The sequence below is a fragment of the Echinicola strongylocentroti genome (assembly GCF_003260975.1).
Taxonomy (GTDB): Bacteria; Bacteroidota; Bacteroidia; order Cytophagales; family Cyclobacteriaceae; genus Echinicola; species Echinicola strongylocentroti.
On record NZ_CP030041.1, the window covers coordinates 2998430 to 3056100 of the forward strand.

Here is a 57671-nt window from a genome sequence, read left to right on the forward strand (position 1 = left end):
TGCGAAAAGGATCATCCAGTAGCAGCAGCTTGGGGCGCGAGGCCAAAGCCCTCGCCAGTGCTGCCCGCTGTCGCTGGCCAGAGGAAAGCTGGTGTGGATAAGTATTAAAACTGTCTTCTAATCCAGCTAGTGCTAAGCTATCCTTGGCTATTTGTCGGGCGTTTCGGGTCTCTTGATGCAACGCTTGGCGTACATTATCCAAAATAGTCATCTGAGGAAACAAGGCATACTCTTCAAAAATCACCCCAACTTCTCGCTGATTGGCGGGTACAGCAGTTTTGCCATTTACGATGGTCTGGCCAGAAAAGATGATGTCCCCTTTATCAGGGTGCTCCAATCCAGCAATCAACTTTAGCAGGGTGCTTTTGCCAGAGCCATTTTCCCCTACAATAGCCTGAATGCTGCCCTCTTCGATAGCTATGTGGATATCCTTTACGGCAAATTGCTTGGATTGCGGAAATTTCTTGGTGATTCCATGAAGCTGGAGTAAACTCATTTTTCTATAAGCTTTGGGGGTTAGAAATGGCCTATGGGGATAAATTTAACTGTATTTATCTGAATAGCCACCCTAAATTAGAAGGAAAACTGATCAAAATTATTCCAAATTGATATTACGTGATCAAAACGAGGCGCATGTAGGTACTGCTGTGTACCTTCTTTTTTGATAGCCTATAAATTCCTTTAGGTGATAAATAACGCAGTAGAAAATGGTGCAATGGAAAAATAACATCAATAAAGTGCTTTATCTGAATAATGTTAATTTATTATAAATCAATGATTAATAAAACAAAATCACTTATCCACCTTCCTCAATGCTTCCTTTCGGCTGAGGGCGGCCAACTCCGTGTTATCCACAAATTGCCTTACCCAATCGGGGTTGGTTTTGCTGTATTGGCGGAGGATCCAGCCGATGGCCTTGTTGATAAAAAATTCCTTCGAGCCCAGTAGCTTGTGGATAACCTCTTGGAGGAGTTCAGTATCTAATTTTTCTTTATAGTTCAGCTGAAAGAGCAGGGCGCACCGTTGCAGCCAGATATTGTCCGAGGCGAGCCACTTATCCACATATGGTTTTATTTGCGCTGGATACTCCCAAAAATAGTTGGCCACTAGCTTTACCGCTATAAAATCCACCGTATCCCACCAAGACTTATTCACCATCATGTACTCCAGCAGGTCAATATCGGCCTTTTCCGGTTTGCTGAAGTACTTCTGCACCAGTTCCTGAGCAAAAAGCTGGAATTCCCGTTCTGGCATATTCCAGAGCAATTCTACCATCTCTGGTATTTTATACCTTTCTGGCAAAGCAGCCTTTGCCAAAAATGGTCCCTGGAGTTTTCTCCGTACTGGCGTCTTTAGACCGATAAACTCAAACTGCCCCTTCATGTATGCCTTTTGGCCTTTGGCAACGACATTATTTCCATGACGGCGAAACTCATTTTCAAGAGTGCGGAGGTACGATTTCATGCCTAAAATTAGGAAAAGAATCGATGTATCGATACGTCATGATTACCAATCTCTAAAAATTTAACCCGGATTATGCATTAGGAATCGTAGTGAGAGCTGAAAGTGCAAGAAAATCAGTTAGTTTGGAGGCATTAGCGTAGCACCGCTACGGTTATGCCGAAAACTAAAGTGAAACGGCTGATTTTGAAGCAGTTTCAGGTCGCAACACCTGTGCGCCGTGGCGTAGATAGGCTAATACATATTCCGGGTTTAACGAGGGAACAGGTTGAGTAGATTTTTGCTGATTTAGATTTGCTATCTAATGAGGATTTATGGTCACAAAGCCTCTAAGTCACCAAGGATACATCCTATAAATAGCTTAGTTTCTTAGTGGCCTATTCTTACCTACTGTTCTTTGCTGTTTGGGATATATAATCTCTAACGGAGATAATGGGGATTTGAAATCCCCCTGGGCCACTTGTGAAGAGCAAAGACATCAATAAGAAAATAGATTTTCAGCGACTAACAGACCTTAGCCTCACACCTATGGCTGTTCCCCACAACTATGCTGCGGAAGCAGGCACATGAAGTTGGTGACTCCAACCCGTTGGAATTTTTTCTAATCCTACTTTATCAAAACGACCCTTTATGTGCCAAGGCCTGTTCGATATGTGCCAAATGGTGCTTACAGTGCCAACTGTACATACTTGTGGTCGTTCCTAGGTTCGTTTCTTTCCTGTGCTCCGGATGATAGAATGTCCGCTGCAACTGCTCCTCGCTAAGCGTATTTAGCAAAACAGCCCATCGGCGATGGATGCCAGCAATGATCATCAGGGAATCAGAAATCTCATCCATTGTGCCATCCGGCAATTCCGCCCAACGATCCTCATAATACGGTTTGATTTTTGGCGTATCTTCTGTCAGTGCCAACTTATAGCGCATAAAGCTGTTCATATGGCTATCTGCACAGTGATGCACCAATTGCTTTATCGTCCATCCGTCGGGGCGATGAAGCCAGTTGAGTTCATCAGTGGTGAGGCTTTCGGTAAGCGAGGTGATCTGTTGTGGAAATTGTGCGATATCACCTATCCAGCTACGTACATCTTCCATCGTGTACTTAATTTGCTCATGGTGCTGGCCGATGGGATATTTGAGTCTTTCTAGCTCTTGTGGGTTCATGGATAATGTTCTTTTATGTCCTAAACTGAAATATGCTGCAACTGACGGTATAGTTATACATTCTATTTACCCCGGCCAGTTATATCATAGTGAAAATTACAAATTACAGGCCAATAGCACAGGCTCCAATAGAGAAAATTCCCTTTTTTGTTTCCCAAGCTCATCATACCATCAGCCGTCATCTATATCGCAGCCTTACACTGATTTTTTTGTTAAATCGGCCAATGAATGCTATCAAAGCCCCCTTTCAAAACTTTTCCACAGCCGCTCAAACTCCCTTTCGAAGGCCCTTACCGTGTGGATATCTTCCAGCAAGACGATATTTTCGTAGTTAAATTCTGCTGCTGACCGGGTCCAGTTATAACTTCCCGTGAGCACCTTTTTCTGGTCAAAGATGGCAAACTTGTGGTGCATATGGGCAGCACTGTGGTCTGTTTGCACAGGAATGCCAGCTTGCCTGATCCGATCGATATCCGATCCGAGATCAAAGCATTTTTCATCATCGGTCAAGACCTTTACGGCCACATTCCGTTGGTGGGCATGGATCAATTCATCCGAAATCTGGTTATCACTGATCGTAAATACACAGATGTGGATAAGCGATTGCGCCAACCTGATTTCCTGCATAATGGCCTCCCTGCACGTATTTCCCGGGCTGAAAAAGACATCCGCAGTGGCCTGAGGGCTGTCCTTTTCCTGAAGGATCTTCACCGCTTCATAAAACCAAGCGATCAGGTTTTCGGTGTGGACATCCGGTGCTTTGGCTTGGACCATCTGAAACAAATCCGACAACAGCACCTGTCGATCATGTGTCGTCAGCGCTGTCAGATAAGACTTGATCTCCCGCTTCTCCGACCGCGACAGCGCATGGTCATCCAAGCTTTCTTTGAATTCAGACAGTAGTTTTGTAAATGTGGTCATGGTGATGTAAAAGTGATTTGGAACAATATCAGTGAACAAAATATACTGACTTCAATTATCATAATCAATCTCCACCCTGCATATAAAATTAGTTTTTGTAATATAATGAGTCTCCTGAATTGTGCAGATAGCAAAACTTTCGAAACCAAATTTTATAATGGCTCCATTTCGTGTAATATCACGGATAGTCATTTATACTATTATGGATATCCAATGCGCTCCCTTTCCGTATAATCACTGAGTAAAAACACCAGATCAAATTGCTCAAATATGAAAAAGCCTTATCCAGCGCAAAAGATCAACGTGCCTCGGTTCAATGAGGAAAACGGCTTCTACACTACGAAGCAGCGGTCTTTTATGATGTCTCGGATCAAGGGCAAAAACACCAAACCAGAAAAGCTCCTCAAAAAAGCCCTCTGGCACACTGGCCTCCATCACCGCTCCAACACACGCAAACTACCGGGCAAACCAGACATTACATTTATCAAGTACAAACTGGTCATCTTTATCGACGGCTCCTTCTGGCACGGTCACAACTGGCCCGAACGCAAACATGCCATCAAATCCAACCGCGACTTCTGGATCCCCAAAATCGAACGCAACATGCAGCGCGACCAAGAAATCAATACGTATTACAAAAGAAATGGATGGACGGTTCTACGATTTTGGGATTTTGAGGTAAAGAAGGAATTGGGGATTTGTGTGAGGAGGGTTTTGGAGCATATTCGTTAATAATGCAGGTAGTTGATTATTTCACTTTATTTTTCATTAATTCAGAAAGTGTTGCGAAAAATGGATAGGCAGAGGCATTTTTTGAACTATAATTCTTTAATGATCTAAAGTCAAAGTGTAGACCGCTAAGTTCTGGCTCATTGACTTTCTCTACATCCACTACCAAATAATGACTTTTTATGCTAGCTGAAGGATAATTTCTATTCTCCATATCCCTTTGGGAAAAAATTTTGGGACCTTTGTTTTTAATTCTCCATAACTCCTTTGTCTTATTATCACCCTTCGAATGCAATAATAAATATTCGGCATTAACCACCTCATGACTTAAGCGAAGAGAACCTGCTCTGGAGCCTGTTCTAAAGTTGTACAAGTGATTTTTCTTGATCCAATTTAGATGATCCGCATTCTTATAATAGCCAACTAGAACATAAGTTTCATCAGGCAATAGATGTCTATTATCATGATAAAGTTCTGGAAGTGGCTCATTTAGTTCGGATCCTTCTTCTGGTGGGGATTTATGTATTTTGTAAGTACGGTAAGCTGCTTTTTCTCTTTGAGAGGCCCTGTTGACAAAATGCTTTACCACCTCTAAAATAAATCCCTTGAGTTCATTAACTCCGCTATCTGTTTTAGACGGTTGGACAGGAAAAGCTCCTAGCCCCGGGATAATTTCATGAAACCCCTTAGTATTATAGTGCTTTTCGCCTGGATATAGTACATAAGCGCCACCAGTCCTTCTAATAGCATCCTTGTATGCATGCATTTTTAAGAGATCTGCATTATTATAGATTCCAGCTTTATTTTGTTTTTTCTCATCATCCAAGTTTTGGCAGGAAGGGTCAGGAATGATATCTCTAAGGTTACTTATTTTATATTTTGCATCAAAATGCACATGCACAATTAGCTCTTGGTCCTCTGCTTCTTCTTCCGTTATTCCCAAAGGCCAAATAGACAAAGTATAATCGGGACGCAGAGAGGCTGACCAACTGCCACTTTGTGGATAAGTTCGTCCCCCTTTAAAAGACCTATTAAAATTAAACCTTACATTGAACTTTCTACTTCCTGCATCATATATTCCTTTTAGAGGAGTACTTTTTCCTTGCTTTAGTGTAAGGTGTAGACCTTCTTTTGTGGGCTTTATTAATTCTTGGATTGATTTCGGTTTTATTTTAAAAATGGAACCAAATAACTCCAAAAGTTTGAAAAAGAGCCAATATTCATATAACGTCGCCACATCTTTTTTGCCTCCCTTATAAACATCTTCTCCACCTTCCCAGATTAGTTTTGCAGCCAAATCAAACATTAACCAAACTCGTAAGATTTCTCTATAACCTTCTTTTCTCTGTAATACTGGACTGTTGAGTTTTAATGTAGCTGGTCTATTGATTTCATTAAAAACAGCATGGTGAAGGTAAGCACTTAAGCGATCTACAAAAACACCCGCCTCATTATATAGTTTTGCCCCAACATTCGATTTTTGTCTTATATCATTACCAAATTGTAAAAACGATTGTAATGCATACTTGATAAATCTATTTTCAGGTGTATCTACTGAATCACTTTTTACCGCATATTCAATACGTTGTGGAGCTGTGTTCATTCCTTGATTTCGCAGATAATGTCTATCAGGAATTCTCGTTCGATTACTGCCTTTTTTCAGATCTTTTATGTTCTTATTTGAAAACCTTCTGATCCGTCTAATGTCCCGGTTTTCATAAGCGTCAGCCCACTTAGTTACTGGGTTAGTAATAATCCTATGTACCGCTTCTGTAAATTCATAGCTTCCTACTATGGAATTTACAAAGGCAAATTTTTGGTATAGCGATTGGCTATCTCCTGAAAAATCCACTTCCAAATTCTGAAGGGCAGGGGATTCTGCCTGCAACAGAATGTCCGTACATTTCTCCGTGATATATTCTAACATATCACGATAATCTTCCCTATAAGATGACTTTACAGACCGAACCTCAACTGCTATACAACCAATTTGCCGATTTTCAGATCGAAGGAAGAGTGGAATTTGAAGATTTCCGACAAAAATATTCGGAACAATTCTTCCCACATAAGGTATTTTTGAATGGGGTTGGATGATCTTCATTCCTGGATCGCCCAATAGATACTCTGCTTTATTCAAACTGTAATCATACTGAAAACCTTCCATCAACTGAAAACGTGCTTCTCCAAATAAATGAGCATCCTTTCCCATGTCATAGATAGGAGCTCCATTTTTGGGATTAATCTCTAATTCTAGCCCATGACAATAGTTATCTAGCGATATTTTCAGGTTGGTGCCCTCCATAGATTATGCTTCAGCAAAACTGGCAAAGCCATTTTCTAAACAGCTATAGTACATCCTATGGATTTTTTCAAAAGATAAGGGGTACCTGATATTGGGGTCTTGAGCAACAGTTATTGATTTCTTATCAAACAGTTCCCGTACGCTCGTCGAATCTTCCAAGCAAAAGCCTCCAAGCCGTTCCAGTGAGCCACGAAGTTTTCTTTGGGAACCATGAAGTTTGGGAAGTAACTTTTGCATAATAGCCACATCCATCAGCGTAGGTTTTTCTAGCGCTGTATCCAGTTGGGAAAGGTGATGGATCAATTGCAAAATCTCTGTGGCCGTACGATAACCAAACTCTGCACCTACTTTTTTTAATTCGGCGAAAAATTTTAATAATTCACTTTTAATTTCTTCGTCAAGGCTGATCTCTTTTGTTCCTGCCATTTCCAGAAAGCTTGACGCCATCATCGCACCTTTTGTTTTTAATGCCTCCATGTTTATTTGTCCTGTTTTTTCAAAGAAACTTTTCATTTCCTCTTCAGATACCCTGAATTCGATAGTATTAGCGCGATCCAATACTTTAGGACTGAACATATTGGTAGTTTCATCGATGTTCACGGTACCGATAATAAATAAGTTCTTCGGTAAGGATAATTTGGAAGGAACCCCATCAATATCATTTCCCGAATAGAGTAATATCCCATCATTTGATTCCATTACACTCAGGAAATCAGCAAAATACCTCTCCACATGGCTCAGGTTCATTTCATCTAAAATCAAAAAATAAGGTAATTGTGGATGTTTTTGGGCTGATAGAATCAAATCCAAAACACCTGTATCAGGCCTTATATATTCCTCAGTATTTAGTGCATTGGGGTAACCCAATAAAGGCTCCCTGTTCGTCCAATCTGCCCCTACAGGGACAATACGGTACTGGCTTTCATCCTGACAGATCCAATGTACAAATGCCTGTGCCAACTTGGTTTTTCCGGAGCCCGCTAAACCGGTAAGAATTACAAAGGGTTTTGTTAAGAGAGAAGCGATGAATCTTTTAACCAATAAATTTGAGTAAATCAGATTTGAGGTTGGAAGACATTGTATAAAAGAAGTGATGCTAAATACTTCTACTTTGGTGCCATCTATACTCTCGCTTTGAAAATCCATCGTTTTATAAAAATTAATAAGGTCGTCCAAATCTTTGTCTAAACTATTCCTATTTGGCAAATTATTTCTATCGTATACGTTGTAAACGAAAGAGTTACCATATCTTTTTGGTTTTTCCAAGCCGTTCTCTTCAAAGTAATTTTTTATGGTTTGAAGATTGTTCATTGGCCAAATATAATTTGGGTCTTTGGTTTCACTTACCCCATATGCTAATATTAAAATTTCCTCCTGCTTAAAATAAAGATAAACTGGATAGATTCCATTACTTGTGGTATTGGGATCCCTTAAGAACGAAATCCATGGTATATGAGCAGGAACTGTCATTCCAAAACTCACTCGAACCTTTGTTCTTTGGTACTCATTTATATAATGTTTCGTTTTAAGGTTTCCAGAATCAGCTTCATCTAAAAACTGTTTTAATTGATTATAAAAACTCATATTCGGTCTAGAAATTACAAAACTGTTTCAAATACCAAGATAACACATTCCCAAAAATCCTCCATCTAAAATATCATATCTATTCTTTACTAACCCTCTCCCATAACAAACCAATAACTTCCATTTCCTTCCCAATCCCACAAAAAGCCCTAATTTTGCGGCATGGAAAATTTTGCAGTGATATTTGATATGGACGGGGTGATTTGTCATACCAATCCGTTCCATTCCCAGGCCTTTGATCGGTTTTTTGAAAAGCGCGGCATGAAGGCCAGCAAGGAGGAATATGCCGACCATATGTACGGGAAACCCAATAGCTATATTTTCAGCTATTTTCTGAAACGAGAGGTGACGCCGGAAGAGTTGGTCGAACTGGAGAATGAGAAGGAGGGGCTTTTCCGCGAAATCTACAGTTCACAGGTAACCCCCGTGCCGGGCTATATGGAATTCTTGGCGAGCCTAAAGGAACAAGGCTTCCGGACGGGCGTGGGCACTTCCGCTCCCCGTGCCAATATGGACTTGATCATCGATACCCTTGGCATCCGCAACAACATGGAATCCCTCATGGCCAGCGAAGATGTCACCACCCACAAGCCTGAGCCGGAAGTCTATCTCAAATCGGCCGATAACTTATCCACAAAACCAGCCAATTGCGTGGTTTTCGAGGATTCCTACTCCGGCGTTTCCGCGGGGATCAATGCGGGGATGAAGGTCGTCGGCGTGCTTACTTCCCACACTAAAGAAGAACTGCCGCCATGCGATATTTACATCAAAGACTACAACGAAATTACCGTAGAAAAAGTACAGGAACTGCTGCAATAATTTTTAAAAGCAATTTCCTGTATATAAAAACTAAAACCGTGTGGAAAAGTCTGTGGATTACAGCTTTTTACACGGTTTTTTTATTTCCCCATGGCAGTGATCACCAACTTCCTTGAGCCACCATGATCCCGAAATTCACCAAGATAAATGCCCTGCCAAGTCCCTAGAGCCAGTTTTCCCCCTGAAATAGGAATAGAAACGGAGCAACCAAACAAGCTGCTTTTGATATGGGCGGGCATATCATCTGGCCCTTCGTAAGTGTGGATAAACCGTGGATAACTTTCAGGAATCATGTCATTAATGAACGTTTCGAAGTCTTTTCGGACGGTTGGGTCGGCATTTTCATTGATGGTGAGACCAGCAGAGGTATGTTGGATAAACACCTGTAAAGTACCCGTTTGGATTTCCCCAATTTCCGGAATTCCAGCCTCCACCTCCCTGGTAATCAAATGGAACCCTCTAGCATAAGGCCTTAACGTCGTATGTTTCTGAAAGAATTTCATATGTGGTATAGTTTATAATATTATCAAATGCTTTATGGAACGCTGATGACGCTGATCTCTTAAGATCATCACTGATTTACCTTTTTTCACCTCCCCTTTTAGGGGACTGAGGGGTAATCGCTGGTCCTTTTTTTAATTATACGATTTCCTGCCAGCAGGTTTTATTTCTTACATAACACACAAAATACCCAGAATAAAATATAGCTCTTCTGGGATTTCAGTGGCTTCTGTGCGAACCTATTTATTACATCCGTGATTACTGGTGTCATTGCAGATAAACACATCTATTTTTTTCACCCATTCCACTTCCCTTTTGGTGAAACATTCATCAGTGCAAATCATAACCATCTGCGCTATCTGCGTGCTATAAATTGGTGGAACGCTGATGACGCTGATTTCTTAAGATCATCACTGATTTACCTTTTTTTACCTCCCCTTTTAGGGGACTGAGGGGTAATATTCGAAGAATTATACATGTTCCTGCCAGCAGGTTTTATTTCTTACATAACACACAAAATACCCAGAATAAAATATAGCTCTTCTGGGATTTCAGTGGCTTCTGTGCGAACCTATTTATTATATCTGTGATTACTGGTGTCATTGCAGATAAACACATCTATTTTTTTCACCTATTCCACTTCCCTTTTGGTGAAGCATTCATCAGTGCAAATCATAACCATCTGCGCTGTCTGCGTGCTATAAATTGGTGGAACCCTGATGACGCTGATTTCTTAAGATCATCACTGATTTATCTTTTTTCACCTCCCCTTTTAGGGGATCGAGGGGTAATATCCACAGGTCAGCTGAACAATCGCTGGTACATCTCATCCAGCTTGGTGACGGGGATTACTTCAATGCCAAATGTGGATAAGTCAACGCCTTTTACGGCGTATTTGGAAACGATGATTTTTTTGAAACCTAGTTTATCTGCTTCGGCGATGCGATTTTCGATGCGGTTTACGGCGCGGATTTCACCACCTAACCCCACTTCACCTGCAAAGCACAAGTCTGGCGATACCGGTGTATCCTCGTAGGAAGAAAGCAATGCTGCGCACACTGCCAAATCCAAGCCTGGATCATCCACACGCATACCGCCTGCCACATTCAAGAAAACATCCTGCTGGCCCAACCGCATTCCGCCGCGTTTCTCCAGGACAGCCAAGAGCATGTTCAGCCGTTTGGAATCATGGCCGGTGCTGCTTCGCTGTGGAGTGCCATAAGTGGCGGGACTGATCAGTGATTGGATCTCGATCAGTAGTGGACGGTTTCCTTCCAGCATGGCACCGATGGCCACACCATTGAGCACCTCTTCGCGTTGGCTGAGCAGAATCTCTGAGGGATTGGCTACGCCACGGAGGCCTTCCGCGCGCATTTCATAGATGCCGAGCTCATTGGTAGAACCAAAACGGTTTTTGGAAGTACGCAAAATCCGGTAGGAAAGGTGCCGGTCTCCTTCAAATTGCAACACGGTATCCACCATGTGTTCCAAGATCTTTGGCCCAGCGATGGAGCCGTCTTTGGTAATATGGCCAATTAGAAAAACCGGTGTGCCTGTTTCTTTCGCAAACTTCATCAGCTCCGCCGTACACTCCCGCACCTGGGAAACGGAGCCTGCCGCAGATTCCACATGCTTGCTGTGCAAGGTCTGTATGGAGTCGATCACCAATACTTCTGGCTTTAGTGCTTCTATTTGTTGGAAGATCACCTGTGTGTTGGTCTCAGAAAGCACAAAACAGTTTTCACTGTGATATTGCATCCGATCAGCCCGCATCTTGATCTGGCTCTCGCTTTCCTCACCGGATACATACAGCACACTGGTTTGGTTTAGGATCAGGGCTATCTGGAGCATCAAGGTGGACTTGCCTATGCCCGGTTCGCCACCAATGAGCGTCAGTGAACCCGGAACGATCCCGCCTCCCAAAACACGGTCCAACTCTGCGTCTTCGGTGACCAATCGAGGGTGCTCTTCGTAATTTATTTCATGTAATTTTCTGGGCGAATTGCTTCGTTTATTTTTTTCGGAACCTTGTTTCCAGCTTCCACGGGCATTTTCTTCCTTGTGGATAACCTCTTCTACAAAAGTATTCCACTCCCCACAGGCCGGACATTTACCGACCCACTTGGGACTTTGGGCACCACAATTTTGGCAGAAATAAGCCGTCTTGATTTTTGGCATGTTGATAGGATAGTTTACATGTGCTGTTGGAAAACGCTCCTTAGCCGGAAGGTGTCCACCAATTGCACAAATGAACCCAAGGTAACTGATGAAATGACAGCCGTGCAATCACCTATCTCAACATCAAGACTACTCTACTGGGCTACAATTTTTCAATACTATAATCTTCCAATTTTTAATGCGCTTCCAGCCAATCCTTGCCGACACCGACTTCCACCTGCATGGGGACTTCGATCTCTAGGGCCTTGGTCATGATGGACGGAATTTCCTTTTTCAACAAATCCACCTCGTCCTTATGCGCATCAAAAACCAGTTCATCGTGTACCTGAAGGATCATTTTGGATTTCAGCTGTTGTTCCTGCATCCACTTATGCACATGGATCATGGCCACTTTGATCATGTCCGCAGCGCTTCCCTGGATAGGAGCATTGATGGCGTTTCGCTCGGAATAGCCGCGCATGGTGGCATTGCGGCTGTTGATATCCCTGAGATAGCGACGACGACCAAGGATAGTCTCGACATACTCGTTTTTGCGGGCCTTCTCGATGCAGTCATTCATGTATTGGCTCACCGCAGGAAATTCCTTGAAATAGGCATCGATGATTTCCTTGGCTTCCCCCCGAGGGATATTAAGGCGCTGGGACAGTCCGAAGGCAGAAATCCCATAGATAATGCCAAAATTGGCCGTTTTGGCCTTTCGGCGCATGTCGCTGGTCACTTCGTCCAACGGCACTTGGAAGATCTTGGCCGCAGTGGTGCTGTGGATATCCCGTCCTTCCTTAAATGCCTCGATCATGGATTCATCCTGCGAAAAAGCCGCCATGATGCGCAGTTCGATCTGACTGTAATCTGCTGCCAAGATCACATGGTCCTCATCCCTAGGTACAAAAGCCTTTCTGATCTCCCTGCCTCGCTCTGTTCGAATGGGAATGTTTTGCAAATTGGGGTTGATAGAGGAAAGCCTTCCTGTAGCAGCAACTACCTGATTATAAGTCGTATGTATGCGTCCAGTTTTAGGATTGATCAAAGTAGGTAAGGTATCCACATAGGTGTTTTTCAACTTTACCAATTCCCGGTAATCCAATATGGCTTGAGCAATCTCATGCTTTGGCGCCAACTTGGAAAGCACCTCCTCGCCAGTGGCAAACTGGCCCGTTTTGGTTTTCTTGGCCTTTGGGTCGAGCTCCATCTTCACGAAGAGCACTTCACCCAATTGCTTCGGAGAAGCCAAATTAAATTTGACCCCTGCCAACTCATACACTTTCGCCTCAATCTGGACAATGTCTTTCTCCAAGGCTGTGGATAACTCCGCCAAACTGTCCTTATCGATCTTTACTCCCTCATATTCCATGGCCGTCAGCACGGGAATCAACGGGGTTTCCACTTCATAAAAAAGTTTCTCCAAACCACCTTCTTTTAGGTCTGGATTCAGTTTTTGTGCCAGTTGCAAGGTGATGTCGGCATCCTCGGAGGCGTATTCTACCACTTTATCCACATCGGCGTCCCGCATATTGCCTTGGGATTTTCCTTTCTTGCCAATAAGCGTTTCGATAGACACCGGCCGGTAATTCAAATAATGTTCTGCCAGCCAGTCCATATTGTGTTTCCCTTCTGGTTCGATCAGGTAATGCGCCAGCATGGTATCGTAGAGTTTACCCTTCAGCCCAATATCATAGTTCTTAAGCACCAGCGCATCATATTTTAAGTTTTGGCCGATCTTGGTGATGTCTTCATTTTCAAAAATAGCCCGTAGTGGTTCCAAGAGCTTTTTGGTCTCTTTTTGGTCTGCAGGAACAGGAATGTAAAATGCCTCTCCCGCCACGTAGGCAAAGGACAAGCCCACCAATTCTGCTTTATTGGGATCGAGGTCTGTCGTTTCGGTATCAAAACAAAGTTCCTCCTGTATTTCCAAATATTCCACCAATTCCTTGATGGCTTCCAGTCCATCCACCTTGTGGTAGGAATGCACCATAGAAGTCACCGAGCTCAGCTGTTCTGGTTCCGGAATGGGGTTGATTTCTGCTATTTCCTCTTCTTCCTCCGCTTGGTCTTCTGGACCGGTAAACAGCCCCAATTGGTCATTGACTTTTACGGCGGGCTTTTTCATCTTCTCGCCAAAAACGCGTTGGGTCAATGTGCGGAACTCCATTTCTGCAAAAAGGGCCTTGAGTTTTTCTTCATCAGGCCCGTCATATTTCAGGTCCTTAGGATTAAATTCGATAGGCACATCTTGTTTGATCGTGGCCAGTTCTTTGGAGAGCAGGCCTTGCTGGCCAAAGTTTTCCACATTTTCCTTTTGCTTGCCTTTCAGGTCATCGACATGCTCCAAGAGCCCTTCGATGGTACCATAAGCTTTCAGCAGCTTTTTGGCCGTTTTTTCGCCAATTCCCGGGATGCCTGGAATGTTATCCACAGCATCTCCCATCAGGCCAAGGATATCCCGCACCTGATCAGGATCTTCGATTTCCCACTTGGCACAGACTTCCTTTGGCCCCATTACATCCACCGCATTGCCCATAAAAGCAGGCTTGTACAGGAAGATATGCTCTTCCACGAGCTGTCCATAATCCTTGTCAGGCGTCATCATGTACACCTCAAAATCCTTGTATTCGGCCTTCTTGGCTATCGTCCCGATAATATCATCGGCCTCAAAGCCATCCAACTCCAAAATAGGGATGTTAAAACCCTCCACAATCTGCTTTACCCAGGGAATGCCAATGGTGATATCTTCTGGCTGCTCCTGCCGATTGGCCTTATAAGCCTCAAACTGCTCATGGCGAAATGTCGGTGCCGCCGTATCAAAAGCCACGGCAACATGACTGGGAGCCTGCTTCTCGATCACCTCCAAAAGGGTATTGGTAAACCCTAACATAATTCCGGTGTTCAAGCCTTTGGAATTGATTCTAGGATTTTTGCTAAACGCAAAATGGGCCCGATAGATCAGGGCCATGGCATCTAAAAGAAAGAGTTTTTTCTTGTCGGGACTGGGCATGGGTTTAATCTGCTTAGAATGTACGAATTAGCCTGCTGGCCAATCTATGGCCCAACACAGGGAAGGCTAAATTACAAATTATAATGGAAAGGAAACGCAGTCTCTACCGAGTTATTGGTAATCTCATCTGCTACATCCTTCCAGTTGTTCCACCAGCACAACTGTTGTTCCGACAGCTCTGCTGCGGAACCACGTAAAATTGAGTTTTTAACTCAATACCACATACAGAAGTTATGCTTTGGAGTATAATTTATGGGTAACAACATAGGAACATAGGCCACAGTAGGGGGAAAGGCAGCTAATCGGCCACTGCCTTATGCAGGAACAGTAAGAAGCCACGAAGGCACCAAGGCGCTAAGTGTTTTTGGAAAATAATAGATCAAGTAAATGACAATCGGTTGTTCCGACAGCTGGGCTGCGGAACCACCTAAAATTGAGTTTTTAACTCAATACCACATACAGAAGTTATTCTTTGAAGTATGATTTATGGGTAACAACATAGGAACATAGGGCACAATAGGGGGAAAGGCAGCTAATCGGCCACTGCCTCATGCAAGAACAGTAAGAAGCCACGAAGGCACCAAGGCGCTAAGTATTTTTTGAAAGTAATTGGCCAAGTACATGACAATCGGTTGTTCCGACTAAATTTTACATACTGAGAAGAAGTACCTTTAAACGTAAAGAGAAAAGATTCTTTCGATTTGTTAAATTACCTCGTCCTCATGAGGGTGATCAGAAAGTCCCCTTTAGGGGATTTAGGGGTAGGTTTCGGCAGATTTTTTTCGAAAGCAGAATCCCGGTTGTTCCGACAGCTGGGCTGCGGAACCACGTAAAATTGAGTTTTTAACTCAATACCACATACAGAAGTTATACTTTGAAGCATCGTTTATGGGTAACAACATAGGAACATAGGCCACAGTAGGGGGAAAGGCAGCTAATCGGCCACTGCCTTATGCAGGAACAGTAAGAAACCACGAAGGCACCAAGGCGCTAAGTGTTTTTGGAAAGTAATTGGCCAAGTACATGACAATCGGTTGTTCCGACTAAATTTTACATACTGAGAAGAAGTACCTTTAAACGTAAAGAGAAAAGATTCTTTCGATTTGTTAAATTCACTCGTCTTCATGAGGGTGATCAGGAAGTCCCCTTTAGGGGATTTAGGGGTAGGTTTCGGCAGATTTTTTTCGAAAGCAGAATCCCGGTTGTTCCGACAGCTGGGCTGCGGAACCACGTAAAATTGAGTTTTTAACTCAATACCACATACAGAAGTTATTCTTTGAAGTATGATTTATGGGTAACAACATAGGAACATAGGGCACAATAGGATGATATGCATTTAGTCAGCCGCTGACTAATACTGGAATAGTAAGAAGCCACGAAGGCACCAAGTATTTTTTGAAAGTAATAGATAAAGTACACGACAACACCCGATTCATCCTTCTTGGTGACTTCGAGACTTTGTGGCAAAAAGAGTAAGCCACGAAGGCACCAAGTCACTAAGTATTTTTTGAAAGTAATAGACCAAGTACTCGACAACCCCCAATTCATTCCCCCTTTGTGACTTCGAGACTTTGTGGCCAACCAAAAAAAATCAGCGAAAATCTGCCCAATCAGCGTCATCAGCGTGCCATTCAAAACGATTCCGCTTGACCCGAAATATAATCAAGAAATTAAAAAAGTAGCGTTAAACACAAAAAGCCGCGATTAAGCGGCTTTTCTGTACCAGGAGCGGGACTTGAACCCGCACGTCCTAATGGACACAAGATTTTAAGTCTTGCGTGTCTACCAATTCCACCATCCCGGCTTCTTCTATGGGTATAGAAGTAATGTGGTTTCTTGTTTGGATCATCGTGAAAATAAACCCAGAAACAAGAAAGCCCTTTCTTTCAAGGGCTCTTGAGAGCGAAAGACGAGATTCGAACTCGCGACCCCGACCTTGGCAAGGTCGTGCTCTACCAGCTGAGCTACTTTCGCTTGTGATGAAAATCGTGACGTTGACCGTTTTATCTCCGTCATTGTGAGTGCAAATGTACGCAGCTTTTTCAAAACCACAAATATCACACTCAATATTTTTTAAGATTTCTCACATTATGGTGCTACCTTACTGATTTTCAAGGAGATTTTTTTAGTCCAGTTTTTTCTTGATTTCATTGAGTTTTAGCAAGGCTTCCACGGGGGAAATGGTGTTGATGTCTATGCTGTCCAATAATTCCTGGGCTTCTTTGAACTTCGGATCGATCTCAAAAAGACTCAGCTGAAAGTTGTTTTTAGGCACATCTTTCATCTTTTCTTTCTGCTGGTTCATGTCTTTGTCCTTTTCCAAATGCCCCATGATTTCAGAAGCACGAAGCACCACCGGATTAGGCATACCGGCCATCTGTGCCACGTGGATCCCAAAGCTGTGCTCACTGCCACCTTCTTTTAGTTTTCGCATAAAGATCACCTTGTCGGCCACCTCCTTTACAGAAACGTTGAAGTTTTTCACCTTTGGAAAATCTTCTGCCAGCTGGTTAAGCTCATGATAGTGCGTCGCAAAGAGCGTTTTGGCATTGAACTTAGGGTGATTGTGCAGGAACTCCACGATGGACCAGGCAATGGATATCCCATCATAGGTGGAAGTGCCACGGCCGATTTCGTCCATAAGCACCAAGCTGCGATCAGAGAGGTTGTTCAGAATACTGGCTGTTTCGGTCATTTCCACCATAAAGGTAGATTCTCCCTTGGATAGATTATCCGATGCGCCCACTCGCGTAAACACTTTATCGATAATGCCAATTCGCGCATACGAAGCAGGGACAAAACTCCCCATCTGGGCCATCAGCACAATCAATGCAGTCTGGCGAAGCAATGCCGACTTACCCGCCATATTGGGGCCGGTGATGATGATGATCTGCTGGGTGCTATTGTCCAGGTAGATGTCATTGGGCACATAGTCTTCCCCGATGGGAAGTTGCTTTTCGATCACTGGATGACGACCATCTTTGATTTCCAGGCTTTCTGTATCGGCGACTTTTGGACGACAGTAGCCATTTTGGGCTGCAATGAACGCAAAGGAAAGCAAACAATCCACAGTGGCCAATATCCGGGCATTCTCCTGAATTTGGATGACATATTCACCGGCACTTTGCACCAAGAGATTAAAGTACTTGTGCTCCAAGACCACCAACTTTTCCTCCGCATGGAGGATTTTATCTTCGTATTCTTTGAGTTCTTCGGTGATGTATCTTTCCGCATTGACCAAAGTCTGCTTTCTGATCCATTCGGAAGGCACTTTATCTTTATGGGTATTGGAGACTTCAAGGTAATAGCCGAAGACTTTGTTATAGGCGATCTTTAGGGAGCTGATGCCGGTACGTTGGATTTCCCTTTGCTGTATCTGCACGAGGTAGTCCTTACCGGAAGTGGACAGTTTGCGGTACTCGTCCAGTTCTGGGTCCACGCCGTCACAGATGATATTGCCCTGATGGGTGAGCATGGGGGCATCTTCCTTGAGCTCCTTTTCTATTTTTTCTAGTAGAAATTCGCAAGCATTGATCTGGTCACCTAGCTTTTTGAGGGAAGGATTCTTTTGCTTCTTGAGCAATTCCTTGATAGGCATGGTGCTTTTCAGGGCCTTTTTTAGCTGGTTCATCTCACGGGGATTGATCCGTGCCACGGCCACTTTGGAGATCAGCCTTTCCAAGTCACCAATATGTTTCAGGTGATTGAGGATTTCTTCGGCCAGGTCCTGCTCTGCATGGAAATGGTCCACGACTTTCAGCCGCTCTTCGATGGGGGCTTTTTCCTTCAGGGGCAGTACCATCCATTTTTTCATCATCCGTGAGCCCATCGGAGTCACCGTCTGGTCAAGGATTTGGATCAGGGGCACTCCACCGTCCTGCTGTGGATAAACCAGCTCTAGGTTTCGAATGGTGAATTTGTCCAGCCAGACAAATTTCTCCTCGGCAATCCGTGAAATCGCTGCAATGTGCTTGACTTCCTTGTGCTCGGTTTCTTCCAGGTAATAGAGAATGGCTCCTGCCGCGATGATGCCCTGCTCTAGGTTTTCGATGCCAAAGCCCTTGAGATTGGCTGTTTGGAAGTGATCAGTAAGCCTTTCATAGGTGTAGTCAAACTGGAATACCCAGTCTTCGCAGTGGAAGGTGGTGAAATCATCCTTTAACAATTCTGCTGCTTTGATTTTATCCGCCTTGGAATAAATGATCTCAGATGGGCTAAAGCTCTGGAGGAGTTTTTCGATATAGGAAGCATTGCCCTCGGCAGACATAAATTCTCCTGTGGATAAGTCCAAGAATGCGATCCCTAAGCTCTGTTTGCCAAAATAGATCGAGGCCAGGTAATTGTTGCGGCGCTTGTCGAGGACGTTGTCGTTAAAGGACAGTCCCGGGGTGACCAGCTCGGTGACGCCTCTTTTGACGATGCCCTTGACTTCTTTAGGATCTTCCAGTTGGTCACAAATGGCCACACGATTGCCGGCGCGCACCAGCTTGGGCAGGTAGCTGTCCAGCGAATGGTGTGGAAAACCCGCCAACTCGATATGACTGGCGGCACCATTGGCACGCTTGGTGAGGACGATGTCCAAAACCTTGCTGGCTTTGACAGCATCTTCCCCAAATGTCTCGTAGAAATCCCCCACCCTGAACAGCAGCAAAGCGCCTGGGTGCTTGGCTTTGATGCTGTTGTACTGCTTCATCAGGGGCGTTTCCTTCGCTGCTTTTGCCTTTGCTTTGGCCATCTTTTACCGGATTTTAAATCTTTCGTGTTAATTTTGGTAATTATTCAAAGGCTGAAATTAATCGATTCAAAAAGGTAAACAAAAACCGAATGAAAAAATTAACCATGGATGAGCTTAACCGCTTGTCCGTCGATGAGTTCAAATCATCCGATAAAATCCCTCTGGTCATCGCCCTCGACAACATCCGTAGCCTGAACAATGTAGGATCGGCTTTTCGGACTTCGGATGCTTTTAGGATTCAGAAGATCTACCTCTGCGGCATCACCGGCACCCCGCCACATCGTGATATTCAGAAAACGGCCCTTGGCGCCACCGAATCCGTGGAATGGGAATATGCAACGAGTACATTGGAAGCCATTGCCAGGTTAAAAGAGCAAAATTTTACAATCTGTTCACTGGAGCAAGTGGAAAACAGCACAAAGCTAAATGAGTTCATCCCTGATAAGGACGAAAGGTACGCATTAGTATTTGGCAATGAGGTATTTGGGGTAGAAGAAGAAGTCATCTTGGCCAGTGACCATGTCTTGGAAATCCCCCAAATGGGCACCAAGCATTCCCTAAATATCTCGGTGAGCATGGGTATTGCCATTTGGGATTTTGTATCAAAAGTGGGTGGATTAACCCGGATTATGCGTTAGGAATCGTAGTGAGAGCTGAAATTGCAAGAAAATCAGTTAGTTTGGAGGCATTAGCGTAGCACCGCTACGGTAATGCCGAAAACTAAAGTGAAACGGCTGATTTTTAAGCAGTTTAAGGTCGCAACAGATAGGCTAATGCATATTCCGGGTTTAATACCAAAGGAATAATCGTCCAGCTACTGCAAAACGAATTGGTAACCTTCGGAAAATCAGCTAAGACCTTTGCACTAAAATTCTCCTATTAATTTCCAAGAAAACTTTATTATTTGAACTTCACCACTTTACCATGTGCTTTAGAGGTCATATCTTCAGGAATGGCTTCAGTGACTTCATTATAGAGCAATTCTACCAGACGCTTTTTCAAAAAACTCCTGGTCAGCACAATGCTCACTTCTCTCGTAGGCTCCTCCCCACCAAAAGACCTTATGCGTGATTTTTCTTCCTCACTAAGGTCAAAAGTAGCCAATTCCGGAAGCAGGGTAACTCCTTGATAGCGATTGACCATATTTTTTAAGCCTTCCAACGAGCCACTTTCATAATGAAAGTTCATTCGCTGAAACTTTGACTGATCGCAGATACTTAATACTTGATCCCGGAAACAATGTCCCTGCTGAAGTACCCAAAAATCGTCTGCCATAAGATCTTTCACCTCAATATTTTGCTTTGACAATAGCCGATGGTTTTTGGAAAGATAGGCATAAAACCGTTCATAAAACATGGGTTTTTCCACAATTCCCTGTTCTTCTAATGGCGTCACCACGATGCCCATATCCAGCTCATCATTTCGCAGGCGCTTGATGATTTCTTCGGTGATCAACTCTTCCACCTGTAGCTGCACATTGGGATACTTCTCTAGAAAATTGCGGATAAAAAGATGCAAAAGGTAGGGGGCCAAGGTCGGAATAATGCCCAGTTTGATCACTCCACTAATATTTCCTTTGGCTTGTGAAATCATCTCATAAATGCCCTTGCTCTCAGAGACCACCCTTTTGGCTTGCTCGATCAGCTGTTGGCCGATCTCTGTCGGAATCACCGGCATCTTCGAACGGTCAAAAATTACCACGTCCAACTCCCTTTCCAACTTGTGTATTTGGGCACTTAGGGTGGGTTGGGTGACAAAACAAGCTTCGGCTGCATGTCCAAAATGGCGGTGCTTATCCACAGCCAGCACATATTCTAATTGCTGAATAGTCATTTGCTAAATTGTTTTTAGCGATCAAAAACTTATGCAAATATAAAGCTTTCTTTTTATTTAGACTCATTTTAAATAAAAAACACCTAGGAAATCGCTTTTATACCAGTTTATGCTATCAAGCTCAATCATTCGTCGTTATAAAAACCATAACTCACTCTGTGCCCTTCGTGAACCTTGGTGACCTCTATGGTTAAAAAGACTAACCACTAAGTGCACAAAGCAACGCACTGAGGTCACAAAGACTCGCCAAACCAAAAAATTGATTATCCGTCTATATTCAAGTACTAACTGAATTACCCATTATTCCAAAAATCATAACTCACTCTGTGCCCTTCGTGAACCTTGGTGACCTCTGTGGTTAAAAAGACTAACCACTAAGTGCACAAAGCAACGCACTGAGGTCACAAAGACTCGCCAAACCAAAAAATTGATTATCCGTCTATATTCAAGTACTAACTGAATTACCCATTATTCCAAAAATCATAACTCACTCTGCGCCCTTCGTGAACCTTGGTGACCTCTGTGGTTAAAACAACTAACCACTAAGTCCACAAAGCCATGCACTGAGGTCTCTAAGATTCCCTATACCAAAAATTCCTTATCCGTCTATATTCAAGTACTAACTGAATTACCCATTATTCCAAAAATCATAATTCACTCTGCGCCCTTCGTGAACCTTGGTGACCTCTGTGGTTAAAACAACTAACCACTAAGTCCACAAAGCAACGCACTGAGGTCTCTAAGATTACTTAAACCAAAAATTCCTTATCCGTCTATATTCAAGTACTAACTGAATTACCCATTATTCCAAAAATCATAACTCACTCTGCGACCTTTGTGAACCTTGGTGACCTCTGTGGTTAAAAAGACTAACCACTAAGTACACTAAGCAAGCACTGAGGTCACAAAGACTCGCCAAACCAAAAAATTGATTATCCGTCTATATTAAAGTACTAACTGAATTACCCATTATCCCAAAAATCATAACTCACTCTGTGCCCTTTGTGAACCTTGGTGACCTTTGTGGTTAAAACAACTAACCACTAAGTGCACAAAGTCACGCACTGAGGTCTCTAAGATTCCCTATACCAAAAATTCCTTATCCATTAATATTCAAGGTTCTAAACATGTTATCCACATAGTCTTAAGAAGAATACTTTTTAAATGGTAAACACCCTTTTCACAGTTTCCAGTTCGGATTTTAGGCAATCGCAAGCCATTAGGACATGCTCCCTTTTTACGTCCGTCTGGCCGATGACCCATCGAATCACGAATGCTCCGTTTAATATAGTCGAAGTGAAAAAGACTTTTCCACTGGCATTTACTCCATCCATCCAAGCCTTGTTAAAGGCATTTTGTTGGGGTGTGGATAGTGACTTTTCCACAAATCGGAAACAAATGACATTCAAAACACTAGCTGTTTCCACTATTACATTTTCTTCATTTTCAATCCATTTTTTTGCCAATTTCGTATGTCTAATATGCCCTCTGAGCTTTTCACGAATTCCTGCCAAACCATAGGACCTGATCACCCACCAAAGCTTCAAAGCGCGAAACCTACGTCCCAACTGAATCCCCCAATCACGGTAGTTATGCACATGCTCATCTTGATCAGTTTTAAGGTATTCGGTGGTCATGGAAAATGTGTGGACAAGATCATCAGCATTTTTTACAAAAAGCACCGAGCAATCAAAGTTTGTAAACATCCATTTGTGCGGATTGAAGACATAGCTGTCGGCCAACTCATGTCCCTCAATCATCCAGCGAAATTCCGGAAGTAGGAGGGCAGTGCCGGCATAGGCTGCGTCGATATGATGCCACATTTCAAATCGAGCAGCTAATTTTCCGATCTCTCCAATAGGGTCAATGGCCGCCGAACTGGTCGTTCCCAAAGCCGAAACTACGCACAATGGTGTAAATCCATTTTGTATATCCGCTTCTATAGCGCTTTCCAAAGCCTCCGGGATCATGGCGAAACTGGTGTCCACGGGGATTTTTACCAGATTTTGATGCCCCAGTCCCGCTATTCGCATTGCCTTATCCACCGACGAATGGGCGTGCTCAGAGCTATACACCCTGAATTTCTCCTGGCCACAGAAGCCCTTTTCATTAACAGAAAATTTGCTTGCTCGTTCCCTAGCGGCCAAAATAGCACATAGCGTAGCCGTAGAAGCAGTATCCTGGATGACACCTTTCCACGTGGAATTCAGTCCTTTGGCATCTCGCAGCCAATTGACCACTCTTTCTTCCAGTTCGGTAGCAGCCGGAGACGTTAGCCAGGACATACACTGGGCACCCAATGTGGACATGAGCATCTCGGCCATGATAGATGGCGCAGAAGTATTTGCTGGAAAGTAACCGAAAAACATCGGATGTTGCCAGTGCGTCATTCCAGGCAGTATCACTTCTTCAAAATCCGCAAAAATCTCATCAAACGTTGCGGGATCTTCCGGTGCCTTGTCGGGAAACTTATCATAAATCTCTCCCGGCTTAATATCAGGAGTTACGGGATAGTTCTCTTTTTGCTCCAAATAATCAGCCATCCAGTCGACCAACTGATGGGCATGCTTTCTAAAGTCGCGGTTATCCATTTAAGGTCGATTATTCGTTTTCATTATCAATTATTGTAATCGCTAGTCATTTACTAAAATCCTATTGTGTTTCTCTTTGCTCCAAAATAACCCCACCTAACCTCCCCGCCGTGGCGGGGAGGATCTCAAGTCTCACGTCTCATATCTCACTACTCATGTCTCAAGACTCACATCTCACTACTAACCCCACTAATGCACATAAGAACCAGCATTAATATCGATGGTGCTACCGGTCGCATGGTCTGCAAGGCCAGAAACCAGCAAACATACCATCGGTGCAATATCTTTTGGCTCAGTAAGTCGCTCCAGTGCAATGTCATGGAGGGCGAAGTCCTCGCCGTATTGATCCATAAAATCCTGAGCCATGTCCGTTCGGACAAATCCCGGGGCAATGATAAATGCCCGAATGCCTTCTTTGCCATAATACCGCGCAACAGACCTCGTAAATCCTACCAAAGCGGACTTAGAGGAAGCATAGGCCAAATAATCGGGCGTATCTCCTTGAAAAGCTGCACGCGAACTGATATTGACCACTCTTCCGCTTTTATGGAGGCGGGCGTGTTGGACAAATTCCTTCGTAATGACTGCCAAGGCATTGACATTGACCGTCATCGTGTGGAGCCAGGTGGCTGTCCACTGATCGGTAGCCGCCTCATCCGATACAGAAACTGCAATGCCAGCATTATTGATTACTGCATCGATTTCCCCATATTTATCCACCAACCGTGGAATCCAGCCCTTCACCTGCTCCAAATCACCAAGATCGCACGGGACGATATGGCTGGTAGTAGGTAATTGCTGCTGCAACTCCTTGGCCGCGGCTTGGTTTTTATGGTAATGGATCAACACTTCTGCGCCCGAGGCAGAAAGTTGCTCCGCAATAGCGCAGCCTATTCCACGGGAAGCGCCAGTGACGAGAATGCGTTGGTTTTCTAAAGAAATATTCATAGTAGGATCGAAAATTTTGTTGTTCGGTTACTTACTAGAGCTAATCAATTTTTTTAGATCAGCTTGGACGGGGGTGTTCCTAATGCCCTCTTTCATTGCCAAATAGTCAAAAATTTCTTCATCAGTCAATCCATGCACCTCTTTTATTCCCCTGATTATGGTTCCGAGGTAGGATTCATGCGGCTCCACATATGGCTGAAACAATTCCTTGGCGGTAAAAGTAAAGATGGGTTCACCATCCTCCTTGCCGAGGTACAGTAACTGGTCATACCAACGCTCTTTTCCAAGTAACATCTTTCCCTGAGCAATCACCTTATCCAAATCAATTTCTGGTCGTTGCGGAAGCCCATTTTCCTGCTTGACCACGTCATAAAACTGCTCTTCAGTAATCCGGTACATGCAGGCCAAGGTCCTTTCGGAACCACGGCCATCACTGTGGATAAATGCTACGCCACCGCCATTCCATATTTTCGCTTGCTGCGCAAAATATAGTCCATAAGGCATTTCAAGTCCCTTTTTAGCGGTTGGAAGCGACTTATCCACACAGCCTTCGTAGGTTTTCGTGGCGCCCAAGGGTTTACCACCCCTGATATAACAAAGGAACCTTTCTTCCAAAAGGTTAGAACCGTAACTGGCATACCAAAGGTATTTGGTCATATTATCTTTTTGTATGTTGTCGAGCGTAATGGGCTGCTGCTTTTTTGGTTGGTGGAGTCAGCGACTCAGTGCTGTTTGATGCTGGGAAGGAGACCACAAACAACTTGAAGCCTATTCAATTCAAGGAATTTGGGGACTATAAATGATTATTCCGTCCACAGCTATGCTTTGCCTAAATACCTTGATAAGTGATTTATACTGACCATTCTCATCCGTTTTTTTTAATTCAAAAACGTATCTTTTCTTTCCAGCATTAACTTTTAAAATCCTTACTGGCCAAAAAGCCTCATATAAAGAAAATATCCCTATAAACCCCAGTAGCCCAAACATAATCAACCAAACAAATAATACGCGCATAATTGAGCCAGTATTTTTAAAATTATCGTAACCACTTATAAAACCTTGACTTATTTCCAGCACAGTACTGGCTGAATAAATAGCCATACTGAGGAGGGCTATTCCAAAAAAACCAAGCAATAGTGGATTGTTAACTTTAGAGCCTTTGGTAAATTCTACCTTATCAATCTCCCGTAAAACTATCCGCTTATAGGGAAAACCTTTTCTTAGTAACACTAATTCCTGTCCTTCAATTCTAAATTGGGCTGTAGATATTGGAGTCATAAGTATTGAGTAGAAAGCATTGAGGTGCTTTTTTGGTTGGTGGAGTCAGCGACTCAGTGCTGTTTGGTGCTGGGGCGAAGACCTAGCACAACGTCCATAATTTTAAATTATCAGCTAACATTCATACATGTTGGTCTATCAAAATGGGATTTCCGTCAGGATCGGATAGGACGATGCTGGCTGGCCCTTTTGTTGATGGATTGGCTTCCTGGTCTAGCTGCAGACCACTTTCTTTAAGTTTTCGTTGAATTTCGCGGACATCATCAAAGCCTTCCAGCTTTTGGGCATTTTCATCCCAACCTGGATTGAAGGTAAGTATATTTTTGTCAAACATCCCCTGAAATAGGCCAATCGAGGCATTGCCATTTTTCATGATCAGGTAATGATGGTCTTCACTGCCGCCAAATACGGTAAACCCTAATTTTTCGTAAAACGATTTGGAAGCCTTTAGGTCCTTGACTGTAAGACTTATGGAAAAAGTACCGAGTTTCATGGTTGATCAATTTGGTTTCCCATGAATTTACGAATAATTGTGATAAGTAATTTCTATAATTTCTTGAATTTGCCCTTCTCTAATGTCATTGGGGCATCCACTTTGATAGTGTCCAACTTCAAACTGAAAAAGACTTTACTTTTACCATTTCTAGAAAATTCAAGTATTAGTCCAGAAATATACATTTTAAACTCCCTTGTACCTTCGCTTAGATCAACTTCTTTCCAATGCCATCTTCCCACTACTTCCTTATCCAGATAAGATACTTTTGCAGAAGAATCGGGCTTAAGCTCAAATCTCTTGATTCTTTTGTTGGGATCAGTTTCATCAAATGGATTTCCCGTATGTTCCCAGTTCCCAACCAATGCTGTCCTATCCAGCTCTCCAGGATTAGTTTTTTCTGAGAGATCTACTTTTACATAACTGTTTTTGTTTTGTTTCAGCCCATCCCCAGTACTTTTATCACTGCATGAATTGATACCGATGGCCAAAAGAACGATCAAAAAAACAACTGGCTTTTTCATTATATGTTAACGTAAAATTACAACAGGTAGCAATCAGGGAAATCGTTTTTAACCCAATGAAGTATTCAGGCAAAGAGCGTCAGACCGAGCGTAGTCGAAGTCCAACGTCTAGCCTTCGACTACGCTCAGGCTGACATCTCTTTACTATATAGTTTAAAAGCGATTTACCTAGGAGCAATGTATTAAATCATTGATTTTAAATCAATTACAGTCATTAAAATAGGTTAGAATGCAAGGTAAAAAAGTCATTATTACCAAAGTTGAGTGTTAAGCAATAATTAAATCCTCTAGTAACGCAAGCAACCTGATCAGGAAAATCATAAATTAACTGTTGCTGATCTGCCAACGTAAAATCAAAGTTGGGCAAGAGCATACAGGCCACTGATGCAAAACATCCTTAGCCATTACTTTGGCTGACACTTACCTCTTTTCACCTTATTTTCCGTTTTTCCCAGTACCACTGGATCACTTCATGGCTCAGTTTTCCAGCCAATTGCGGTTGCTGATCCGCTACGTTGGTGGTTTCATTGATATCCTTTTCCAGATCATAGAGCTCCAATTGGGTACTATCGGAATTGACCAATAATTTCCAGTTTTCATGGCGAACGGCCAAGTGAGGGCTTTGGTGATGGGGCTGACGGGGGCGGTTGAAGTGTTCATTTCTTCCAAAATCCCAGAAAAGGTCCTTGTTTCTGGACTGTGGGCTTTTGCCCGTTAGGGCTGTACTTAGATCCTGTCCTGAAAAGGCGTATCCATCCGGCAATTGGGCTCCCGTGAGGCTTGCCAAACTCGGCAGTAAATCAACTGCCGCAATAATAGTTTCGCTATCCGTTTGATCCTTTTGGATAGCTGCTGGCCAGCTGACGATAAATGGCATCCGTATTCCTCCCTCATACAGGCTGTTTTTAGAACCCCGCTGGCTGTTTGTGCGGATATGTTCATAAGTCGGGTAAGCACCATTATCACTGGTGAAGATGATCATCGTATTTTCGGCAATGCCCAATTCCTCCAGTCCGGCCATTAACTTGCCGATCTGCCGATCGTATTCTTTGAGTACGGGAATAAAGTTGGGCTTGCTCGGCCAGGTGTCTCGCTGATCATAAAATTCTTCATTGGGAATCCAGGGATCGTGCATATCATCGGGCCAAAAGTTCACAAAACAAGGTTGTTCTTTATTTCTTGCCAGAAAATCCAAGGTCTTGTCCACAAAATACCCTGTCCTTTCCCATCGCTCAATGCTGTCTTTCTCGCTCCAAATCCAGTTGGAAGCGGTGATCAGCTGATCAGGATCGGGGCCTTCATAGGTAGTGGTATATTCATCAAACCCATATTCGGTAATCTGCGGAGCATCGTCCACATCACGGCCACCGCCCATATGCCATTTTCCGACATGACTGGTTTTGTAGCCGACAGTCTTCAGCACGCGGGCCATGGATGGAGCAGCAGGATCCAAATAGTCAAATTGCTCGCAGTTCGCATTGCCTTTACGGCTGTGTAGGAATGTATTGATCCCCCATTCGGTCGGAAACATCCCCGTGGTAATACCGACGCGAGACGGTGAGCAAACTGGCGCTGCCGAATAATATTGGTTAAATTTCAGCCCATTGGCGGCCAGCTTATCAATATTTGGCGTGGTCACCCAGCCGCTATTATAACACGATAGGTCCCCAATGCCCATGTCATCCGTATAGATGATAATGATATGAGGCTTGGCAGTGGTTGTTTCTTGGGAAGTACTTTCACCACAGGACCAGAAAACAAGGCTAATACATGCTAATATCAGGTGTTTCATTTTGGGCTGTTTATTGTTATTGGTAATTAATACATTAATAGTCCAGTACTAATCTATGTATTTAATCGATTTAGTGCTATAATTATGAAGGATAATATTAAAATCCAGGGAAATCGCTTTTAACCCCATGAAGTTATTTAATTCAAGCAAAAAGAGTGATACCGAGCGTAGTCGAGGTCCAACGTCTAGTCCTCGACCCTACCTGGTGGATAGACCATAGCCGTCAGTTTAACCCGGATTATGCATTAGGAATCGTAGTGAGAGCTGAAATTGCAAGAAAATCAGTTTCAGGTCGCAACACCTGTGCGCCGTGGCGTAGATAGGCTAATACATATTCCGGGTTTAAGTTGATATTGGCACACCAGCTGCCACAAATACACCAACTTAGCTGTTCGGGATTTGGAATCCCGAACCGGAATAATGGGGATTTGTAATCCCCCTAGGCCATTTGTGAAGAGCACAAACATCAATAAGGATATAGATTTTCAGCAGCTTACTTGCGTTAGCCTAACGGCTATGGTTGGGTAGACAGGTCCGCTCAGGCTGACATCTCTTTACTAATAGTTTAAGAGCAATTTCCCTGTATTAAAACCGAATAATTGACACTTCCAGAAAATGTCCTGGCTGATTGAGATGTAAAACGGAGATTTTACAAGTTCCCGATTACACGCTTCGACCTGCTCAGGACAGGCAGTAGCGCCAGTAAGCACGCTCCGCTAGGAGCGTTAGCTTGGTAATAGAAAGTGGATAAAGCATCTCAACAGTGCAGTAGGTACTGGACACGGGTAAGGAAAGTAAATGTGATGTACCTACGGCACATAACAGAGGACTGATGCTCGTGGCTGTTACCAAGCTTTCATGCCTACGGTATGAGACGATAAAAACTGATAAAAAACCATCGTATAAATTAACCTATAAAAGAAATCACCATTATTTCCCAGCAGCAATGACCGCTAGATCCACTTGGGCAGCCCCGGCGGCCAGCAACACATTGGCGGCCACGGCGAGTGTTGCGCCAGTGGTCATCACGTCATCTACTAAAAGTAGTTTTTTATCCCTTACATCAGCAGCTGAAACCAATGAAAAAACATTCTCCACATTGGCGATCCGTTCCATTCTGGACTTATTGGTTTGGGTACTTGTGAACTTGGTACGTACAAGTGAGTCGTGGACAGGCGAGCCCAAGGCATCGGAAAGTCCCTCAGCAAACATCATGCTCTGATTATACCCTCTTCGCTTTTGTTTGGCAGGATGCAAGGGAATCGCAAATATCCCATCCCAAATATCTTTATAGCCACTTCTGACCAATTCTTCTCCGTACATTTTACCCAGTAGCACACCCATTTCGGGTTGGTTGCGGTATTTGAGCTGGTGGAGTAGTTGCTGACTGACACCCTTTTTGGTATACCGCAAAAAAGCCATCACACGACCAACCTGCGTTAGTCCCATGATTTTTATGGCCAAATCATTATTGTTCGGACGTTGGTGATAAGTAGTGGTGGGAAGTTGCACTTGGCATGACCTACAGACCAATTCTTCAAAATCAAACAGGCTGCTCCGACATACCGCACAGGTCTGCGGAAATACCAAAGCCAAAAAATCATTGAAAAATGTGAAACGCATTAGGAAAAAGGGTTGTTAGTTCTAATTGACAGGAAAATACCTGTTATATTTGCTATTTAGATAAAAACTATCCTATAAGTTAATGAATTTAGTCAACGAATTCAACGAGTACCGTGCGAAGATGAACGATAAGATCCTGGGAGAGGACAACAAAGTCATCAAAAGGATCTTCAATTTGGACACAAACGCCTTCAAAGAAGGTGCAGTGGATATCCAATCAAAGGAAATGATCGGCTTGGCCTGTTCGATGGTACTTCGCTGTGATGATTGTGTACGCTATCACTTGGGCAAATGCCACGAGGTAGGCCTGACAAAGGATCAGGTTTTTGAAGTATTTTCCATTGCCAACTTGATCGGAGGGACTATTGTCATCCCACACCTACGGAAAGCCGTTGAATACTGGGAGGAACTAGAAAACAAAGCAAACAAAGATGTTTAAAAAGGACCTGGACCTAGAAAAGCGCTGGAGCACACTCTTAAAGGGCCTCCATGAGCTGATCGGCAAGAAACCTGCTGACCTGAACGGTGTACTGTTCATCATTGGTGTCCAAGAGCTTGGCCAAGGGATGAAAAACTTCAGTAAGGAACAGAAACAAGACCTAATGCATATTGCGATATGTAAAGTGCTCAGCCTTTCTGGTTTTTATGAGTTGGATTTTATAGACCAGGATGGTTGGCCACATTGGAAACTGGTGAAGGAACTGCCGCATTTTGACATGCTAGAGCAAGAAAAATTACTTAAAATACAAGTCTTGGAATATTTCGAAAAAGAATTTGAAATAGACATTAAATAAAGTTTTTGCTAAGAATAAAAATATCGGTTTATCATATAAATCAATTTATAGTGATCAACTGAAAAGAAAATAAATCCATTATCTATGAATATCGTATCCTATAATGTCAACGGTATCCGAGCAGCAATGCGCAAAGGGTTTGGTGAATGGCTTACCGAAACCTCTCCAGATATCATTGGCTTACAGGAAATAAAAGCCAAAGAGGATCAAATAGAGATCGGTGTATTTGAAGACATGGGCTACCACTGCTATTGGTATCCCGCTGTGAAGAAAGGATACAGCGGTGTAGCTATCCTCAGCAAAATAAAACCAGAAAAGGTTACCTATGGAATGGGAGTGGACAAATACGATGACGAAGGCAGGATGATCAGGGCAGATTATGGTGATTTTTCCTTTATCAGTGCCTATTTCCCTTCCGGTACCACAGGAGGCATTCGGCAAGATTTCAAGTATGCTTTCTTGGATGATGTATTTGGCTTCACGCAGGATCTAAAGCGAACCTCGTCAAATTTGATTCTCAGTGGTGATTACAATATATGTCATAAGGCCATTGATATTCATACCCCTGTTGCAAATAAAAACACATCGGGTTTTTTACCAGAGGAAAGGGCATGGATGGACAAATTCACTGGAGCAGGTTTTGATGATAGTTTCAGACTATATAACCCATCTCCCCATGAATATTCCTGGTGGAGTTATCGTGCCAATTCCCGAGCAAACAACAAAGGTTGGCGGATAGATTATCATATGACGAGTTCTGACATGCAAGAAAGAGTAAAAGGAGCTAGGATAATGCCGGATGCAGTGCACTCTGATCATTGTCCCATCTTGGTAGAAATAGCGTAAAAGGAAATTTATAGGATATATTAACCATAAGACTTAATGAAATCGATCAAAATTTCTATTCCATCTCTCATTGAGAATATTAAGATCGTAGAAAGCTTCATTGATAATGCGAGGGAAAAATTCCAGATCAATGACGATATCTATGGCAACATCATGATTTCAGTAACAGAATGTGTCAGCAATGCCATTGTCCACGGCAACCAAGGAGATGCTAACAAAGCGGTAAATCTTGAAGTGAATTTCCTGGAAAACCAATTGAAATTCATCGTTGAAGATGAGGGGAAAGGTTTTGATTACGAAAACCTAAAAGACCCAACTGCACCAGAAAACTTGGAAAAGTCAGGTGGAAGAGGAGTATTCATCATGAAACACCTGAGTGATGAAGTGGATTTTGAAAATGATGGTAAGAAAACGATCCTTACATTCTACATGAATTGACCATGGCCATCAATTTCTTTCAAGAAGACATCAACTACAATTTACCACAAAAAAACCTTACCAAACGATGGCTAAGAGAAATAGGTCAAAAAGAGGGGTTCAAGATCACTGATCTAAACTACATTTTCTGCACTGACGAATACCTTTACCAGATAAACGTGGATTATTTAGACCACGATACCTATACAGACATCATCACCTTTGACAACTCCGAAGAAGAAAACCTGCTAGAAGGAGATATTTTCGTAAGCATTGAGCGCATTATAGATAATGCAAAAACACAAAACCAAGACACCTATAGAGAAACTATACGCGTAATCAGCCATGGACTTCTTCACCTTTGCGGCTACAAGGACAAAACCAAAGAAGAAGCCCAACTTATGAGAGCAAAAGAAGACGAAGCCATAAAACACTTCTTCGAACTAAAAGAAAATACTTAACGTTCCACGTGGAACGTTTACAAAACAAAAGTAGCAACAACTTACTGTTCCACGTGGAACACTAGTTAGCGATCATAGAATACAACCAACTGTTCCACGTGGAACAGTAATACAAAGAACCTAAAAGTTCCACGTGAAACAGTGAATCCATTCCAGATCAGATGTTTCACGTGGAACAATTAAAAAATATACACAATTATGTTTCCAGAATACGATGTAATAGTAGTTGGGGGAGGCCATGCAGGATGCGAAGCAGCTCATGCGGCAGCCAAAATGGGTAATTCGGTACTCTTATGTACCATGAATATGAACACTATTGCTCAAATGTCATGTAATCCAGCTATTGGTGGTGTGGCTAAAGGACAAATTGTTCGTGAAATTGATGCACTCGGTGGAATGACAGGTATCATTTCCGATAAATCCATGATCCAATTTCGAATGCTCAACAGGTCTAAAGGCCCTGCTATGTGGTCCCCAAGATCACAAAATGACCGAATGCGCTTTGCCGAAGAGTGGAGATTGGCATTGGAAGGCACACCAGGCGTGGACTTTTGGCAAGAAATGATCTCTGGTTTGGTCGTAGAAGACAAAAGGGTAGTGGGTGTAAAAACTGGTATCGGCCTTGAAATAAAGGCTAAATCAGTAGTTCTTACCAATGGGACATTTCTCAACGGACTCATACATATAGGAGAAAAGCAGTTTGGAGGAGGCAGAACTGGTGAAGCTGCAGCCAAAGGAATTACGGAACAATTAGTGGACCTAGGTTTTGAAGCAGGAAGAATGAAGACCGGTACACCCCCAAGAGTGGATGGAAGGTCATTAGATTACTCCAAAATGGAGGTTCAATACGGCGATGAAAAACCAGAAAAATTCTCCTTTTCTGATGAAACATCTACTTTAAAAGAACAACGAACCTGCTGGATAACTTATACCAATAAAGAAGTACACGAAACATTGGAGACGGGATTTGATCGGTCACCGATGTTTAATGGACGTATTCAAGGATTAGGACCACGGTATTGTCCATCGATAGAGGATAAAATCAACCGCTTTGCTGAAAGGGACCGACACCAAATCTTTGTAGAGCCTGAAGGTTGGGATACAGTAGAAATCTACGTCAATGGCTTCTCTACATCACTCCCGGAAGATGTCCAATACAAAGCAATCCGAAAAATAGCTGGTTTTGAGAACTGCAAAATGTTCCGTCCAGGCTATGCGATCGAATACGACTTTTTCCCACCAACGCAGTTAAAATTAACACTAGAAACACAACTGGTAGAAAATCTCTTCTTTGCAGGGCAGATCAACGGAACCACAGGATACGAAGAAGCAGGCTGCCAAGGACTCATAGCAGGTATCAATGCAGCTAGAAAGGTACAGGAAGAAAGTCCCTTCCTGCTAAAAAGATCCGATGCCTACATCGGAGTACTTATCGATGACCTCATCAATAAAGGCACCGAAGAACCTTATAGGATGTTTACCTCAAGGGCTGAATTCAGACTTTTACTTAGACAAGATAATGCTGATTTGCGATTGACAGAACTTGGTCATTCTATAGGTTTAGCTTCAGATGAGCGATTGGAGAAAATGCTGGACAAGAAAAATGATACCGCCAAACTGATCAATGATCTTAAGCAAAAGAAACTAAGTCCAGAAAGCATCAATTCAGGACTGGAAGAAAAAGATACTGCTACGATCAAAGAAAAGATCACCGTAGAAAAGCTGCTTAAAAGGCCACAACTGGGACTAACATCCATAAAGAAATTAGACCCAGACATCGATCAATACCTATCAAAATACCCACAAGAAGTACTAGATCAAGCGGAAATACAAATAAAATACAACAGCTATATCGAAAAGGAAAAACAAATGGTAGAGAAACTCAATAGCATGGAAAACTTCAAAATACCGTCCAGCTTTGACTACCTCGCCATTCCAGCACTGTCTGCTGAAGGAAAGCAGAAATTGCATAAAATACGTCCCGAAACCCTCGGGCAAGCATCCAGAATCAGTGGTGTATCACCAGCTGATCTGTCCATTCTCACGGTTTATTTAGGAAGATAACATGTACGAAAGATTAACCAACTGTCCACTTTGTGAAAGTGGACTTTTTATTAATCATATGGTGGTGAAAGACCACAGCGTCTCTGACGAATCATTTAGCATTTGTAAATGTAGCAATTGCGATTTTTTATTTACCAACCCAAGACCAAGCCAGAAAAATATCGGCCAATATTACGAATCAAAGGACTATATTTCCCATACTGATAAATCAAATAATCTCGTTAACCTCATCTACAAACAGGTAAGAAAAATAACCTTACAGCAAAAGGTAAACTGGATTACGAAGTATTCAGAGAAAAAAGGAAGACTATTGGATTACGGTTGTGGGACTGGCCATTTTCTTCATCATGCCAGCACCAAAGGATGGGAGGGAATAGGCTATGAACCTAGTGAAGAAGCGACAGAAATCGCTCGTGGCAAATTTAACCTCCAACTATATCCTAAATTGGAATCATTGGAAAATGAAAAGAAATTTGATGCCATCACACTTTTTCATGTCCTCGAACACGTCCACGATCTAAGAGGTACAATGAAGTTCCTTCTTCAACGATTAAAGAAAAGGGGAACACTTTTCCTGGCAGTACCAAACAATGCTTCCTACGACGCCGCGTTATTCAAAGAGCATTGGGCAGCTATGGATGTGCCGAGACACTTGTACCATTTCACCAGGCCCACGATGCGAAAATTAGCAGAGGAGTTTGACTTACGCATCACTGCAGAAGAACCCATGCCATTTGACAGTTACTATGTATCCATTCTATCCAACAATATAAAATATAATAAGAAAAATCTTATAAATTCATTTTTAACAGGATATAAATCAAACAAATTAGCTAAAAACAACAACAATAACTATTCAAGCATATTGTTTATATTAAAGAAGAAATGAACAATAGAAAACACTATATCAGCCTAATATTAGCTACCACAGCCCTACTACTCTGCTACGCCTGCGCAAAGCAAAGTTCCCCAATGGGTGGCCCCAAAGACGAAGAACCTCCCAAACTGCTTTCATCAAATCCCAAAGACCAAAGCCTCAATATCAAGCCAGAAAATGTGACGCTGGTCTTCGATGAATTTATAAAGACCGAAAATCCCCAACGGAATGTCATCATCACACCAAGCTTGGACAAGAGCAAAATGGAGTTTCTTGCGCTCAAGAATGAGCTCCGCATCAAAATTGGTCAAGAGTTGGAAGATAGCACTACCTATGTCTTTAACTTCCAAAAAAGCATACAAGACATATCAGAAAGCAATCCTGCTGAAAACTTAAAACTGGTCTTCTCCACAGGAAATTTGATTGATAGTCTCCGATTTATTGGGAAGGTTTCCTTCTTATTTCCTCAGCAAAAACCTAATATGGAAGATGTCATCGTGGGACTATATAGGATAGAGGACGATACTATGGATGTATTTACAGATCCACCCTATTATCTCACACAAACAGATTCTACTGGGAATTTTGAAATCACTAATATCAAAGGAGGCCAATATAGAGCATATGCCTGGCAGGACGATAACAACACGTCCAAGGCCGAAGACAAAAGTGAGCCTTATGCCTTTATCGCTGACACCATCAACATCATGGAGGATGTATCTGGAAGCTATTTTAACTTGTTTAAAGGCGATCTATCTGATTTTAAAATCAATCGTACATCATCCATAGGAAGAACCTTTGATGTAGTCCTCAGCAAGTACCCAGCCACCTTAAAAGTCAATCATCCTGATCTCGGCACATCATTATATTATAGAGTCAATGAAAAGAACATCCGCTTTTATCATACATCATTGCGGGAGGATAGTACACAGGTATCTATAAGTGTCAGGGATTCTGTAGGATTTGGCGTAGATACCACTTTTTATGCATCCTTTATGGAAAGTGACAGAAGACCCGAAAACCTAACACCTACCATAGCTAAAGACAAAGACTTCTTAAAAGACATCAACACATCCATTTCATTTAATAAACCCATTAAAGATATTGTTTATGATTCATTATTCATCCAATACGATACAGCATCATTCATTAAAATCGAGCCGAGACATATAAGTTTTAAAGACAGTTCATTGCGGTCAACATTATTATTCTCCATACCGGTAAATGATACTTTGTCAACAACAAATTACCAGTTCTATGCCTCTGACTCCACCTTTATTGACATCGAAGATCAATTCAACGAAAAGGAAATCAAAACAACGTTTACTAAACTAGATCCAGAAAACCTTGCTGATGAAGTAACAGGCAAAATAATGGTTGAGGAACTACCAATCATCGTCCAACTTCTAAGTAAAAATGGTGAAGTATCACGTGAAACAATTTTAAGAGATCAGTATAATTACAGCTTTAAGAAGATCAAAGCAGGCGAGTACATGGTAAGGGCCATTATAGACCGCAACGATAATGGCAAGTGGGATCCTGGCAACTACAATGAACTCCGGCAGCCTGAACCTATTTACTATTACCGTGACACTGAAAACCAATCTTACCTTATACTCCTTAGAGGAAAGTGGACCAACCAAAACATCAATATTATGCCTACACCAGAATCAGGTCTGCTAAGGAAAAATAATGGCAATACCACGACGGATACCATTCCGAAAATGGACCAAAATACTGACAAAACGGCTGTAGATAACTCACAAAAATAGTGTGAATAACTGTCTATAACATATGGACAAATCAAGGGTTATCCCAAAAGTGAATTGGCTTTTGGGATAATTTTTTTTGGCCTATGGATAACCACAATTTTATAAACCTCTATCCACAATTGTACACACACAAATTAATGAACACTAAATCGAATGGTTATTTATGCACAAATTAAGGGTTCTTACATACTACCATTCATATCCAACCTGTTGCAAGTGGATAAGCTGTGGACAATAGGTGAATTAAACATGAATAAGAAAGGCATAACATGTGGGTAAATAAAAACAACCAACTTACCCACAAATCCACACTATAATAACTGTAATAGTTTTTTATTTAAAAAAAGAATATAATATAAATATAAAGGGTGTGGAAAGTGGAAGAAAACCCAAAATCCCATTTGATAGAGATGTCATGACAGATTAAAATGTCAGTAAATTTAAATTCAATCAATTGGCAAAAAATCTGTTTACAGTAAATAAAAATGGATAACTTTAACTTTTGAAAAGGTTAGACGCCAGCCTAAGCATGCACTACTCCTGTCAAAGAAAATTCAGTCACTATGAAGAGAGGGTTAATACTTACACTGTTAATAATTTCGGTTTTTGATATAGCACTATTTGCACAGGATAGTACATCGCAAGAAAAAATTTATTTTACGGATTTTTATATTTCGGCCGGATACAGAAATCAGCCTTACACAGAGCTAAACAATTACCTAAGTGGACAAGGTTACCAAACGTTCGAAAAGCAAACAGCAACATTGGGAGGTGGAATATCCTATGTGGCCATGTCAAGATTGGGGATTTTTGCAGAGGCTGATTTTAACTTGAACAAAAAAAGGTTCAGCAATGATTACGTAAATTATCGATACTTGCCTGTCCATGTGACGGCAGGTTTACAATATCACTGGAAAAATAGCCTCACCAAGGATTGGAGATTTTACCCAAAAGTGGGAATATACTATGGGACGACCTCACTGGATCTTATTGCCAAAGATCTGGAGTCAGACTTCAATGAAAACCTGATGGGAAATATGAACACCAGCTTCCTATATCAGCGGAACCTTGGTCTCAACTTTAGCCTGAATGCGGATAAGTTGTTAGGCGCATTTCTCAAACCAACGACCCAAGTGGGCGTGTATTCCAGGATGGGCTTGCAAGTAGGATACATGCTAAATCTCTATTCCAGTGTGACCAAGCTCAGAAGGAATTTTAGTGCAGACCTTCGCAAAGACCTGATAATCTCTAATGCACCGGCGTTTGATCCAAGTGCATTTTATGTGAAACTGAATTTTGCCATTGGCAAGTTTGAGAAATCGAGCGATTGAAATGGCTCCAAGTATTTCCCTTGACATGAGAAAAATTTATAGCCTCGTAGCCCTTTTTCTAGGATTGCAGTGCATTGTATTGGCCAAGACCGATACCGTACAAGTCCACAGCGATGCGATGGACAAGGATGTGCCTAATCTGATCATTACGCCCAGTGGCTATTCCAGCTCGACCACTTATCCATCCGTATATTTGCTCCATGGAGCTGGTGGCGACTACACCACTTGGGCAAGGATTGCCGATTTGCAGCAATATGCGGACCGCTACGGCCTTATCATCGTCTGTCCTGATGCAGGAGTCACCAGTTGGTATTTCGACAGCCCTATAGACCCTAAAATGCAATATGAGTCTTACGTCGCTTCCGAATTGGTCGCTTGGGTGGATGACCATTATGCTACCAAGCCAGATCGTGCCTATCGTGCCATTACGGGCTTGAGCATGGGCGGTCATGGAGGACTTTATCTGGGCTTTCGTCATCAAGATGTCTGGGGAGCTGTGGGAAGTACAAGTGGCGGTGTGGACATCCGGCCGTTTCCGTTGAATTGGGACATCGCCAAAAGGTTGGGATCTTATGCTGAAAACAAGGAAGTCTGGGAGGAAAATAGTGTCATCAACATGCTCCACCTGCTGGATGGAAAAACCTTGGACATCATCTTTGATTGCGGCCGCCATGATTTTTTTTATGATGCCAATGTACGTCTGCACGAAAAGATGGAAGAGCGTAATATTCCCCACGATTTTATCTCACGACCCGGAGTGCACAATGCCGAGTATTGGCAAAATGCCATCGCCTATCAACTGCTATTTTTCAATAGTAAATTTGAAGCCAGGAAGAAATAGACAGTATATTACTTAGTATAGGTCAATTTTGCATAATTTAGGAGAAATAGTTATATGTTTTTCTCTTACAAAATTGTGTACTTTAGGTTTTTAGTATTTGTATTATTTTGATCAATTTTTATGGATAACTACTTTTTGAAACCTAAACCCTATCCCAGCATGGCAGAAAGCTGGGGAATAACGGGGCTGATGGTACTTTCTATGCTAGTATTTTCGCCACTGTTTATTGGGCTTCGACTTATTTTGGATGAAGGGCTTTCATTTTTACTCTATTACATATTTGTATTTTCAATTCCACTATTGCTCTTTAAGGCCAAACGTAAGAAAAGAAATGGAGATGCGTCATTTAACTTTGCGATTGGTAATTTGAGGATTGCAGCACTTGTAATACTCTGCACGACGTCTATGCTATTTGCGATTACCACTCCATTGGTGAGTTTGATCCCTATGCCGGAGGTATTTAGGGAGATTTTTGAAGGAATGCATTATTCTGGTATTTTTTCGCATGTGGCCATCGTAGTAGCTGCTCCTCTTTTAGAAGAACTGATCATGCGGGGCATTGTTCTTGATGGATTGTTAAAACGATATGATCCTGTGAAATCGATTCTTCTTTCAAGTTTTCTTTTTGGAATCCTGCACCTTAATCCCTGGCAATTTATTTCTGCCTTTGTAATAGGGATATTTGCCGGCTGGGTGTATTGGAAAACAAAGCGAATCTCCTTAGCCATATTGATCCACATGACCAATAATCTCATGGCCTTATTGATATCGTTAACGAATAAAGATACCCCTACGTTGGATGGCAGTTTTTTAGATACTTATGGTGGCTCCTTTTATGCCGTCATGATCATTGTGGTGGGCTTAATTACCTTTGCTGGATGCATTTACCTTTTGAAGAAAGAATTTCTAAAGGAAAAAGTAAAAGTACCTGACGAGGTAAATATCACCCCCGCAGCGAAATTCTGGGAGTAGGGAATAGCGGGTGGCTGAGCGTAGCCGAAGCCACCGAAAACCAGCCTCATCCGAGATAGTAAATTGTTGCTCACAGTAACCACGGAAATCTCAGAAAAACCCTACTTCATTCTGGGGGTTCTGTGCATTCCCTGAGCTTAGCCATTTCGGTTCCATAGCGAAGAGATCCTCACTCGCAGAGCGAATCGGTCTTCGTTCCCAGAGTGTAGCAATCCTCGTTCCCTGAGCGAATCAATCCTCGATCCCAGAGTGTAGCGATCCTCGTTCCCAGAGCGAATCGATCCTCGGTCCCTGAGCGTAGCCGAAGGGATCGAAGGCGGATTAACAAAACATAACGCGACAATGAAAGGATACATGTACATTTTAGCCTGCGCAAATGGAGCTTTTTATACAGGAAGCACGGTTGATTTGGGTAAGAGATTGGCTGAGCATCAAGCTGGATTTGGGGCTAACTTTACTAGAAAATACCTTCCAGTAGAACTGGTATATTTTGAGGAATATGCTAGAGTAGATCAAGCTTTTTACAGAGAGAAACAAATCCAGGGTTGGGGACGGAGCAAGAAAATAGCGTTGATTAATGGAGATTTGGATAAATTACACAATTTATCAGCATGTCAGAATAAGACGCATTTCAAAAATTATAATAGCAAAAAGGAGTAAATTACTGGTTTTTGGTGGCTTGTGGCTTCGGCTACGCTCAGCCACCGGAGTTTGGTCAACGGAGTCCAGCCAGCGAAGCTTAATCATTGGAATCCGGCCATTAGCGTTTCCGCACTAATGCTTAACAACCGAAACATAGCGATGGAAACCTGTCACCGAAGTAAGTTTTTCGAAGCTCATCCGCACATTCGTTCCCTATACGAAATCGTCTATCGTTCCCAGAGCGAATCGATCCCCGGTCGCAGAGCGTAGCGATCCTCGTTCCCTGAGCGAAGCGATCCCCGGTCCCTGAGCGTAGCCGAAGGGATGGGGATTTGAAGATATATCCAAATACATCTACTTTTTATGACCGCAAGGACATCAGCCTCATCCGAGATAGTAAATTCTTGCTCATAGTAACCACGGAAATCTCAGAAAAACCCTACTTCATTCTGGGTGTTCTGTGCGTTCCGTGAGAAATAAAACCTACTGGCAAGAAAGTCGTTAATAAAACGCATATGAGTATAAAAGAACTGCTTCAAATCAAAAACCACCGTCCATGGACACTTCCGCAAGGAGGCTGGAAGTATTACCAAGAGTGGAATGATGCCATTTTTTTGCATTGGCAAGTAGAAGAACAGGAACTAAGGAAATGGGTTCCTGATACATTGGAAATAGACTTGTTTGAAGGAAAGGCCTGGGTTTCTGTGGTAGCTTTCGATATGGAGCGGATTAGGCCAAAAGTACTCCCTGCTTTCTCACCGATATCTAATTTTCATGAAATCAATATCCGCACTTACGTCAATTACAAAGGAAAACAAGGCGTATATTTTTTGAGTATAGAAGGCAGCAAAAGATTATCCTGTCAAATGGCCAAGAGTCTTTCCGCTTTGCCTTATCGGTATTCGGTGATGAAAAGGAAGCAGGGAATGTATCGGTCCACGAATGATCCATTAGAAGATAGGTTACATTTAGATTTTGAAATAGGTGCATCAGTAAAACAAAAAAGTCAACTGGAATGGTGGCTGATGGAAAGATACGCCCTGTTTCAGGATAGCCCTGGCGCAATCAATGCTTACGAAATCCATCATGCACCATGGCCAGCTAAGAAAGTAACGTTAACATCCATCGAGCTAAATTACCCACGATTCAGCGAGCTTTTCTCTGGTCGTCCTGACTTGTGTCATTATTCCAGTGGGGTACAGGTTTTGGCATGGGGCAATGAAAAATATCTTAGCGAAAATGTAGCACTGGAAAGTAATGGGAATTAACCGCAATCTTCACTAGTCCTTCTCCACGGTCTTTTCCATGCAGAGCGAGGCTAGGGATTACTTAAACCCTGATTATGCATTAGGAATCGTAGTGAGAGCTGAAATTGCAAGAAAATCAGTTAGTTTGGAGGCATTAGCGTAGCACCGCTACGGTTATGCCGAAAACTAAAGTGAAACGGCTGATTTTAAAGCAGTTTAAGGTCGCAACAGATAGGCTAATGCATATTCCGGGTTAAATATAGTAAAGAGAAAAGGTAAGTTAGCGTGATTGGTATAAAGAGGTGAGAAGAAGAAAATTCATTAGAAACATAGCTCTGGGGAGTATGGGCGTTGGTGCGCTGACTACTGGCTATGCGTATAAGTTGGAGCCATTTTGGTTGGAATTTGTGCATAGGAGCATGCCTGTTGCCAATTTGCCGGAAAGCCTTATAGGAAAAACGGTGATGCAAATCAGTGATATTCATGTAGGAAACCGATTTGATTACCGTTACATCATTGATTCATTTCAGAAAGCTCAACAGTATGATCCTGATTTTGTGGTGTATACTGGTGACTATATAACTTACGAAGGTGAGGAACAGTTTCGACAGTTAGCTGAAGTGATGAAATTTGTAGTAAAGGGGCGATTTGGTACAGTGGGGATTTTGGGAAACCATGATTATGGCAAAAACTGGTCAGAGCAGCATGTAGCCGATACAGTAACAAAAGTACTTTCAAATTCAGGGATAGAGGTATTAAGCAATGAACAACAAACATTCAATGGTTTAAACATAATAGGTTTGGATGATTATTGGGGACTTAATTTTGGTCCGTCAGATTTGATGGGAAAGATAGATGACCAAATGGCCAATTTGGTGCTGTGCCATAATCCAGATGTTTGTGATTTAGACGTATGGAATGGCTATAGAGGATGGATTCTTTCTGGCCATACGCATGGTGGTCAGTGCAAACCACCGTTTTTGCCACCACCTTTATTACCAGTGGAGAATAAACAGTATTCTTCAGGGCAAATAGAGCTGGGTGATGGGCGCAGGTTATACATTAACAGAGCACTAGGCCACTTATGGCAAATTCGCTTCAATGTCAGGCCAGAAATTACCCTCTTTCGGTTGGAGAGTGCTAATCCGGGGTGACCTGTAAAATAGCGTATCGACTTTATTTTACTCTTGTCTTTTGGAATCGCTAATAATGGACTAATTTTCGAAGTAAACCTAAGCGATACCATGAAGAAAGAAATATACTGGTTGGCCGGGACATTGGTCCTTGTGATTGTACTGCACCTATTTCATTTTGGCTGGGAAGGCTTTCAGCCAGATACACAGTTTGACCTGCAAGTGTTTGACTCTTACTTTGCGATGAGCAGTCTTTATTTTTTGTGGCCCTTTGCCGTGACCTGTTTCTTTTTGGTGTATTTGGTAAAAGTGATGGCCATGGCCTTTAGTAGCGGACCTGCCAATTTGATCTTGATGATTGCTTCCATTTTTCTGTTCCTGTTTACCACACGTGGCGGCTTGATCATGGGCGGTGTGCTTCAAGGTGAATCCCTGGTCAATTTTGCCACAGCAATGGTGGTGGTCCAATTAGTTTTACTCGTGCTTTTGGCTTACACGGCCTTTAGGACTGGAAACCTGAAAAAATATGGGTCGTGAGTCACACAGGAGTTCAGGATGGATTACACAGCTTAACCTAATAGCGTCGGCATGAATGATCAACTGCTCAAAAACATAGCAAAATACGTCACACTCAGTCCCGATGAGATTGATCTTTTTCGCACCTTCTGGACGGAGAAGACACTTCTGAAGGGAGACTATCTGCTGAGAAATGGAGAGGTGTCCAAAAGTGATAACTACGTGGTCACCGGCGCACTTAAGGCATTTTATATTTCAGATAAGGGCAATGAGGAGATTTTGTACTTTGCCATTGACGATTGGTGGGCGACAGACATCTTGAGTTTTCAAAAACAAACACCTTCCATTTACACTATTCAAGCATTGGAAGATACCTTGTTATTACAAATTCACCGTGATTCTTTTCAGGAAATGCTGCAACGCATTCCAACCTTAGAGACCTATTTTAGAAGTATTCTGGAGAGCTATGTGGGGAGTTTACAGCAGCGCATTATCACCAGCAATTCAAGTAATGCTGAACAGAACTATATTGATTTCATAGAGAAATATCCAAAAATATCGGCCAAAGTACCCCAATACCTGATAGCTTCTTACTTGGGTGTAACACCGGAATTTATCAGCCGCATAAGAAAAAGAAAGTAATACTGATTGAACTAGGTCAATTTTTTTGTGGCACCTGATGGGGATTTTTGTAGGGTAAACTAACTGCAAAAATCATATGAAAAAGGTATTGATCATTAACGCTAGCGTCAGGAATGAAAGATCACATAGCCGTAAGCTGGCGCGATTGTTCATGGAAAATTGGCAAGAAAAAAATCCAGCTGATTCCTTTACCAACAGAGAAGTAGGGCTAAGTGAAATTCCCCCAGTGGATGAAGGCTGGATAGCCAGTGCTTTCATCGATCCTGAAGCAAGAAATAGCGAAAACCAAAAAGGAGTGGCTTTCAGCAATGAGCTGATAAAAGAACTAAAAGGCCACGATGTCTACGTAATCGCCACTCCCATGTACAATTGGTCTATTCCAAGCGGGCTGAAAGCCTATATTGATCAGGTCATGAGGATCAACGAAACGTGGAAATTCCGTTCGGGGCAGCCAGATGGAGACTACGTGGGCTTGTTGAAAAACAAGCAATTGTTCATTCTTTCCAGCAGAGGTGACACCGGCTATGGTGAAGGGGAAAAGAATGGGCACATGAATTATCAAACGACCTATTTGAAATTTATTTTTGGAATGATGGGAGTAAAGAATGCTAGCGTTATTTCCTTGGATAATGAAGAATTTGGAGGTGATCGATTTGAAAAATCCAAACTGGCGATTTATCAGAAAATCAAGGCAATCTAGCCTTACTCGTTTTGGGAAGACTGGCGATGAGTATTATTGGCCAGCCTTTTCAAGGCAAGTGGAAAGCGAACGATGGATTCCAAAGGTTACTTTTGTGCTTTCGATATTTCAAATTCCGACCATTACTTTCCTATTTTACAGTCTTATAACCTCCTAACGTTCCATCCTTTAAACCCAAAGGTTCTCCAATTTTTTTAACCAAAAATAGTATGCATGCATACAAAATTATTAGTATATTACGTTATGCTAATACAGCAATGAACTGAGACAATGAAACCTGAAGAAACCGTAGATTTCCACATCAAATCTGCCTGGCATGCCATCTCGCGCATGTACAACCAGAAGGCAGTCGAAGAGGGATTTACCACCTCCATCGGGTTTGTACTTATCAATATCAATTCGCATGAAGGCACTCCTGCCACCAAGATAGCCCCGCTGATGGGGCTGGAGTCAAGGAGCATTACCCGCATGCTAAAATCCATGGAGGAGCGAGGCCTGATTTGCCGCAGGCCTGATCCTGATGACAAGCGATCGGTCCGTATTTTTCTGTCCCCTGAGGGCAAGCGGAAAAAGGAAAAATCCATCGAAACCATTCAAGCATTTAACCACGCCATCCGGGATGTGGTCACCAAAAGGGAAATGGAAATATTCTTTCGGGTTTTTGAAAAGATCAACCAAGTAATCGAGCATCAATAAACTGACCATATAGTTCCGCTACGGCGGATCCATCTAAAAATCATTTTAACCTATGAAGAGAGCCATTCAAAAAGTAGCCATTTTAGGTTCAGGAGTAATGGGATCCAGGATTGCCTGTCACTTTGCCAATATCGGCGTGAAGGTACTTTTGCTGGATATTTTGCCCAAAGAACCCACTGAAGCCGAAAGTAAAAAGGGACTGACACTGGAGGACAAAGCTGTCCGAAACAGACCGGTGAACGATGCCCTGCAAAAGACACTTAAGTCCAAGCCTTCTCCCATCTATGACAAGGACTTTACCGACCGTATCCAGACCGGTAATTTTGAAGATGACCTTCCCAAGATCAACCAGTACGACTGGGTGATCGAAGTGGTCGTGGAGCGATTGGACATCAAGCAGTCGCTGTATGAAAAAGTAGAACTGCACCGTAAGCAGGGAACCCTGATCACTTCCAATACCTCTGGCATTCCGATGCAGATGCTGTGCGAAGGCAGGAGTGAAGACTTCCAGACCCATTTCTGCGGGACACACTTTTTTAATCCCCCGCGCTATTTGAGGTTATTGGAAATTATCCCTGGCCCCAAAACCGATCCTGCTATCATCGATTTTCTGATGGAATATGGGGACCGTTTTCTCGGTAAAGAAACCGTGCTGTGCAAGGATACACCAGCATTTATCGCCAATCGTATCGGAGTCTATGCGATGATGTCCAGCATGCACATCATCGAAGAGATGAAAATGGGTGTTTCGGAAGTGGATAAGCTGACCGGCACGGTCATCGGTCGTGCCAAATCTGCCACCTTCCGCACCATGGATGTGGTGGGACTGGACACCATGGTCAATGTGGCCAATAACCTCAGCAAGGCCCTACAAAAAGATGAATCCAAAGACCAGTTTAAGCTACCAAAAACAGTCCAATTCCTCTCCGACAAAGAATGGTTGGGAGATAAAACGGGTCAAGGGTTCTTCCATATGATCCGCCACAAGGATGGCAGCAAAGAGCTGAAAGAAATCGATCTCCAGACGCACGAATATAAACCCGCCGAAAAGCCCAAATTCAAGGCCCTGGAAGCGTCAAAGGAAATCAATGACCTGAAGAAGCGGATCAAATTTTTGGTGAACTTTGATGACGAGGCGGGCGAGTTTTATCGGGCGACCTTTTACGACCTATTCCGTTATTGCTCGTTACGTATTCCGGAGATTTCGGATGAATTGTACCGCATCGATCAGGCCGTTTGTGCAGGATTTGGATGGGAATATGGACCATTCGAAAATTGGGATATCCTAGGTGTAAAGGATACGGTCCAGAAAATGGAGGATGCTGACCAGAAGCCTGCCGATTGGGTGTACGAAATGTTGGAGGCCGGAAATGACAGCTTCTATCGTGTCGAAAATGGCCATCGCCAGTATTATGATATCCCTTCCAAATCCTACAAGGACATTCCAGGTCAGCAGGAATTTATCCTCTTGGACACGCTCAAAGCTGCCAACAAAAAAATCTGGGATAATGCCGGTGCCACCATTTATGATTTGGGTGATGATGTGATCGGTTTGGAATTCCACACCAAAATGAATTCCCTCGGTCAAGAGGTGATCGAAGGCATCAATACAGCCATTACCATGGCAGAGAAGGATTATAAAGGCTTGGTGATCGGAAATGAAGGCCCCAATTTTTCTGCTGGCGCCAATCTGGCCATGTTGTTTATGTTTGCCGGAGATCAGGAATATGATGAGATCAATCTGATGATTGCCCAATTCCAGAAGACCATGATGCGTGTGCGCTACAGCAGTGTTCCGGTGGTCGTGGCTCCGCACAATATGGCTTTGGGCGGCGGCTGCGAGATGTCCCTGCATGCCGATGCCGTACAAGCACATGCCGAGCTGTATATGGGCTTGGTGGAGTTTGGCGTTGGGGTGATCCCTGCTGGAGGAGGCACCAAGGAAATGACCCTTCGTTTTTCCAATGCCATCCACAGTGGTGATGTGGAAGTGAATAGATTGCAAGAATACTTTATGAACATCGCCATGGCAAAAGTATCCACTTCTGCTGAAGAAGCTCGTGGCCTCGGTTACCTTCAGGCCAAAGATGGCATCACCCTTAACCGCAAGCGGCAATTTGCAGAAGCCAAAGACAAAGTCATCGAACTGTACGATGAAGGCTACACCCAACCCGTACAGCAAACCAATATTAAAGTACTGGGCAAAACCTCCCTGGCCTTGTTCGAAGCTGGGATCACGGGGATGCAATATGGCTCCTATATTTCTGACCACGATGCGAAGATTGCCAGAAAACTCGCTTGGGTCATGAGCGGCGGAGACCTGTCACAAGCCAATGAAGTCAGCGAACAGTATCTACTGGACCTGGAAAGGGAAGCCTTCCTCAGCCTTACCGGAGAGAAAAAAACCCTTGAGCGCATCCAAAGCATCCTTTTCAAGGGAAAACCACTTAGAAATTAGAATAGATAAAAGAAAGAGACAAGAAAAAAGAGTAAAGAACAAAGAGACCTAAAACCATAAACCATGCATAATTTCAGAAACCTTAAAGTGTGGCAAAAGTCAGTTGACTTTGCTGTTAAAATCTATCTCGAAACAAAAGAGTTTCCAAAAGAGGAGAAATTTGGAATGGTTTCGCAAATGAGAAGGGCGCGAGTTTCTGTCCCTTCCAACATTGCTGAAGGAAGTGCGAAATCCTCTGGTAAAGCTTTTAGCAATTCATTGGAAATAAGCTTGGGTGAAAGCTACGAACTCGAAACACAACTGGAAATAAGCAAACGTGTAGGATTGCTGGATGAAGAAAAATCAAGTTCACTGCATGAAGATTTAGTAGAGATTCAACGCATGATTAACGGTCTGAAATCCAAAGTCGAGTCTTGACTCTTTTTTCTTTCCTCTTGGTTCTTTAACAACAGACAAACTATTAAACGAAAACGATATGGAAGCTTACATAATCAATGGATATAGAACAGCAGTGGGAAAAGCCAAGAAAGGTGGATTCCGCTTTTATAGGCCGGATGATCTGGCCGTGGATGTGATCAAAGAGTTGATCGCCGATACACCTGGCCTGGAGCCCGACATGGTGGATGACCTGATCGTGGGCAATGCCGTGCCGGAAGCAGAGCAGGGAATGCAGATGGGAAGGATGATTTCCCTGATGGCATTGGGCAAGGTGGTGCCGGGATTTATCGTCAACCGATATTGTGGTTCTGGCTTGGAGGCCATCGCCCTGGCCACGGCAAAGATCAAATCTGGTATGGCGGACTGTATCATCGCAGGAGGTACCGAGTCCATGTCCATGGTACCGATGATGGGTTACAAGACAGCGCTCAACTGGAAAATCGCTTCTGAACATCCCGACTATTACCTCAGCATGGGGCTGACCGCTGAGGAATTGGCCAAAGACTACAATATCTCCCGGGAAGATGCGGATCAGTTTGCCGTGACTTCTCACGAGCGTGCCATCAGCGCCATCAAAGAAGGAAGGTTTAAGGACGAAATAGTTCCGATCCAAGTGGAGGAAACCTATGTGGACGAATCAGGCAAACGGCAGACGAGATCCTTTACCGTGGATACTGACGAAGGTCCGCGGCCAGGAACGAGCATGGATGTGTTGGGAGGCCTAAAACCAGCCTTCAAGCAAGGAGGACAAGTCACTGCAGGCAATTCCTCGCAGACATCGGATGGTGCGGCCTTTACCTTGGTGATGTCCGAGCGGATGGTCAAAGAGCTCAATTTGGAGCCAGTGGCTCGACTGGTGAGCTATGCCGTGGCGGGTGTGGATCCTCGCATCATGGGCATCGGCCCGAAAGAAGCCGTGCCAAAAGCATTGAAGCAGGCAGGAATGAAAATGAACGATATCAGTTTGGTAGAGCTGAATGAGGCCTTCGCCGCGCAGGCACTTGCCGTGATCCGCGAACTCGACATGAACCACGAAATCGTCAATGTAAATGGTGGTGCCGTAGCACTTGGTCATCCACTGGGCTGCACAGGAGCCAAGCTCACCATCCAAATGATCAATGAACTACGCCGAAGAAATCAAAAATACGGCATGGTCACCGCCTGCGTCGGAGGCGGCCAAGGCGTAGCCGGAGTGGTGGAGTTGCTGAAGTAATTTTGAGTTGGGATAGTGAGTCTTGAGATTGGAGTAATGAGTCTTGAGTCTTGAGACGTGAGACAAATTTTCGTTATTAACCAATAAAATATTAGGTAGAATTTAGTTTTGAGGAATGCAACGGAATTAGTAGGACTTAAATAACCTGTTTATGAATAATTATAAAGAATTGAATGTTTGGAAACGATCAATAAAACTGGCAGTTAAGATTTATAGCGTAACGATGGGGTTGCCAGTGGAAGAAAAATTTGGTTTGATTTCGCAAATGCGGAGGTCTGCCGTTTCTATTCCATCGAATATTGCTGAAGGATCAGGCAGAAATACGGATAAGGAATTTTCTAGGTTTTTGAGTATTTCTTATGGTTCATTGTGTGAACTGGAAACTCAAATAATCATTTCAAATGAACTTGGTTTTATTAAGGGTGTTGATGCTGAATATTTTGCGAGAGAAATAGATGAGTTACAAAAAATGACTTTTTCATTGATCAACAAATTTTCAGCCTGATAGAGCTTTTTAATCTCATATCTCAATTCTCATATCTAAAATCTAAAGACATGACAACAAAAAACAATACAATCAACGGTGGAGAGTTCCTTATTAGGGAGACGGATGCGAAGGACATTTTCATTCCTGCAGATTTCTCCGAGGAGCAGCGCATGATGGCGCAGGCGTGTCAGGATTTTATCGATACGGAGATTTTGCCGAAGGCGGAGGAAATCGATAGCATGAAAAATCCTGATTTGGTACCGGGAATATTGAAAAAAGCCGGTGAACTGGGACTGCTGGGCATTTCTGTACCAGAAGAATTCCAAGGCTTGGGCATGAGTTTTAATACGTCCATGCTGATTGCAGACATTATCGGTGCTGCGGGTTCTTTTTCGACTACCTATGGTGCACACACTGGGATCGGGACCTTGCCGATTTTGTTTTATGGTACCGAGGAGCAAAAGCAACAGTACCTACCAAAATTGGCCACTGGTGAATGGGCCGCATGCTACTGCCTCACCGAACCGGATGCCGGATCAGATGCCAATAGCGGCAAGGCCAAAGCCACGCTCACCGAAGATGGCAAACATTACTTGCTCAATGGTCAGAAGATGTGGATTTCCAATGGTGGCTTTGCCGATTTGTTTATTGTCTTTGCCAAGATCGAGGATGACAAGAACCTGACGGCTTTTATTGTGGAGAAGGATTTTGGAGGGATTACCATGAACGAAGAGGAAAAGAAGATGGGCATCAAAGGTTCATCTACCCGGCAGGTGTTTTTTAATGATTGCAAGGTGCCAATAGCAAACATGCTTTCCGATCGCCAAAACGGGTTTAAGATCGCTGTCAATATTCTCAATATCGGTCGTGTGAAGCTAGGAGCTGGCGTGCTGGGAGGCTGCAGGCAGGTGATCAAAAATGCCTTGGGCTATTCCGCGGAGCGTAAGCAATTTGGCGTAAGCATCAATACTTTTGGGGCCATGAAGTCCAAATTGGCCGAAATGGCGGTGAAGACGTATGTCAGCGAATCCCTTTGTTATCGTCTTGGTCAAGACATCGAAGACCGAATAGATGCACTTATCGCAGAAGGAATGGAGGTCAACCAAGCCAAGCTAAAAGGCGTGGAGCAGTTTGCGATGGAATGTGCCATTGCGAAGATTCATGGATCAGAGGTGCTGGATTATGTGGTGGATCAAGGAGTGCAGATCTATGGCGGCATGGGCTATTCCGCAGATGCGCCGATGGAGCGCGCTTATCGGGATGCACGGATATCACGCATCTATGAAGGAACCAATGAAATCAACCGCATGCTCATGATCGGGATGCTGCTAAAACGGGCGATGAAAGGAGAAATCAACCTTTTTGAGCCTGCCAAGGCGGTGGCGGGTGAGCTTACGGCCGTTCCATCTTTTGACACGGTGGACACCTCGCAGCTTTTTGCAGGGGAAAAAGAGCTGCTGAAGAAGCTGAAGAAGGTGTTCCTGATGATTGGCGGAAAGGCAGCGATGGCCTTCGGTCCAAAAATCGAAGAGGAGCAAGAGGTAATGATGAACTTGGCCGATATCATGATCGAAATCTATGCGGCAGAATCTGCTTTGCTACGCACCGAAAAACTGGCGGGACTTCAGGGAGAGGAGGCCTGTAAGCAACAAGTAGCCATGGTCCAAGTGTACCTTTCTGAAGCAGTGGATATCATCCAAGCAGCGGGCAAAGAGGCGATCGCTTCGTTCACCTCAGGAGATGAGCAGAAAGTGATGCTGATGGGCCTAAAGCGCTTCACCAAGGCAGATCCTGTAAACACCAAAGCCCTAAGAAGACAAATCGCCGATCACATGATCGAGAAAGGGAAGTATCCGTACTTCGATTAAAGTACCAGTCCACAAGTGCCCTCCCGCCCAGATCAACTCTCTCGGCGGGAGGGCACTTGTGGTATATCAGTCGTACCTACGGCACTTGCGGATTTTGAGGTGGTTTTTATGACCCACGGATAAATCCATGGGTTACTGTATAGTTCGTGCCGCTGGCACTTGATGTAATTGCTAGGGACGGAATCCATTACCTACGGAACGGTTTTGTTAATGACGTACGATACTGGAGTCCAAAGTTTTTAGTAGTCTTTAACCAATTTTTCCTTGGCGGTGGATTTATATGAGCAGTAGGGTTTAGCTTTCAGTAGGTAAGTTACTTCTTATCTTATAACCTGAGCTCGACTTATTTTACATATTAAAACCGTCATAGCGAACCCTTTTTAGGAGGATGTGGGTTGGAAAAGGGTGTGGCAATCCCCAAATACTGAGACTGCCACGGCTTCCACCACTCAAATCTTCCTCTAAGCCTCGCAGTGACGGTTTTATAATCGAACTGAGGTTTATAGCATTTGTCAGAACATGGATCGTACCTACGGCACTTGCGGGATTTTGAGGTGATTTTTATGCACCCACGGATAAATCCATGGGTTACTGTATAGTTCGTGCCGCTGGCACTTGAGGTAGTTGCTGATGACCAGATTTAATATCCATAGAACGGTTTTGTTATGAACTTTCAGTTGTGGAGGCGAATTTTCTAATGTCCGTTATCTAATCCGCCCTTGGCGGAGGATGATATAGAAGCAGCAGGTTTTAGCCTGCTGATGAGGTTAAGAACCAGCATTGCACCAAGTGCCGTAGGTACGGATCATATCTTTGGCGCCAACATCAAATTGGCTTATGAAAAATGTAATTTTCATCAAAATACCGCTGTTCGGTATTTGTAATCCCGAACCAAGAATAATGGGGATTGCAAATCCCCATCTAACATAAGCTAGCGTTATTCCCTCTCCACATACGTTCTGAAATACCCGCATTCCTCGATCACCTCTTGGTAATATTGGGTGTCTGAGTATTCGTTGTGTAATTTTTGGAAACCTTCCCAGGCGATAAAATCTACATCGTCATCCTCTTCGGACCATTCGTTGGCGTATTTGCTGTAGTTCTTTTCGTAGTAGTAGGCATTTCTTTCACACTTTGCCATCATGTACGTGCATTTGGCTTTCTGTTCACGGGTGGTGGCCGCATCGAACGCTTTTTGGTAATACATGTAGGCTTTTGAGCAATCGGTGATCATGCGGCGCTGGGTGGGGCTGAAACCATACGGACTGTAGGAATAACCTACAATATCGGATTGATATGCCCGCACATTGCCAAAGTGCGTGATATTATAAAAGGCATTACCCAGCAAAAGGCTGTTCTGATAGACTTCTTCCTGCTTGGCCAGTTTTTCCTGCATCAACTTTACCGTTTTCAGGAATTTGCCCATGGGATAGCTCTTCCCCAGAGCATGTTCAGCATCGTGATTATCCCAAATATGGGCATTGAACGGGTTGGCAGGGAACAGCTTTCCAAACTTCTGTTGTTCATAAATCTGCAAGGCTTCATCGATGCGATTGGCAAAGAGCGCCTTGATGGTTTCATAATAATAGACGTCATTTAGCGTGATCGGATAGAGCTTTTCACCAATTTGTTCTATTCCTGTATGGGTATCGGAGAGGAGAAATTGCTTCAGTTTTTCCGTATTCTTCGCTTGGTCAAAAAAGATGGACTGGTTATCATACCCATAAAAATACCCTGCATAACTGTTCGAAAACAATTCACTCATAAGCCTATTTTCCCCTTTGGCAAAGAGCATCGAAAGGTATTTTTTACTCCAAGATTGGGCATTTTCATAGCGGAAGACATCGCTATTGGGATATTTTTGACCTGGCAGCTCGAAATAAAGCCAGTTTAGCTCAGCTACCAAGGCATCCAACTGATCTGCAACGGGGTTTTCCAGCATGTTGAGCTGGTTGATCAGCCGTAATAGGCGCAATTGGTTTTGGGCCAGCTGCGTCTTGGGCAAATGATCTTCGGCTTTCTCAAAAGCTCTTTCAGCGTCGTCAAATCGATCATTTAACGTCAGCAAATACCCATGGGAAATGTTCCAGAGAAAGGGGTTCTTCGTCTTCCCTGATTGGGCAATGTCGGCCACCAAATCCAGTGCACCGCTGTTAAGTTCTTCGTGTTGCTGTTTTTTATACTCATCAAAATCCGCGTAACCGCGATAGCTTTCCGTCTTGTAGTTGGGGTCTTTGATATAGCGTTCTTGGTGATTGATCAGCCTGGTGAGCAGGAAGTTGAGGTGGGAACTCGTAGGGTCCAATGCAAAAATATGGCGGATCGCTTCTGCTTCATTGGTATAATAGCCCTGCAGCGCCCAAAGCGTGGTTTTTTCCGCTGGGGATTTGGCGAGCGGTAGCGTTTCCTGTGCAAAAACCACTGAATCCTGCGGATGGTAACTGAAGATCGCTACCTTTTGGAGGGAAGCGCATTCATTAAACACTTGGGCATAATACAGGTTGGATTGGCTGAAGGCCTTTTGGCGGTAATAGACGCCTGCCTTGTAGGCCAATGCCCTGTAATATAGGGTGTTTTTGGGCATGGACGCAGCGGTTTTGTCGAAGAAGGCAATCACTTTTTCTTGGTCAGAAGCACTGTAGAAATAGGCTTTCATCACCTGAAACCAATATCGCTGTTTCAAAAACTCATCCGTAGCATTTTCATATTGCTTTTGGAGTTGCTGAAATAATTCTCCATCTGTCAATGGGTGGGTTTCCTTAGGTTCCCAGTAGCTATACCCGCTATTGAGTGAGGCCGTTTCTACCTGCTTGGCCAATGTCAAAAAAGTAAGAAAATCCTTAGTTTTTTGACTTGTTAGGTCGATTGATTTTATCCAAGAAGGTAAACCAGAAGGCGTGGTACGTTCAGCATGATTGAGGTCACTGATAAGTGTAGCATCTGCCTGCAGCAACAAGGAATCTACTGCAAAATCGGGAACTGATGAGTCCAGATACTCCGACCAATCTTTGACGATTTTATCGTTAAATCGACCATTATGTGCATTGTCCATACCATCATAAAAGAAGAAATTTTCTTCCAGTAGCAATGGTTCGTAGCTTTTGTCCACGTAGATTTCGGGGGTAAAATTGGAGGCAAGGATGTCATAATAGCCACCGCAGGCTTTCACCACCAAATAAGTCAACAGCAAACTGCCGCTAAAAAGCAGCCCTAACTTGGGCAAAGATATCTTTTTCATAGTTTCTTAAGTTCAGTGAGTCAAGGTCATAAAAAATAATTTCGTCCACCTTCATATAATTCCCCAGATCCTCGGCCATCTCCAGTAATTGCCCTTGGGATACGGCTTCGATTTTCAGTACATCACCTTTCCGGTAATAGGTTCCATTGCGCAGCATGTCTTTTTTTACTTCAAAGAAATTGGGCTTGAGGGCAGCAAAGCCAGCATCCATTGTTAGTGCTGAGGCGGTCACTTTTGGCCTAAGTCCCACGACCTGGCCATTTCGGAGATGGATTCCCCAACCAAATATCGGCATTGCCACCTTCAGGGGCAAAGGATAATCCCCCAAAGTATAGGTATAAAGATCAGCGATGGTCTTATCATAGATGGAGCTGGCGTTGCTGGCATTGATTTCTCCCATATTGTAATACATCAGCACGCCATAGTCCACCTTTGGAACTTTGGTCTTTTGGGCGTATTTGATTTGGTGGAGGCGGATGGTGGCAGACAGGGTTTTATCCGTGATCTTGCCCAATTCGTCGATAAAGGCCATAAAATGGTCACGGCTCTTTAGGCTCCAATCGCAGTCAACCTGGATCTCCTGATAGGAAAGCTGGCTGTTGGCTGATAATGAATTGACATAGCTACTGATCTTTTTTGCCAGTTCGGCCACATCCAAATTAGAAGATAGCATCACTTCATTTTTGATATACACGACCGGAACGATTTCCAATGTATCGGGAAAATGGCCGAGGTTCACTTCACTGACAGGATACGGCAGGCCATCGGCACTTAGCGCCACATCAAAATACCTCACATAGAGTTTCTTGACCTGATTGGCCTTGATGGTGTTGGCTTCTGTGTGATTTAAATTAAAGGCTGTTTTCCAATAGTAAAAGGAGACAGCAGGCGGTTTGGTCTGCTGGCAAGCACCCAAGCAGGCCATAAACATAACCAGTATAAAAATGCGTGTTTTCATAGCTAAAAAGGGTATGAACCATTCATCCTACCAAGTACAAAGTAACTATAATATGACGAAGAAGCCTGATTTAATTTTGACAAATAGAAACCCGTTCTTGATTGAATCCGGATTATGCGTTAGGAATCGTAGTGAGAGCTGAAATTGCAAGAAAATCAGTTAGTTTGGAGGCATTAGCGTAGCACCGCTACGGTTATGCCGAAAACTAAAGTGAAACGGCTGATTTTGAAGCAGTTTAAGTTCGCAACAGATAGGCTAATGCATATTCCGGGTTTATTAAATAGGTGCTCACAGAAACCACAAAAATCTCAGAAAAGCTTTATCTTATTCTGGGTGTTCTGTGCGTTCCGTGAGAAATAAAATCTACTGGTAAGAAAGCATATAATAAGAAATGAGTCTCCGGAATCATACACGTAGCCAAACTTAATTGATATTGATAAATTGTTTTCCCGTTCTTTTCCATTGATGAAAAGAACCAAAAATCTAGTCCAGTGGTGAGATCTTTAAATTGGGTAGAACATGCTTTCCTATGAGGGCAATAGGGTACCCAATTTAATTTAAGAAAAATGCTCCGGCCTGAAAATGAATGGATCTC

At 43.2% G+C, this 57671-nt stretch carries 47 protein-coding genes and 2 tRNA genes (1 of these 49 cut by a window edge); 26 read left to right on the forward strand and 23 right to left on the reverse strand.

Annotated elements, in window-relative coordinates:
- The 4 genes from DN752_RS11615 to DN752_RS11630 form a co-directional block, all read right to left on the reverse strand.
- On the reverse strand, positions 1-496 hold the start of the coding sequence (locus tag DN752_RS11615) for an ABC transporter ATP-binding protein (RefSeq protein ID WP_112784096.1). It extends 542 nt beyond the left edge of the window; 496 of the gene's 1038 nt are visible here — the first part of the coding sequence; the start codon lies at positions 494-496; its stop codon lies off the left edge, out of view.
- Between the two features lie 296 nt (positions 497-792).
- Positions 793-1464, reverse strand: coding sequence for a DNA alkylation repair protein (locus tag DN752_RS11620; protein ID WP_112784097.1), 672 nt, complete (start codon positions 1462-1464; stop codon positions 793-795).
- A 612-nt stretch (positions 1465-2076) separates the two neighbouring features.
- Complete coding sequence (locus DN752_RS11625; protein ID WP_112784098.1) at positions 2077-2622, reverse strand: YfiT family bacillithiol transferase; 546 nt, start codon at positions 2620-2622, stop codon at positions 2077-2079.
- A 234-nt stretch (positions 2623-2856) separates the two neighbouring features.
- Complete coding sequence (locus tag DN752_RS11630) at positions 2857-3543, reverse strand: phospholipase D-like domain-containing protein (protein ID WP_112784099.1); 687 nt, start codon at positions 3541-3543, stop codon at positions 2857-2859.
- 270 nt (positions 3544-3813) lie between these two features.
- Here DN752_RS11630 and DN752_RS11635 point away from each other — a divergent pair, with 270 nt between their 5' ends.
- Positions 3814-4275, forward strand: coding sequence for a very short patch repair endonuclease (locus tag DN752_RS11635; protein ID WP_112784100.1), 462 nt, complete (start codon positions 3814-3816; stop codon positions 4273-4275).
- A 16-nt stretch (positions 4276-4291) separates the two neighbouring features.
- Here the strand turns inward: DN752_RS11635 and DN752_RS11640 are convergent, their stop codons facing one another.
- Both DN752_RS11640 and DN752_RS11645 read right to left on the reverse strand, forming a co-directional pair.
- Positions 4292-6574 (reverse strand): DUF2357 domain-containing protein, encoded by a 2283-nt coding sequence (locus DN752_RS11640; protein WP_112784101.1) that lies wholly within the window; start codon positions 6572-6574, stop codon positions 4292-4294.
- A 3-nt stretch (positions 6575-6577) separates the two neighbouring features.
- A complete protein-coding gene (locus DN752_RS11645) occupies positions 6578-8158 on the reverse strand; it encodes an McrB family protein (RefSeq protein ID WP_112784102.1) in 1581 nt (526 codons plus the stop codon).
- Positions 8159-8320: 162 nt separating this feature from the next.
- Between DN752_RS11645 and DN752_RS11650 the strand changes: the two genes are divergently transcribed.
- Positions 8321-8977 (forward strand): HAD family hydrolase, encoded by a 657-nt coding sequence (locus DN752_RS11650; RefSeq protein ID WP_112784103.1) that lies wholly within the window; start codon positions 8321-8323, stop codon positions 8975-8977.
- Positions 8978-9057: 80 nt separating this feature from the next.
- Here the strand turns inward: DN752_RS11650 and DN752_RS11655 are convergent, their stop codons facing one another.
- From DN752_RS11655 to mutS, 6 genes are all read right to left on the reverse strand, one after another.
- On the reverse strand, positions 9058-9480 hold the full coding sequence (locus tag DN752_RS11655; RefSeq protein WP_112784104.1) for a secondary thiamine-phosphate synthase enzyme YjbQ: 423 nt from the start codon (positions 9478-9480) through the stop codon (positions 9058-9060).
- Between the two features lie 799 nt (positions 9481-10279).
- Entirely contained in the window at positions 10280-11656 is a 1377-nt protein-coding gene (gene radA, locus DN752_RS11660) for a DNA repair protein RadA (protein ID WP_112784105.1), read from the reverse strand.
- A gap of 175 nt (positions 11657-11831) precedes the next feature.
- Positions 11832-14648, reverse strand: a complete 2817-nt coding sequence (gene polA, locus DN752_RS11665; RefSeq protein ID WP_112784106.1) for a DNA polymerase I — start codon at positions 14646-14648, stop codon at positions 11832-11834.
- A gap of 1720 nt (positions 14649-16368) precedes the next feature.
- Positions 16369-16452 (reverse strand) — tRNA-Leu (locus DN752_RS11670).
- 97 nt (positions 16453-16549) lie between these two features.
- Positions 16550-16622, reverse strand: a tRNA-Gly gene (locus DN752_RS11675).
- A gap of 151 nt (positions 16623-16773) precedes the next feature.
- On the reverse strand, positions 16774-19383 hold the full coding sequence (mutS, locus tag DN752_RS11680) for a DNA mismatch repair protein MutS (protein ID WP_112784107.1): 2610 nt from the start codon (positions 19381-19383) through the stop codon (positions 16774-16776).
- A gap of 89 nt (positions 19384-19472) precedes the next feature.
- On the opposite strand from mutS, the gene DN752_RS11685 reads away from it, so the two are divergent.
- Positions 19473-20021: an RNA methyltransferase gene (locus tag DN752_RS11685; protein WP_170134451.1), complete on the forward strand. Its 549-nt coding sequence runs from the start codon at positions 19473-19475 to the stop codon at positions 20019-20021.
- Between the two features lie 262 nt (positions 20022-20283).
- On the opposite strand, the gene DN752_RS11690 is transcribed toward DN752_RS11685, so the two are convergent.
- From DN752_RS11690 to DN752_RS11730, 9 genes are all read right to left on the reverse strand, one after another.
- Positions 20284-21216, reverse strand: coding sequence for a hydrogen peroxide-inducible genes activator (locus DN752_RS11690; RefSeq protein WP_112784108.1), 933 nt, complete (start codon positions 21214-21216; stop codon positions 20284-20286).
- A gap of 1160 nt (positions 21217-22376) precedes the next feature.
- Positions 22377-23807: a pyridoxal phosphate-dependent decarboxylase family protein gene (locus DN752_RS11695; protein ID WP_112784109.1), complete on the reverse strand. Its 1431-nt coding sequence runs from the start codon at positions 23805-23807 to the stop codon at positions 22377-22379.
- Positions 23808-23996: 189 nt separating this feature from the next.
- The gene (locus tag DN752_RS11700) at positions 23997-24755 is read right to left on the reverse strand and encodes an SDR family NAD(P)-dependent oxidoreductase (protein WP_112784110.1); all 759 of its coding nucleotides are present in this window, start codon (positions 24753-24755) and stop codon (positions 23997-23999) included.
- Positions 24756-24782: 27 nt separating this feature from the next.
- Entirely contained in the window at positions 24783-25412 is a 630-nt protein-coding gene (locus DN752_RS11705; protein ID WP_112784111.1) for a hypothetical protein, read from the reverse strand.
- 120 nt (positions 25413-25532) lie between these two features.
- Positions 25533-26033, reverse strand: a complete 501-nt coding sequence (locus DN752_RS11710) for a hypothetical protein (protein ID WP_112784112.1) — start codon at positions 26031-26033, stop codon at positions 25533-25535.
- 121 nt (positions 26034-26154) lie between these two features.
- Entirely contained in the window at positions 26155-26526 is a 372-nt protein-coding gene (locus DN752_RS11715) for a VOC family protein (RefSeq protein WP_112784113.1), read from the reverse strand.
- 53 nt (positions 26527-26579) lie between these two features.
- A complete protein-coding gene (locus DN752_RS11720; RefSeq protein ID WP_112784114.1) occupies positions 26580-27050 on the reverse strand; it encodes a hypothetical protein in 471 nt (156 codons plus the stop codon).
- A 430-nt stretch (positions 27051-27480) separates the two neighbouring features.
- Positions 27481-28842, reverse strand: coding sequence for a sulfatase family protein (locus DN752_RS11725; protein WP_112784115.1), 1362 nt, complete (start codon positions 28840-28842; stop codon positions 27481-27483).
- A 930-nt stretch (positions 28843-29772) separates the two neighbouring features.
- On the reverse strand, positions 29773-30465 hold the full coding sequence (locus DN752_RS11730) for a ComF family protein (RefSeq protein WP_112784116.1): 693 nt from the start codon (positions 30463-30465) through the stop codon (positions 29773-29775).
- An 82-nt stretch (positions 30466-30547) separates the two neighbouring features.
- On the opposite strand from DN752_RS11730, the gene DN752_RS11735 reads away from it, so the two are divergent.
- The 23 genes from DN752_RS11735 (at position 30548) to DN752_RS11845 (ending at position 52880) form a co-directional block, all read left to right on the forward strand.
- Complete coding sequence (locus tag DN752_RS11735) at positions 30548-30904, forward strand: carboxymuconolactone decarboxylase family protein (protein WP_112784117.1); 357 nt, start codon at positions 30548-30550, stop codon at positions 30902-30904.
- Positions 30897-31259 carry a hypothetical protein gene (locus DN752_RS11740; RefSeq protein WP_112784118.1) on the forward strand — a complete coding sequence of 121 codons (363 nt, stop codon included), beginning with the start codon at positions 30897-30899 and terminating at the stop codon, positions 31257-31259. Before DN752_RS11735 ends, DN752_RS11740 begins: the two co-directional genes overlap by 8 nt.
- 84 nt (positions 31260-31343) lie before the next feature.
- Positions 31344-32105, forward strand: coding sequence for an exodeoxyribonuclease III (locus DN752_RS11745; RefSeq protein WP_112784119.1), 762 nt, complete (start codon positions 31344-31346; stop codon positions 32103-32105).
- 36 nt (positions 32106-32141) lie between these two features.
- The gene (locus DN752_RS11750; RefSeq protein WP_112784120.1) at positions 32142-32543 is read left to right on the forward strand and encodes an ATP-binding protein; all 402 of its coding nucleotides are present in this window, start codon (positions 32142-32144) and stop codon (positions 32541-32543) included.
- A gap of 2 nt (positions 32544-32545) precedes the next feature.
- Positions 32546-32983 carry an rRNA maturation RNase YbeY gene (ybeY, locus tag DN752_RS11755; RefSeq protein WP_112784121.1) on the forward strand — a complete coding sequence of 146 codons (438 nt, stop codon included), beginning with the start codon at positions 32546-32548 and terminating at the stop codon, positions 32981-32983.
- Between the two features lie 198 nt (positions 32984-33181).
- Positions 33182-35047: a tRNA uridine-5-carboxymethylaminomethyl(34) synthesis enzyme MnmG gene (gene mnmG / locus DN752_RS11760; RefSeq protein ID WP_112784122.1), complete on the forward strand. Its 1866-nt coding sequence runs from the start codon at positions 33182-33184 to the stop codon at positions 35045-35047.
- A gap of 1 nt (position 35048) precedes the next feature.
- On the forward strand, positions 35049-35936 hold the full coding sequence (locus tag DN752_RS11765; protein ID WP_112784123.1) for a class I SAM-dependent methyltransferase: 888 nt from the start codon (positions 35049-35051) through the stop codon (positions 35934-35936).
- Positions 35933-37696, forward strand: a complete 1764-nt coding sequence (locus tag DN752_RS11770) for an Ig-like domain-containing domain (protein WP_245949517.1) — start codon at positions 35933-35935, stop codon at positions 37694-37696. The genes DN752_RS11765 and DN752_RS11770 overlap by 4 nt, the downstream gene beginning before the upstream one ends.
- Positions 37697-38259: 563 nt before the next feature.
- A complete protein-coding gene (locus DN752_RS11775) occupies positions 38260-39027 on the forward strand; it encodes a hypothetical protein (protein ID WP_112784124.1) in 768 nt (255 codons plus the stop codon).
- Between the two features lie 25 nt (positions 39028-39052).
- On the forward strand, positions 39053-39868 hold the full coding sequence (locus DN752_RS11780) for an alpha/beta hydrolase (protein WP_112786520.1): 816 nt from the start codon (positions 39053-39055) through the stop codon (positions 39866-39868).
- A 159-nt stretch (positions 39869-40027) separates the two neighbouring features.
- On the forward strand, positions 40028-40840 hold the full coding sequence (locus DN752_RS11785; protein ID WP_162633196.1) for a CPBP family intramembrane glutamic endopeptidase: 813 nt from the start codon (positions 40028-40030) through the stop codon (positions 40838-40840).
- Between the two features lie 342 nt (positions 40841-41182).
- Entirely contained in the window at positions 41183-41500 is a 318-nt protein-coding gene (locus tag DN752_RS11790) for a GIY-YIG nuclease family protein (protein WP_112784126.1), read from the forward strand.
- Positions 41501-41997: 497 nt separating this feature from the next.
- Positions 41998-42750, forward strand: a complete 753-nt coding sequence (locus DN752_RS11795; protein WP_112784127.1) for a YqjF family protein — start codon at positions 41998-42000, stop codon at positions 42748-42750.
- Positions 42751-43031: 281 nt separating this feature from the next.
- Positions 43032-43883, forward strand: a complete 852-nt coding sequence (locus DN752_RS11800; protein WP_211324206.1) for a metallophosphoesterase — start codon at positions 43032-43034, stop codon at positions 43881-43883.
- Positions 43884-43973: 90 nt separating this feature from the next.
- Positions 43974-44399, forward strand: a complete 426-nt coding sequence (locus DN752_RS11805) for a hypothetical protein (RefSeq protein WP_112784129.1) — start codon at positions 43974-43976, stop codon at positions 44397-44399.
- 51 nt (positions 44400-44450) lie between these two features.
- On the forward strand, positions 44451-45020 hold the full coding sequence (locus DN752_RS11810) for a Crp/Fnr family transcriptional regulator (protein ID WP_112784130.1): 570 nt from the start codon (positions 44451-44453) through the stop codon (positions 45018-45020).
- Positions 45021-45096: 76 nt separating this feature from the next.
- Complete coding sequence (locus DN752_RS11815; protein WP_112784131.1) at positions 45097-45720, forward strand: FMN-dependent NADH-azoreductase; 624 nt, start codon at positions 45097-45099, stop codon at positions 45718-45720.
- A gap of 270 nt (positions 45721-45990) precedes the next feature.
- Positions 45991-46416, forward strand: a complete 426-nt coding sequence (locus DN752_RS11820; protein ID WP_112784132.1) for a MarR family winged helix-turn-helix transcriptional regulator — start codon at positions 45991-45993, stop codon at positions 46414-46416.
- A 52-nt stretch (positions 46417-46468) separates the two neighbouring features.
- Positions 46469-48874 (forward strand): 3-hydroxyacyl-CoA dehydrogenase/enoyl-CoA hydratase family protein, encoded by a 2406-nt coding sequence (locus DN752_RS11825; protein ID WP_112784133.1) that lies wholly within the window; start codon positions 46469-46471, stop codon positions 48872-48874.
- Between the two features lie 63 nt (positions 48875-48937).
- Positions 48938-49291: a four helix bundle protein gene (locus DN752_RS11830; RefSeq protein ID WP_112784134.1), complete on the forward strand. Its 354-nt coding sequence runs from the start codon at positions 48938-48940 to the stop codon at positions 49289-49291.
- Positions 49292-49349: 58 nt separating this feature from the next.
- Positions 49350-50525 carry a thiolase family protein gene (locus DN752_RS11835; protein ID WP_112784135.1) on the forward strand — a complete coding sequence of 392 codons (1176 nt, stop codon included), beginning with the start codon at positions 49350-49352 and terminating at the stop codon, positions 50523-50525.
- A 151-nt stretch (positions 50526-50676) separates the two neighbouring features.
- Positions 50677-51030 carry a four helix bundle protein gene (locus DN752_RS11840; RefSeq protein WP_112784136.1) on the forward strand — a complete coding sequence of 118 codons (354 nt, stop codon included), beginning with the start codon at positions 50677-50679 and terminating at the stop codon, positions 51028-51030.
- A gap of 50 nt (positions 51031-51080) precedes the next feature.
- Positions 51081-52880, forward strand: coding sequence for an acyl-CoA dehydrogenase family protein (locus DN752_RS11845; RefSeq protein ID WP_112784137.1), 1800 nt, complete (start codon positions 51081-51083; stop codon positions 52878-52880).
- 937 nt (positions 52881-53817) lie between these two features.
- On the opposite strand, the gene DN752_RS11850 is transcribed toward DN752_RS11845, so the two are convergent.
- A complete protein-coding gene (locus DN752_RS11850) occupies positions 53818-56118 on the reverse strand; it encodes a hypothetical protein (RefSeq protein WP_112784138.1) in 2301 nt (766 codons plus the stop codon).
- On the reverse strand, positions 56078-57076 hold the full coding sequence (locus DN752_RS11855) for a hypothetical protein (RefSeq protein ID WP_162633197.1): 999 nt from the start codon (positions 57074-57076) through the stop codon (positions 56078-56080). The genes DN752_RS11850 and DN752_RS11855 overlap by 41 nt, the downstream gene beginning before the upstream one ends.
- Positions 57077-57671 lie beyond the last annotated feature (595 nt).

What these genes read in the sequence shown, in the direction of transcription:
- DN752_RS11620 (WP_112784097.1), bottom strand. Translation starts at nt 1,464, where the DNA reads ATGAAATCGTACCTCCGCACTCTTGAAAATGAGTTTCGCCGTCATGGA.
- DN752_RS11625 (WP_112784098.1), bottom strand. Translation starts at nt 2,622, where the DNA reads ATGAACCCACAAGAGCTAGAAAGACTCAAATATCCCATCGGCCAGCAC.
- DN752_RS11630 (WP_112784099.1), bottom strand. Translation starts at nt 3,543, where the DNA reads ATGACCACATTTACAAAACTACTGTCTGAATTCAAAGAAAGCTTGGAT.
- DN752_RS11635 (WP_112784100.1), top strand. Translation starts at nt 3,814, where the DNA reads ATGAAAAAGCCTTATCCAGCGCAAAAGATCAACGTGCCTCGGTTCAAT.
- DN752_RS11640 (WP_112784101.1), bottom strand. Translation starts at nt 6,574, where the DNA reads ATGGAGGGCACCAACCTGAAAATATCGCTAGATAACTATTGTCATGGG.
- DN752_RS11645 (WP_112784102.1), bottom strand. Translation starts at nt 8,158, where the DNA reads ATGAGTTTTTATAATCAATTAAAACAGTTTTTAGATGAAGCTGATTCT.
- DN752_RS11650 (WP_112784103.1), top strand. Translation starts at nt 8,321, where the DNA reads ATGGAAAATTTTGCAGTGATATTTGATATGGACGGGGTGATTTGTCAT.
- DN752_RS11655 (WP_112784104.1), bottom strand. Translation starts at nt 9,480, where the DNA reads ATGAAATTCTTTCAGAAACATACGACGTTAAGGCCTTATGCTAGAGGG.
- radA (WP_112784105.1), bottom strand. Translation starts at nt 11,656, where the DNA reads ATGCCAAAAATCAAGACGGCTTATTTCTGCCAAAATTGTGGTGCCCAA.
- polA (WP_112784106.1), bottom strand. Translation starts at nt 14,648, where the DNA reads ATGCCCAGTCCCGACAAGAAAAAACTCTTTCTTTTAGATGCCATGGCC.
- mutS (WP_112784107.1), bottom strand. Translation starts at nt 19,383, where the DNA reads ATGGCCAAAGCAAAGGCAAAAGCAGCGAAGGAAACGCCCCTGATGAAG.
- DN752_RS11685 (WP_170134451.1), top strand. Translation starts at nt 19,473, where the DNA reads ATGAAAAAATTAACCATGGATGAGCTTAACCGCTTGTCCGTCGATGAG.
- DN752_RS11690 (WP_112784108.1), bottom strand. Translation starts at nt 21,216, where the DNA reads ATGACTATTCAGCAATTAGAATATGTGCTGGCTGTGGATAAGCACCGC.
- DN752_RS11695 (WP_112784109.1), bottom strand. Translation starts at nt 23,807, where the DNA reads ATGGATAACCGCGACTTTAGAAAGCATGCCCATCAGTTGGTCGACTGG.
- DN752_RS11700 (WP_112784110.1), bottom strand. Translation starts at nt 24,755, where the DNA reads ATGAATATTTCTTTAGAAAACCAACGCATTCTCGTCACTGGCGCTTCC.
- DN752_RS11705 (WP_112784111.1), bottom strand. Translation starts at nt 25,412, where the DNA reads ATGACCAAATACCTTTGGTATGCCAGTTACGGTTCTAACCTTTTGGAA.
- DN752_RS11710 (WP_112784112.1), bottom strand. Translation starts at nt 26,033, where the DNA reads ATGACTCCAATATCTACAGCCCAATTTAGAATTGAAGGACAGGAATTA.
- DN752_RS11715 (WP_112784113.1), bottom strand. Translation starts at nt 26,526, where the DNA reads ATGAAACTCGGTACTTTTTCCATAAGTCTTACAGTCAAGGACCTAAAG.
- DN752_RS11720 (WP_112784114.1), bottom strand. Translation starts at nt 27,050, where the DNA reads ATGAAAAAGCCAGTTGTTTTTTTGATCGTTCTTTTGGCCATCGGTATC.
- DN752_RS11725 (WP_112784115.1), bottom strand. Translation starts at nt 28,842, where the DNA reads ATGAAACACCTGATATTAGCATGTATTAGCCTTGTTTTCTGGTCCTGT.
- DN752_RS11730 (WP_112784116.1), bottom strand. Translation starts at nt 30,465, where the DNA reads ATGCGTTTCACATTTTTCAATGATTTTTTGGCTTTGGTATTTCCGCAG.
- DN752_RS11735 (WP_112784117.1), top strand. Translation starts at nt 30,548, where the DNA reads ATGAATTTAGTCAACGAATTCAACGAGTACCGTGCGAAGATGAACGAT.
- DN752_RS11740 (WP_112784118.1), top strand. Translation starts at nt 30,897, where the DNA reads ATGTTTAAAAAGGACCTGGACCTAGAAAAGCGCTGGAGCACACTCTTA.
- DN752_RS11745 (WP_112784119.1), top strand. Translation starts at nt 31,344, where the DNA reads ATGAATATCGTATCCTATAATGTCAACGGTATCCGAGCAGCAATGCGC.
- DN752_RS11750 (WP_112784120.1), top strand. Translation starts at nt 32,142, where the DNA reads ATGAAATCGATCAAAATTTCTATTCCATCTCTCATTGAGAATATTAAG.
- ybeY (WP_112784121.1), top strand. Translation starts at nt 32,546, where the DNA reads ATGGCCATCAATTTCTTTCAAGAAGACATCAACTACAATTTACCACAA.
- mnmG (WP_112784122.1), top strand. Translation starts at nt 33,182, where the DNA reads ATGTTTCCAGAATACGATGTAATAGTAGTTGGGGGAGGCCATGCAGGA.
- DN752_RS11765 (WP_112784123.1), top strand. Translation starts at nt 35,049, where the DNA reads ATGTACGAAAGATTAACCAACTGTCCACTTTGTGAAAGTGGACTTTTT.
- DN752_RS11770 (WP_245949517.1), top strand. Translation starts at nt 35,933, where the DNA reads ATGAACAATAGAAAACACTATATCAGCCTAATATTAGCTACCACAGCC.
- DN752_RS11775 (WP_112784124.1), top strand. Translation starts at nt 38,260, where the DNA reads ATGAAGAGAGGGTTAATACTTACACTGTTAATAATTTCGGTTTTTGAT.
- DN752_RS11780 (WP_112786520.1), top strand. Translation starts at nt 39,053, where the DNA reads ATGAGAAAAATTTATAGCCTCGTAGCCCTTTTTCTAGGATTGCAGTGC.
- DN752_RS11785 (WP_162633196.1), top strand. Translation starts at nt 40,028, where the DNA reads ATGGCAGAAAGCTGGGGAATAACGGGGCTGATGGTACTTTCTATGCTA.
- DN752_RS11790 (WP_112784126.1), top strand. Translation starts at nt 41,183, where the DNA reads ATGAAAGGATACATGTACATTTTAGCCTGCGCAAATGGAGCTTTTTAT.
- DN752_RS11795 (WP_112784127.1), top strand. Translation starts at nt 41,998, where the DNA reads ATGAGTATAAAAGAACTGCTTCAAATCAAAAACCACCGTCCATGGACA.
- DN752_RS11805 (WP_112784129.1), top strand. Translation starts at nt 43,974, where the DNA reads ATGAAGAAAGAAATATACTGGTTGGCCGGGACATTGGTCCTTGTGATT.
- DN752_RS11810 (WP_112784130.1), top strand. Translation starts at nt 44,451, where the DNA reads ATGAATGATCAACTGCTCAAAAACATAGCAAAATACGTCACACTCAGT.
- DN752_RS11815 (WP_112784131.1), top strand. Translation starts at nt 45,097, where the DNA reads ATGAAAAAGGTATTGATCATTAACGCTAGCGTCAGGAATGAAAGATCA.
- DN752_RS11820 (WP_112784132.1), top strand. Translation starts at nt 45,991, where the DNA reads ATGAAACCTGAAGAAACCGTAGATTTCCACATCAAATCTGCCTGGCAT.
- DN752_RS11825 (WP_112784133.1), top strand. Translation starts at nt 46,469, where the DNA reads ATGAAGAGAGCCATTCAAAAAGTAGCCATTTTAGGTTCAGGAGTAATG.
- DN752_RS11830 (WP_112784134.1), top strand. Translation starts at nt 48,938, where the DNA reads ATGCATAATTTCAGAAACCTTAAAGTGTGGCAAAAGTCAGTTGACTTT.
- DN752_RS11835 (WP_112784135.1), top strand. Translation starts at nt 49,350, where the DNA reads ATGGAAGCTTACATAATCAATGGATATAGAACAGCAGTGGGAAAAGCC.
- DN752_RS11840 (WP_112784136.1), top strand. Translation starts at nt 50,677, where the DNA reads ATGAATAATTATAAAGAATTGAATGTTTGGAAACGATCAATAAAACTG.
- DN752_RS11845 (WP_112784137.1), top strand. Translation starts at nt 51,081, where the DNA reads ATGACAACAAAAAACAATACAATCAACGGTGGAGAGTTCCTTATTAGG.
- DN752_RS11850 (WP_112784138.1), bottom strand. Translation starts at nt 56,118, where the DNA reads ATGAAAAAGATATCTTTGCCCAAGTTAGGGCTGCTTTTTAGCGGCAGT.
- DN752_RS11855 (WP_162633197.1), bottom strand. Translation starts at nt 57,076, where the DNA reads ATGAAAACACGCATTTTTATACTGGTTATGTTTATGGCCTGCTTGGGT.